Origin of the sequence: Franzmannia pantelleriensis (genome assembly GCF_900102875.1) — a bacterium.
GTDB classification, from domain to species: Bacteria; Pseudomonadota; Gammaproteobacteria; order Pseudomonadales; family Halomonadaceae; genus Franzmannia; species Franzmannia pantelleriensis.
On record NZ_FNGH01000001.1, the window covers coordinates 152993 to 210458 of the forward strand.

Genomic DNA, 57466 nt, shown 5'->3' on the forward strand with positions numbered 1-57466 from the left:
AGGGAGTGGCGCCGTTGGCAAAAGTAGGAGTGACTTCAGTCACGATGGGGTTGGGTTATTCTGGCAGCGCTGCGCACTGCAATCGCGACTGAAGTCGCTCCCACAAATTGCGAATAAATTCGCTACGACTTTTCATTAGAGCTATTTATGGAAATTCCACACCAGCGCTTGATCTATTTCCAGTTGACGGTGGAGACCGGTTCGATCCGGGCGGCGGCGTCGCGGCTGGATATCGCCGCGTCGGCGGTGAGCCGGCAGATCGGGCTGCTGGAGACGGCGCTGGATGCCAGCTTGCTGGAGCGGCGTCGCGATGGTGTGCGTCCCACGCCGGTGGGGGAGATGCTGCTCGATTACTGCCAGCGGCGCACGCTGCTCGATCGTGAGTTCAGCGATGCGCTGGATGCTTATCAGCGGCTGGAGACCGGGCAGATCACGCTGTGTATCGGCGAGGGGTTCGTGGGTGACGTGATCGATCATCCGCTGCGTGAGTTCACCGAGGCGCATCGCGGCGTGCGTCTCGAGGTGGATACCGGCAGCACCAAGGAGATCATCGAGTCGGTGGTCAACGATGAGGCGCATATTGGCCTGATGTACCACGAGCAGGTGCACCCGCATCTGCGCTTCTGGTGCTCGACGCGCCAGCCGCTGGTGCTGCTGATGTCGCCCTGCCATGCGTTGGCCGGCAACAGCGCGCCGCTCACCATCGAACAGCTGGCAGAGTACCCGATGGCGCTGTGGCACCCCGGCCACGGCGTGCGGGCGCTGGTCGATGCGGCGTTTCGGGAAGCGGGGCACCGGCCGGTCGTGGGGATTCAGACCGGGTCGCTAGAGGTGCTCAAGCACTCGGCCCGAGCCTCGCTGTGTGTGACGCTATTACCGCGTTTTGCCGCGGCCAGGGAGCTCGAGGAGGGCACCCTGGTGGCCCGCGACGTGGTCGGGCGACGTTTCAGCGAGGCCAACGCCCATATGGTGACCCGCATCGGCCGGCGTATGCCGCGGGCGGGGTTGCAGCTGCTGCGCCATCTGCAGCATTGGATGAGCGCCTTTCGCTGCGACGACCCGCCCGCCAAGCGCTGAGCGTAGCGCGCTAGTTGCTGCCGTAGCCCATGGCGGCGCTGGCCTTGGGGGCGGTTTCGACCCAGACGCTGCGCGTGGTGGTGTACTCGCGCAGGCCGTCGAGGCCGCTGGAGCGGCCGTAGCCGCTGTCGCCGAAGCCACCGAACGGCGACATCACGTTGATGCTCTTGTAGCCGTTGACCCATACCGTGCCGGCGCGCAGCTGATGGGCGACCCGCAGTGCCTTGCCGGTGTCCTGGCTCCACACTGCGCCGGCCAGGCCGAACGGGGTGCCGTTGGCAAGCTGGATAGCGTCCGCCTCATCCTCGAAGGTCATGACCACCAGTACCGGACCGAACACTTCTTCCTGGGCAATGGCCATGTCCGGGCGCACCTTGGTCAGCACGGTGGGGGCGAGGAAGTTGCCCTGAGCGGCGTCGTCGGGCAGCCCCTCGGGCCGAGTGCCGCCGGTCAGCAGTTCGGCGCCGTCGGCGATGGCGTCATCGATGAGCTGGCGCACGCGCTGATACTGGGCGGCATTCTGCAGCGGGCCCATGCGGGTCGCTTCTTCTCCCGGCAGGCCGACCTCGATCGAGGCGGCGGCACGGGCCAGCCGCTGGCAGACGCTCTCGGCGATGTCTTGCTGGAGCAGCAGCCGGGAGCCAGCCACGCAGCTCTGTCCGGCGGCCGCGAAGATGGCTGCCTGGGCGCCGGCCACGGCGTCGTCGAGCGCGGCGTCGTTGAACACGATATTGGCCGACTTGCCGCCCAGCTCGAGCACGCTGGGCACCAGCCGCCGTGCCCCCGCTTCGGCGATGAGCCGGCCGGTTTCGGGGGAGCCGACGAATACCAGTTTGGCGATCTCGGGGTGGGTGGTGAGGGTGCTGCCGGTGGTATGGCCGAGCCCGTTGACGATGTTGATAAGCCCTGCAGGCAGGCGGCCGCTGTGCTCCAGCAGCATGGCCAGTACCGCCGAGGTCAACGGGGTGAGCTCCGAGGGTTTGAGCACCGCGGCGTTGCCGGCGGCCAGCGCCGGGGCGAGCTGCCAGCCGCAGGTGAACATGGGGGCATTCCAGGGCGTGATCTGCCCGACCACGCCGTAGGGCACGCGCTGCACGTAGTTGAGGTGGGAGCTGGGCACGTCGATCACTTCGCCGTGCTGCTTGTCGCACCAGCCGGCGTAGTACTCGAACATTTCCCGGACCTTGTCGACTTCGCCGCGGCAATCACGAACCGGCTTGCCGGCGATCAGGCTCTCGAGCCTGGCCAGTGGTTCTTCGTGGCCCTCGAGGCCGCGCGAGGCGGCCTGCAGGCGCCGGCCGCGTTCGCTGGCGCTAAGCGCCATCCACTGATGTTGGGCGCGGATGCCGGCCTCGACGGCCTGTTGCACGACCGTTGCGCCAGCATCGCGGTAGTCCAGCAGCGGCTGGTTGGTGACCGGATCCTGCAGGGTGATGGTCTCGCCGTCGCCGGCGAGGAACTGGCCGTCTACCCAGTTGGCACTGGGCCGCTGCGGGTCGAGTCCGTAGGCGTCGAGCAGCAGGCCCAGGCGGTCGCGGGCCTGTTGATTCAGGGCGTTCATGTGCGGTCCTCCTTGGGCTGGTCGGCGGCGTATTGCCTGGCGGCTTCCAGCAGGTGCACGGTGATGCGGTTGAAGTCGTCGTCATCCTCCAGCGCTAGACGTTCGTCGTGCCAGGCATCGCGCACGCGTTCGAGTAGGCCGTCATCGAGGCTTAGCTGTTGCGCGGTCTGGTGGGCAAGGCGCAGGTCCTTGCGCATCAGGCCCAGGCTGAAGCCGGAATCGAAACGCTCGTCGAGAATCCAGCGCGGGAAGTTGACCTCACTGACGGCGCTGCGGCCCGAGCCGCTGTTCAGGCCAGCCAGGCAGGCGGCCGGGTCGACGCCAGCGCGCTGGGCCATGGCCACGGCTTCGGCAGTGGTGAGCAGGTGGGCGGCACACAGGTAGTTGTTGGCCAGCTTGACCACGTGGCCGCTGCCGGCCTCGCCGACGTGGGTGATGTTCTTGGTCATCGCGTCGAGCAGGGGGCGGGCGCGCTCGAGGGTGGTGGCTTGGCCTCCCACCAGCATGCCGAGCTGCCCGCTATGGGCGCCGCTGGGACCGCCGCTGACCGGGGCGTCGAGCCACTCGAGGCCGGCGGCGATGACCTTGGCGGCGAGCTGTCGCGATTCGACCGGGTCGCTGGTGGAGGTGTCGACGATCAGGCTGCCGCGGGGGGCCTTGGCCAACAAGCCCGGCGCCTTTTCGAGCACCGCGCTGACGTGGGCCGAGGTAGGCAGCGACAGCAGGTAGACGTCGCTCGGCGCGAGGGCGTCTGGCGCGGCGGTGTCGATGCCTTCGGCGGAGAGGCGCTCTCGCGCTGCGCTGTCGATATCGCTGCCTTGGACCTGGAAGCCGGCCTTGTGCAAGGTCAGGGCCATGCCGCGGCCCATATTGCCGAGGCCGATGACGGTAACGGACGTGATCAAGGTGACCTCCTGGTCAGGGGGTGTCGGAGTGTTGGGCCAGCAGCGTCCGGACGAGCCGGGTCCAGTACGCCACGCCGATCGGAGATAGCGCGTCGTTGAAGTCGTAATGGGGATTGTGCAAGGCGGCGCTGTCTTCGCCGTTGCCCAGCCAGATATAGGCGCCGGGACGTTCGCGGAGCATGAAGGCGAAGTCCTCCGAGGCCATGCTGGGCGGCAGATCGCGGTGGACGTGCTGAATCTGCGGCATGCCTTCGAGCACCTCGGCGCAGCGCTGGGCGTGTTGCGGGGTGTTGAAGGTCGCCGGGTAGCGCGGCTGGTAGTCGAGGCTGGCCTGCATGTCGTGGAACTGCGCCATGCTATCCACCGCCTGCTGGAAGCGCTCGGCCAGGTGTTCGCGCAGGGGTTCGTCGAAGCAGCGCAGGGTGCCGCGCAGTTCCAGGGTGTCGGGGATGACGTTGAAGGCATCACCGGCATGGATCTGGGTAACGCTGAGCACCGCTGTCTTGTGGGCCGGCGTCTCGCGGCTGATCAGTCCTTGCAGCTGGGTGACCAGCTGCGAGGCGGCAAGGATCACGTCGCTGCCAAGGTGTGGCATGGCGGCGTGGCAGCCATCGCCCTTGAGGGTCAGGGTGAAGACGTCGAAGGCGGCCATGACCGCGGTGTCGTGCACCGCGGCTTCGCCGACGGGAAGGCCTGGCCAGTTGTGGACGCCGTACACGGCGTCCATGGGAAAACGCTCGAACAGTCCTTCCTCGACCATGACGCGTCCGCCGCCTTCGCTCTCCTCGGCGGGTTGGAAGATGAAGTGGACGCGGCCGGCAAACTCGGGCGCGCGAGCCAGTTGGCAGGCGGCGCCCAGCAGCATGGTGGTGTGGCCGTCGTGGCCACACGCATGCATTTTCCCCGGCGTCTGGGAGGCGTAGGCGAGGCCGGTGGCCTCGGGCACATCCAGGGCGTCGATATCGGCGCGCAGGCCGATGCTGGGGCCTTCACCGAGGCGACCGTCGAGGCTGGCAACGATGCCGGTGCCGCCGCCGAGGCCGGTGACGATGTCGAGCCCGGCCTCACGCAGGATCTCGGCGATCCTGCGGCTGGTGCGGTGCTCCTCGAAGGCGGTTTCCGGATGCCGGTGGAAGTCGTGACGCCACTCGCGCAGCGTCTCGTCGTCGATGGTGATGTTGGGCATGTTCATGTTGGCCCCCTTCACAGCAGCAGGTTGGCGATCAGCGCCGACGAGATGAAGGTGCCGGTGAATACCAGCAGCGCCAGGATCACCAGCTTCCAGCCGGCCTGGCGGAACATCTGCAGCTCGCGGGTGGTCAGCGCCAGGCCGGCATAGGCCAGCACCGGGGTGACGATGGCGAGGAAGTTGACCGCGCTGAGCTGTTCGACCAGCCAGGCATTGCCTGGGGTCCAGGGCAGGGTGAACAGGATGCTGACCAGCGAGACCCAGGCGACGCCGGGCAGGTAAAAGGGCGCATAGCGCGTGACGGTCAGGCCGATCATGGTCATGGCGTAGAGGATCAGCATGCCGGGCAGCGCCTCGATCAGGCCGGCACCGTTGATGGTGTTGGCGACCCAGGCGACGGCACAGGCGGCGGCCATGACGATGGCGGTCTTGCCGAGGTTCTGCTCGGGGCGTGGCTCGGCGGGGATGTCGCTGTCGTCACTGGCCGTGACCTGGGCCCCGACCGGCTTGGCCTTGCGCTTGCCGCTGAGCAGGGAGTAGAGCTTCTCGGCGATGGGCAGCGCCACGAACAGCGTGAGGTAGAGCCCGGTGGCGTAGGTCATGAGGTTACTGGCGCCGGAGAAGGCGAGCAGTTCGTCGCGCATTTCCGGCAGGGTGCCGGCAATCGCGGCGGAGCAGGCGGCGACCATGCTGCCGCTACCCACGCCGCAGGCCATGGCCAGGGCGCGTGGGTCGAGGATATCGAGTGAGGTCAGGTAGCCTGCCATCAGGGCGAACCATAGGGTGCCGAACATGGTACCCACCACGTAGGTGCCCATGACGCCGATGCCTTCAGGCCCCTTGAGGCCATACTTGTCGGAGATGACGGCGATATTGGGTTCGCGGGCGATGGAGTAGGTGGCGCCGATCGACTCACGGCCCATCTTGAATACCAGCACCGCGACCGGCAGGGCGATCAGCATGGTGCCGAGGTTACCGAGTTCCTGGAGGATCAGCGCCGGGCCGGCATCGATGAGGTCTTGAATAGCAGGGCCGATGGTCGAGCCGAAGCGGGCAATGAACGGCATGATCGAGAGCAGGATGAGCGGGCCGGCGGCGTCGCTGATCCGCTTGGGGAACACTTTGCCAGCGGTGCGCGTGACATTGGGGTTGAGCAGCACCCCCAGAATAAAGGCGTAGAACAGCGGCAGCAGCAGCAGGGAGCCGGGCCCCATGGGAATCTGCTGGATACCGACGAATTCGGAGAGTAGTGATACGAGTATGACCAGCGCGTGCAGGCGCCAGTCGAGTAGCGTCGAGAGAGGCATGGGACGTCCTTCCTGGTCGGGTTGTGATTGTTGCTATGCCTGTGGTGTACGTCCCTGAGTATTGTGAAGCCCCCTGCACTAATGAAAGCTGAAGAGCGTTCTGATTTTTAGGGCGCGAGTTTGGCGTTCAGCCCCATTGGGCGTCGCGGATGCGTACGAAGAAGTGACGGTGGCTGGCTGTTCGGCACGTTCATGCGCACGCTGATACACCACGGGGTACCACACTTCGAGAATAACTACGCTTCCCGCAGTATCCGGCTGATCGCGAAAGACGTGAATCGGGACTTTTGCCGGCGGTGGTCGAGGCCGTTGGTCATCTACCCGTGATGCGCTTGGACGTGAGCACTGGGTCGTTGGTGACTGATAGCTACCTCTGTGTGGCTGGCAGAAAGCAGCAATGATGGCGCTTGGTGCAGGACTGACGCGATGACCTAGCGTTTAAGCACTGTTTTAGCAATGTGGGCAACTCCTTATGTACTATTGGAAAAAAGTGAATAGATAGGCTTGCGAGATCCTATGGACACATCGGTGCTGTCACGATTCACTCAATGCACGGCTTATCGCCGGTTCGAGGCCTTGCCGCCTCATGCCAGACAAGCATTGTTGCTCCTTGTGCTGGCGTTATTGCTGGCCTTGGGCACGCTGGTCGTCTACCTCACGGGGGGAACGCGCTATGCCTACCCGTACCTGATGCTGGTCCCGGTGCTCATGGCGGCGGCCTTCTTTGGGCTTTCAGGGGCGCTGGTCGCGGGGCTGGCAGCCGGGGGGCTGATGGCGGTGATGCCGCTGGATACCATCACGTATCAATCCCAGCCTACCTTCAACTGGGTACTTCGCATGGGGCTCTATCTGTTTATCGCTGGCGTGGCTGGAAGCGCCTTCAGCCTGCTCAAGCATGCCCATGCCGCCAGCGAGATCATCGCACGACGTGACCCGAGCAGCGGCCTGCCGAATCAAGTGGCGCTGGAGGAAGCGCTGTCGCGACGTCTCGCATACGCTGGCTCCCTTCGCCAGGGGGTTGGCTTAATTCTGATCCGCATCACGGATATTGCGGATGTGTTGGAGGCCCTTGGCCCAGAAGCGTCGGATACGTTGGTCAAGACCATTGCTGAGCGTATGCGTCACCAGGACCCGCTTATCGTCGATGTGTACCGTTTTAGTGGTGCCGAGATTTTTGTGCTGCTCGATGGCAGCGACCCTGAGCGATTTGAGCGCATCGCCAGCCGCCTCGTCGAGGCCGGAGAAGAAAATCTCATCGTCCAGGATGTGCCACTGCGGGTGCAGTTGGCACTGGGTAGCAGTTATCGATCGGCGTCGGAGCAGCTGACGCCGGAGGAACTCATCCGGCGGTCGCGCATTGCCTTGCTGGCAGCCGTTCAGAAGCATCGCTCCCACTGCCACTACAGCAAGGATATGGCGAGCCACACGCTGGACACTGTCAAGTTGATTGCGAAGGTGCGCCGAGGGCTCGAAGAGGGCCAATTTGAACTGCATTACCAGCCGAAGCTAAGACTCGCGGATGGTCAGATATGCGGCTGTGAGGGGTTGATCCGCTGGCGCAATGAGGACGGCGAACTGATTTCGCCGGCCAGCTTCATGCCCAAGGTCGAGAGCACGAGCCTCATAAACCCGGTTACCCGTTTCGTCGCCCAGTCAGCGTGCCGTTTTGCGACGCAGCATACAGGGGTCGTCAGTATCAACCTCTCGGTGCGTAACCTGCAAGACAGTGATCTGGTGGATGAGATCAAGGCGCTGGTGACGCGTAATGGAATTGAGCCTCAGCGCCTGGAAGTTGAGATCACCGAGAGTGCGTTGATGCACGACATGTTCATTGCAAAACAGGCGCTTGAGTCGCTGCGGCGATTTGGTGTCCGAGTCAGTATCGACGATTTTGGTACCGGTTTTTCTTCATTCGAGTATTTGCAGCACCTGCCCATTACGGGCCTCAAGATCGACCGAGCCTTCGTTAAGAATCTGGCGTCGAGTGAGCGAGCGCAGCGCTTGATGGCGTGCCTTATCGATGTGGGACACGCCCTGTCGCTGGAGGTAACGGCAGAGGGCGTCGAGACGCTAGAGCAGCATCGGATATTGTGTCGGCTAGGCTGTGATCAGGCCCAGGGGTTCCTGTATGCCAGGCCGCTGCACGTCGTGGACTATGCGCACTGGTGCGATGAGCACGTCGCGGCGTCCTGGCCGACGCTGAAGAGTGCGGGAACGTGAGGCGGCGTGTGAGCGCTCCCCGGCGAATGGCGAGGGCTTACGAGGTGTGTTGCTGAATCACCCAGCGCCGTAGCCAGTCGGCCAATTGTTGAGCCGCATGATTGGCCTGACTGTCATGTCGCAGCGCCAGCCAGTAATGGCACCCGGTGGTGACCTGGAAGGCGCCGAGTCGCTCCAGCGTACCATCCGTGAGACGTGCATCGATCTGGTGGCGCGTGCCGAGTGCCACGCCATGCCCCTGTTCTGCCGCATCGAGCAGCAGTGAATAGCTGTTGAATACACCCTCCGGGGCCAGATCGTGAGCCTCGATACCCAGCGCGCTGAACCAGCGTCCCCAGTTCACCCAATTAGGCTCGATACGCTCGAAGTCGAGCAATCGATGCTCGAGCAGTGCGTCAGCAGAGGCCAAGTGACGACCCTGCTGGTCGAGATAGTGAGGGGCGGCGACGGGGAAAAGGCACTCTTCGAACAGGGGCTCCAGTTGCCACCCCGGGCGGGGAGGGCTGTCGTAGAGCAGGGCGATATCGATGTCATCGGCGATAAGGTCACTACTGCGGTCGCTCGTCACCAGACGCAAGTGGAGCGCTTCATCACGAAAGTGGCGTCGGAAGGCGTTTACGGCTGGGCTTAACCACAGATGTGACATCGCGGTGTTGGCGGCCAGGCTCACGCCGAGCGGCTGCTGAGGCAAGGTAGCCTCCGCGACGGCATCCACCAGGTAGCTTAATGCCGCATTGACCCGTTCCTTGAGCAATTCTCCCGATGGCGTGAGCGTCACACCTCGCCCCTGGCGGCGGAACAGCGGCGTCTCCAAGTAGGCCTCAAGGTGCCGAACCTGTTGGCTGACGGCCGCTTGAGAGACGTGGAGTTCTTGGGCTGCCCGCGAGAAATTTTGCTGGCGGGCCGCTGCCTCGAAAACCATCAAAGCATGTAGCGGCGGTAGTCGGTGGCGAAAGCTTTTCATAAGTTTTTCTAACTGATTTTGATAACAAGATGGGGCATACACTCACCATTACAGCGGATGTAGAGTTGGTGTCTCGATTATAGCAAGCTCAGCTTATCAGTAGCGACGACCAGAAAGAGGTGTCATGGCCAACTTCGACTGGCATGCCGAACGCAGCAATCGCCACCCCCTCGACCTTGTCGGCACAAGCGAGATGGATGGTGACATCGATCTGGTGGCCGTACGTGGCTATCGCCTTGGGCGGGTGCGCGCAATGATGCGGCGGCTGGATATCGGCGCTTTGATCCTCTCGGACCCCGTCAATATCCGCTATGCCACCGGCGCCAGGAACATGCAGGTGTTCAGTGCCCGTAACACCCCCGCGCGTTACTGTCTGGTGACGGACCATCGCGTCATCCTCTTCGAATTCACCGGATGTGAGCATCTCGCCGACGGGTTGGAGACCATCGACGAGATACGCCCAGCGATGACAGCCAGTTTCGTTGCCGCCGGGCCGGATATCGCACAACGCGAAAAGGCCTGGGCCAGGGAAATGAAAGCACTGATCGATGCCGAGGCCGGGCCCGATGTGCGTGTCGGCATGGAGCGAATGAACGCCGGCAGTGCCGTTGCGTTGGCCCAACTCGGCGTTGGCCTGGTCGATGCGCAATGGCCCGTGGAGCTGGCGCGCTGCATCAAGTCGCCGGAAGAGGTGAAGTGTGCCATCGCCTCGCTGCGTGCCACCGAAGCGGGCGTGGCCGCCCTGCGTGACGCCATACGACCCGGTATCACCGAGAACGCGCTATGGTCGGTACTGCACCAAGCGATCATCGAGCGCAATGGCGACTACTGTGAAACGCGCTTGCTCAACTCCGGCCAGCGTACCAATCCTTGGTTCCAGGAAACCGGCCAGAAGCCGCTACAGCCCAATGAGCTGGTCGCCTTGGATACCGATGTCGTCGGCTGCCACGGCTACTATTCGGACTTCTCACGCACCTTCCATGTCGGTCCAGACCGACCCAGTGCAGAGCAGCGCGAGCTCTATCGGCTCGCAAATGAACAAGTCCAGCACAATATCGACATCATCAAGCCCGGGATGGGCTTTCGCGACTATGCCGAACGCGCCTGGAACATCCCGTCCCGTTTCCACGCCAACCGCTACTATCTCTCGGCACATGGCGTCGGCATGAGCGGCGAATACCCATATCTCTACCACATCCATGACTTTCCCGATGCCGGCTATGACGGTGAGATACAGCCGGGCATGACGCTCTGCGTGGAGAGCTACATCGGGGCTGAGGGTGGCCGCGAGGGCGTCAAGCTCGAAGAGCAGCTACTGGTCACCGACACCGGTACCCAGGTGCTGTCACGCTTTCCACTGGAGGACTCTCTGCTGGCCTCGTAATCCCACACCTCACGCTTACAACACCGAAGGAGGCACTATGACAACGACTCGATACTTTCCCCTGATGACCGCAGCTGGCTTGATGTTGGCCGGAAGCGCACTCAGCACTGCCCAAGCCCAGCCGCGCGACATTACCATCGGCATGAACAACTGGGCCGAGAACGTAGCCGTCGCCAACATGTGGAAGCTGGTGCTCGAGGAAGAGCACGGCTATGAAGTGGGTCTGACGGAAGCCGGCAAGAGTGTGATCTATAGCGGTTTGGCAAATGAGGATTTCGATATCTCACTGGAAATCTGGCTGCCAGTGACCGATGCCAGCTTTCTGGAGCCCTATGAAGATCACATCGATGTACACGACGGCTGGTACGAGGGCACTGGCCTCGGCCTGGTCGTGCCTGACTATGCGGAAATCGACAGCATTGCGGAACTCGTCGACCAGGCCGACAGTTTTCATTACCAGGGCCGGCCGGCCATTCTGGGCATCGACTCCGGTTCTGCCATCGCCGGTCTGACCGACGACGCTATCGATGCCTACGATCTGCCACAGACGCAGGTCAACAGCTCTGACCCGGCCATGATGGCGGCCTTGGATGATGCCATTTCACGTGATGAAAACATCGTCGTGACACTGTGGAGCCCGCACTGGGCCTTCGCGGAGTACGATCTCAAGTATCTGGAGGATCCTGAGAACATCTTCGGCGACAGCGAGACCATCTACTGGTTTTCGCGCAAGGACTTTGCCAGCGAGGATCCCTGGCTTAGTGCCGTGCTCGATGCCTGGAAGATGGACGATGACAGCCTCGGCAGCCTGATGGCCGAGATCGAGCGGCGCGATGACCCTGTCGCCGGTGCCCGCCACTGGATCGACGAGAACCGCGACCTGATAGACGCTTGGATCGAGGCTGGTGATGCCGCCATCGAAGGCTGAACGCCAAGTACCGGTGCGCTAACACTAACGGGCCATGACGCGCCGCCTCACCATAAGTGAGGCGGCGCTGTCGATTGCGGGCAATCATCTAGCCAAAGCTGACAGCACTACTCAAGTTGCGCCATAACCGATGCGCAGTCGGTAACGGTGGCGATGCTGGCCATATCTGCGATCGCGGTATCATGGGTCGCGCGCTTGAATGCCGCACAGCCGTCTTCCAGCACGAGCGTGTGATAGTCGCGCATATGGGCGTCACGCACGGTGCTGGCTACCCCGCCGTTGGTGACGATGCCGCAAACGATCACGCTGGTGATGCCGGCTTTCTTGAGCACCCAGTCGAGCTGGGTGTTGAAGAAGCCTGAGTAGGCGACTTTGTCGACGGCGACGTCGATGTGGGAGGCAATTACCTCGACGTTGGCTTGGCCGTGGCTGCCGGGGGCGAAGTCGCCGCGGACGAGAAACGGCCGCAGCATTTTCAGGTGCGGCGAGATCATCGGCTCGCCTTGCGCATCTGGCCAAAGGGTAAAGCGGGTGGCGGCGACCATGCCGCCGGCCTGCTTGAGGCGCTGAGCCAGAGGTGCGATTCGCTCGGGTAGGGCGATGGCCTCTGAATTGCTGGCGCCGCCGCGCGCATAGGCGCCGTCGGGGTGCAGGAAGTCATTCTGCAGGTCGACGATGATCAGGCCGGTATGGTGAGGATCGAGTGGCTCAGGAGGCATGGGATTCCTTGGCTGTTCTAAGGGCGCGCAGCCGGCGACGCACGCTGCTGGCGATGATGAAGCACACCGCAAGCCCGGTAATAATGAGGATGGTGAGGCTGATAGGCCGGTCGATGAAGGTATCGAGGCTGCCACGTGAGAGCAGCAGGGCCCTGCGGAAGTGCTCTTCCATCAATGGGCCGAGGATAAACCCAAGCAGTAGCGGTGCCGGGTCGAAGCGCAGCATGTTCAGTACGTAGCCAAGTATGCCGATACCGATCACGGTATAGATGTCGAAGATACTGTTGCTGACGCTGAAAACACCCACGCTTATGAAGATCAGGATGGTGGGATAGAGCAGCCGGTAGGGGATCTTGAGCAGGCTGATCCATACGCCGATCATCGGGATGTTGAACAACACCAGCAGAATATTGCCGATGATGAAGCTGACGATCAGGCCCCAGAACAGTTCGGGTTGTGAGGTGATCAGCTGCGGGCCGGGCGTGATGCCGTGGATGATCAGGGCGCCGAGGATCAGTGCCATGGTGATGTCGCCTGGGATGCCGAGGGTCAACGTCGGTACGAAGGCGGTTTGTGCTGAGGCGTTGTTGGCGGCCTCTGGGGCAGCCACCCCTTCGATGGCGCCTTTACCGAAACGCTGCGGATTCTTGGCGAGCTTTTTTTCGGTGGCGTAAGCCATGAACGAGGAAATCGAGGCCCCTGTGCCGGGCAGGGTGCCGAAGAAACTACCAATCGCCGAGCCGCGCGCCATGGAGGGAAGCGACAGTCGCCAGTCATCGCGGTTGGGCAGCATCGAGCGCATGGTGAAACGCTCATTAAGCCTGCTGGTGTCGATGGTGTTGATATTGCGAATGATGTCGGCGACACCGAAGATGCCCATCGCCAGGGCGACCAGACTCAGCCCGCTGGAGAGTTCCGAGAAGCCAAAGGTGTAGCGGATGACCCCGGTATTGACGTCGGTGCCGATCATGCTGAGCAGTAGCCCCAGCACCACCATGGCCCCGCCCTTGAGCGGCGAGTCGGAGAAGGTGCAGGCGGCCACCAGGCCAAGCAGCATCAATGAAAAATATTCGGCCGAGCCGAACTTGAGGCCCAGCTTGGCGATATAGGGCGAGAAGAAGATCAGGATGATCAGGCCGGTGATGGCGCCGGCAAACGAGGCGATGGTGGTGATGAACAGCGCTACGCCGGCGCGCCCATTGCGTGCCATGGGGTTGCCGTCGATGCAGGCCACCGCGGAAGAGGCGGTGCCAGGAAGACGTAGCAGAATGGCGGCAGTGGAGCCACCATACTGGGCACCGTAATAGACGCCGGCGAGCATCACGATGGCCACTTCCGGGCCGATGTAATAGGTGATCGGCAGTAGCAGCGAGATGGCTGCCAACGGGCCAATGCCCGGCAGCACACCGATAAACGTGCCCAGCAGCACGCCGATGAAGCAGTACCACAGCATCGTCGGCGTGAGCGCCGCCTGCAGGCCGATGCCCAGGTTAGCGATTACGTCCACAAACGACTCTCCTTCCGGACTAGCCCCACCATAGCGGCATATTCATGCCGAGCCCGGCGATGAAGATCAATGACGAAAGCGTAGCGACGACCAGCGCTAGTGTGATGCGCCCCGGCCAGGTGATTTCCCGATCGGCCCAGGATGAGACCAGCACGCCGACAAAGGCGGCCGGGGCCAGGCCAGCGGGTCGCAGCAGCAGCGCGAATAGCGCCATGCTGGCCGCCACGACCAGCACCTGGCCAAGCTGCAGATCTATTGCGCTGCTGGGTTTCAACTGCGAGGTGACAGCAAGGATGCCGCCCATCGCACACAGCACTATCGACAGCACCTGTGGCAAGAACCCAGGCCCCATCCGCGCGAGGCTGCCGAAGGCGTACTGCTGCCCGTGGTAATAGGCATAGGCGCCTATGCCAATGAGCAACAGCCCACCAAACAGCTCGTGATTGACCTTCAGTGTCAGCTTACTCATGGACATGATGACTGAGTGCCGTGATCACTGTTTCTCGATATCGCCAGCTTCGGCGATGGCTTTCCAGCGCTCGACGTCGTCGACGATGAACGCTGCAAAGGCTTCGGCACTGATGTCGATGGGCTCGGCGCCTTCGCGCTCCAGCAGGTCGGCACCGGATTCGCCATGCATGATCTCGGTGACATCGGCGTTGAGCCGCTCGACGATGGCAGGATCCATGCCAGCGGGGCCGAGCAGACCGAACCAACCGTAGGTGGTTGGGTAGTCGCTCAAGGTCTCGTTGATCGAGGGGATGTCGTCGAGGTTCGGCATGCGCTCCGGCGATGTGACGGCAATCGCATTGGCATCGCCTGATTCCACCAGCGGCATGGCGGCCGCGAAGGGCGCGAACATCACGTCGACGTGGCTACCGATCAGGTCGGCGATGGCCGGCGCGGTACCGTTATAGGGGATTTCGTAGCCGACCACCTCGGATTCCTGAATGAACTTGAGGGTCTCCATATGCAGTGAAGAGCCCAGTCCACCGACACCGAACGTGATGCCGTCGGGCTGCTCGGCGGCGTAGTCGAGCATGTCTTGCAGGCTGTCGAACTCAAGGTCTGGACGAGACAGCAGGATGCTGGAGACTTCGCCAAGCAGCGAGATCGGCGAGAAGTCCTCGACAGGGTCATAGGGCAGCTCGTGGAACAGCGACTCATTGAGTGTGTGGCTGGTATAGGCCACTAGCAGGGTGTAGCCGTCAGGATCCGCATTGGCGACGGCCTCGGTGGCAATGCTGGCGCCGGCGCCGGGGCGGTTGTCGACCACGGTTGGCACGTCGTACTTCTGTGCCAGGCCCTCGGCGACTTCGCGCGCCATGGCATCGGTAGTGCCGCCGGCGGAGGCACCAACGATCAGGTTGATCGGCTGGCTAGGGTAATTATCGGCGACGGCTTGGGTGCCGAGCAGCAGGCTACAAGGGGCCGCTGCGGCGAGCACGAGCAGAGCGCGGGGGGTAGTCAAGCGCATGTGGGACTCCATCTTGTTGGTGTAATAAAGCCGTTGGCGGGGTAGGCAGTTGTATTGAATGAGCCATCGCCATAGTGATATCCACTTTATGTAAAGTGTTATTGTAATGTCAATAGGACATGAAGCGGCATGTGGTGTTACGACGATGTACCTTTTACCGGCAGTGACGACCTGTTGCGGGTACCACCCACGGTCGATCGGCTAGGTAACGATCGGCAAAGTCGTTGATCTGCGTGTCCCATGCCAGCGTGGCCTGGATGTCATCGATACCTTTGAGCAGCCGCTCGCGGCTGCCATCGTCGATCTCGAAGGCCAGGCAATGGTCGTTTTCCCAGCGTATTTCACAGGCTTCAAGGTCAACCGTCAGCGGCGCCTGCGGCTGAGCCTGGCAGTAAGCGACGAGCTCGTCGAACGGGGCCTGATCGAGCATGATCGGCAGCAAGCCGTTGCGGATGGCGTTGTTGCGAAAGATATCGGCAATCTTCGTCGAGATGATGACCTGGATGCCGTGATCGACGAAGGCGTAGACAGCGCCTTCACGGGAGGAGCCGCAGCCGATGTTGTGGCCAGCGAGTACGATCTTGGCGCCACTGTCGGCCTCGGTGATGGGTGAATCGCAACGCGGCCGGCCTTGCATATCGTAGCGGGCATCGTATAGCAGGTAGTGGTGGTAGCCATCGCTGCGCGGTTTGCGCAGGAAGCGTGCCGGGATGATCTGGTCGGTGTCGATGTTGGCGTCAAGCAGCAGCAGGGCTGGGCTTGCGACCTGGGTGACGGGCTTCATGCGCTAGCCTCCTGTGCGGATGTCGACGATCTTGCCGTTGAGCGCTGCTGCAGCGGCCATGGCGGGGCTCATCAGGTGGGTGCGTGCGCCGGGCCCCTGGCGGCCGGGAAAGTTGCGGTTGCTGGTGGACGCGCAGCGCTGACCAGGGGCGACGCTGTCGCCGTTCATCGCTACGCACATCGAGCAGCCGCTTTCGCCCCAGCTGGCGCCGGCCTGACGGAAGATCTCTGCCAGGCCTTCGGCTTCTGCCTGCGCCTTGACGCGGTTGGACCCGGCAACGATCAGGGTTGGCACCTTGACCGTGCCACCTTGGAGTACGCTGGCGGCGTCGCGCAGATCGCTTAGCCGTGAGTTGGTGCAGGAGCCGATGAAGACCTGGTCGACTTCCAGGCCGAGGATGGGCTGGCCTGCGTTCAGGCCCATGTACTCCAGTGAGCTATGGGTGGCCTCGCTGTCGACGGTGGCAAATGGCTCATCCACGGCCACGGACTGCTCGGGACTGGTACCCCAGGTCACACGCGGTGCAACGTCGTTGGCGTCGAGGGTCACGGACTTGTCGTAAGCGGCCCCGGGGTCGCTGTAAAGGCTGAGCCAATGACGCTCGGCTTGCTCGAGTGCCTCGCCGGTGGGGGCTCTGGGCGTGTCGCGTAGCCAGCTGAGGGTGGTGTCGTCCGGGGCCACCATGCCGACCCGGGCACCTGCCTCTATGGTCATGTTGCACAGGGTCATGCGGGCGTCCATTGAGAGGTTGGCCACCGCCGGGCCGGTGTACTCCACGGCGTGGCCGGTGGCGCCGCCCGTGCCTATCTGGTGAATGATGTGCAGCGCGAGGTCCTTGGCGGTGACGCCGTGGGCGAGCTGCCCACTGACATGGATCCGCATTGTCTTGGGGCGACGTTGCCAGAGGGTCTGGGTGGCGAGCACATGGGCAACCTCGGTGGCACCGATGCCCATCGCCAGCGCGCCGAAGGCGCCGTGGGTGGTGGTGTGCGAGTCACCGCAGACGATGATCAGCCCGGGAAGTGTCAGGCCCAGTTCCGGGGCGGCGACGTGGACGATGCCGCGGTCGGTGTGGCCGAGCCCGAGGTAGGTCAGTTGATGCTTGGCGGTGTTGTCCTCGAGCAGGCGAATCATACCGGCGACCTCGGGGTCGTCGTCTAGGCGTGCCAGGTTGGAGGGCACGTAGTGGTCGGCGATGCCGAAGGTGAGCTCCGGGTAGGCCAGAGGCCGGCCGCTGCTGTCGAGCTTGTCGAAGGCGTGAAAGGAGCCTTCGTGGACGAAGTGGCGGTCGACCCACAGCAGGTCGAACTCCCCTGTGCTGGCGATCCTGTGCTGCTGCCAGATCTTCTCGAACAGGGTGAGGGGGGGCTGTGTCATGACGGAGTCCTCGGAGAGGGGGGTGGCGTGGCGCGGCGCTTGAACACGCTGCCAATGACTCGCGGCAGCACCGAGAGAAGCAGCAATGCCAGCAGTGCCAGGGTGATGGGGCGGTCGGCAATGAAGCCCAGGTTGCCGCCGCTGATCTGCATGCTGCGAACCAGCTCGCCTTCGGCCATGCCACCGACCAGCAGCCCGACCACGGTAGCTGCCACCGGGAAGCCGTAGCGGCGCATCAGCCAGCCGATGATGCCGGTGGCCACCACGGTGATTGGGCCGACCATGTTGCCGGTGATGGCATAGGAGCCGACCACTGCCAGCACCATGACGATAGGGATCATCAGCTTTAAGGACAGTTTGACGATATAGCCGGCGAGAAAGATAAAACCGACCCCGACCATCAACAGAAGGATCGCCTGGGCCATATTACCGATGATCAGGGCGTAGACGATGTCGGGGTTTTCGCGGATGAAGCGTGGCCCGCCGGTAACGTTGTGCAGGGCGAAGGCGCCGAGCAGCACCGCGGTGCCGGCACCACCGGGAATCCCCAGGGCCAGCAGGGTGATCATCGAGCCGCCCTCGGAGCTGCTGTTGGCCGACTCGGCGGCAATCAAGCCGGATGGATTGCCCTTGCCGAACGTCTCGGGCTCCTTGGAGCGCTGCTTGGCAGTGGCGTAGGCGGCGAGGTTGGCGATGCTGGCGCCGACCCCGGGAATGGCGCCGATCACCGCGCCCATGCTACCGCCGCGCAGCAGTTGAAAGGGTTTGCTGGCGGCCTGGCTCATGCCGCTGAGGATGTGGCGAAAGCTCACCACTCGCAGGCTGCTGTCATCGACGATGTAGCGCTTGCCGATCAGGTTGAACAACTCCGAGGCGGCAAAGAAACCGATCAGGGCGGGAATCACCGGGATGCCGTCGAGCAGGTACATGCTGCCGAAGGTGCCGCGCATCTGGCCGGCATCGCTGTAGCCGATGGTGCTGATCAAGATGCCGAGTATACCGGCAGCAATCCCCTTGGAGATGCTGGCATCGTTGAGCACGGCGATTAGCGTGACGCCCCAGATCGCGATCACCAGCATTTCGGTGGGCCCCAGGCGCAGCACCCACTGCGAAATCGACTGCACGGTGAACAACAGCAGCAGGTAGCCGACCAGGGTGCCGAGCACCGAGGCGACCAGGCCGATGCCAAGTGCCTGGGCATGCTCGCCGCGCCGTGCCATGGGGTAGCCGTCGAAGGCAGTGGCCACCGACGATGAGGTGCCGGGGATGTTGAGCATGATGGCGGGAATCGCGCCGCCAAAGCCGCCACCGGTGAAGATGGCGGTGAGAAATAGGATCGCTGGGAGGAAGTCCATGTACAGCGTGGCGGGCAGGAACACCGCCATGGCGATCGAAATCGAGAGGCCGGGTATCGAGCCGAAGAACAGCCCGATGATTAGCCCTGGCGGCACCACCAGCCAAGCCGCGGGGGTGTTGCCTAGTAGGCTGAGGGCGGCATGGAAGGCCTCGGCGTTGATCATGACGCAGGATGCCTCTTGTGGGGTAGAGGAGTGGGGCTCACAGCAGCAGGGTGGGCAGGCGAATGCCCAGCAGTTCGATGAACAGCAGCACGATGGTGGCCGAGACCACCACGCCGAAGCCGATGATCACCCACCAGCGCCGCTCACCCTGCAGGTAAAGTGCCAGACACAGAAATAGCAGGCTGCCTAGATCGAAGCCGATGATCGGTATGGCTGCCACATACACCGCCAGTAGCCCCATGAACAGCAGCGCGGGAAGCGCCGAGGGATCGTCCTCGGCGGCGGCGCTGACATGACGCTGGCGATACCAGTCGATGACCTTGGTGCCGACGATCGTCAGCAGGGCAGTGATGCCGATGCCGGCGGCCGGCACGATCAGCAACCAGTCGGTGACGCCGCGGGCGGCGGCATGTACCCCGTGGGCGTAGTAGCCGAAAACGGCCGCCAGGCTTAGTGAGAACAGCACGCTACCCAGGGGAAAGCCGTGCCGTCGAGTCGAGGTTGCCATGCTTGCCTCCCGCGTTGTCTATCCGAGGTGACTGGACGAGTGGGCCGCGCTTACTGCAGCAGCGGGGCATACTGCTGCACGGCACGGTAAGCTTCGTCGACCAGCGCCTGGCTGTCCTCGGGGGAAACCCAGTCGGCACCAATGCCGGCTTCACTGGCCCAGGCTTGGAACTCGTCGCTCTCCAGGGTTTCCTGATAGACCTGAAGCAGGCGCTGGTAGCGTTCAGGGTGTTCCTCCTGCAGCGAGGCGTGGGCGATCAGACCGGTGACGTTGCCGCCGATCAGCGGGAGCGGCTCGATCCCGAGTTGCTGCATTTCGTCGTTGAACAGTGGTGCATCCCAGTTGTCGCTTGGTTCATCGTTGACCACGGCCAGGGCACGGACCTCGTCACTGATCGATAGCGCGGCTTCGGCGGCGAGAATTTCGAAGTCGACCTGATTGCCGGCCAGTGCCGCGCGCAGCGGAGCTCCGCCGCTGTAGGTCACGAAGCGCACGTTGTCGTGCTCGATGTCCAGCGCGTCCATCAGCACCAGGGTCTGCAGGTGACCGCCGTTGCCGACGATGATGCCGGAACTGACCTCGCCGGACTCGCGCATGGCCTCGATCAGTTCCTCGAGGGAGTGGTAGGGGCTGTCGTTGTGCACCGCTACGATGCCGTAGTCATTCCACTGCGCGCTGAGCAGTTGGAAATCTTCCCATTCGACCGGGGCGCCGCCGACTTCGATGGCGCTGGCGAGGTAGGGGGTGGCCTGCATTACCAGCAGGGTCTGGCCGTCGGCGGCCTGCTGCTGGAAGTAGGTGGCCCCCAGGGCGCCGGCGCCGCCAGGACGATTGACGATGCTGATCGGGACCTCGAGGCGCGGCGACATGTGTTCGGCCAGGCCGCGCGCCATGCGATCGGCGCTACCACCTGCATCGAAGGGAACGATGATCTCGATCGGGTCTTCCGGCCAGTCGGCCTGCGCAGCGCTGGCTAGACCGACGCTCAACACCAGGCACGAGATGCCGGCGCTGACGGCAGGCAGGCTGCGCTTAATGGCGTTGGTGAGTGGGCTGATCTGATGGTTCATGGGGCGTCTCCGGAGTCGTTATTGTTTAGGGATATCTAAGCTCTTGCGACGGATCATGCATTGGCAAGGGTTATTCATGCATGGTAATTTTGTCATGTCAATAGGACATGACGTCAGATAAACAAGAGCCAGTGGCTCTTACACTCAGGTCTAAGGAGGCGCAGTGACAGACCTCTCGAAACGCCAACTCGGCGGAGATGCCAGTGATCCGTGGCCGAAGCACCACCGCGTTTATCTGGTGTTGCGCCAGGAAATTCTGGAGGGGCGCTATACCCCAGAACATCCGCTGCCCAACGAGATACTGCTGACCGAGCAGTTCCAGGTGTCGCGTATCACCATTCGTAAGGCGATGGAGCGTCTGGACCGCGAGGGCCTGGTGGTGCGCTACCGCGGCAAGGGCACCTTTCCGGTGGCGTCCAATGAATCGTCACCGGTGCAGGCAAGTATCTCCGGGGTGATCGAGAATCTGATCGCGATGGGCCTCAAGACCGAGGTCAAGGTGCTCGATTTTGGCTATGTGGCAGCCTCGGCCGAGGTGGCACAAGCGCTCGAGGTGGCGTCCGGGAGCTCGGTGCAGAAGGCTACCCGGGTGCGGAGCCACCGCGGGGCGCCGTTCTCACTGCTGACCACCTATGTGCCGGAAGCGATCGGGCGAACCTTCTCCGAGCAGGACATGGCGTCCCAGCCGCTGCTGCTGTTGCTGGAGCGCGCCGGGGCCAAGGTGGCCCGTGCCGAGCAGGCGATCACCGCCAAGCTGGCGACCCCTGCTCAGGCCAGTCTGCTCGACATGGAGCCGGGTGATGCACTGCTGTGCATTCGCCGTACCGTGTTCGACGAAGATGACCGCCCGGTCGAATACATCGAAGGCTTCTACTGCCCCGACACCTATGAGCATCAGATGTCCTTGGGGCGCAAGACCCACAATAATCAGCGCGTCTGGGACGCGTGATATTCATCGTTGAGGAAATGCCATGACTCCGCTCGCCGATTTGATCCAGCAAACCCAGGGTGCCGTGGTCGCACCGGGGGTCTACGACCCGTTCACGGCCAATCTGGCGGCGCAGGCTGGTTTCGAGAGTGTTTATCTATCCGGCGCTAGCCTGGCCTACACCCAGTTGGGCCGTCCTGACCTTGGGCTGGTGACCATGACCGAAGTGGCCGATAGCATCGCGGCGATTCGCGACCGTGTGGATATCGCACTGATCGTCGACGCCGATACCGGCTACGGCAATGCGCTCAACGTGCAGCGTACCGTGAGGGTGTTCGAGCGCAGCGGGGCCTCGGCGATACAGCTGGAGGATCAGACCTTTCCCAAGCGCTGTGGCCATCTGAGCGGCAAGACGCTGATCACAGCCGATGAGATGGTGGGCAAGATCCAGGCGGCCTGCGACGCACGCCGCAGCGAGACGACCCAGATCATCGCGCGCACCGATGCGATCGGCGTAGAGGGGATCGATGCCGCGATGGTGCGCGCCGAGCGCTATCTTGATGCGGGTGCCGATGTACTGTTCATCGAGGCACCGCAGAGCCGCCAGCAACAGCTGATGATCACCGAACGCTTTCAGCAGCGGGTACCGCTACTGGCCAACATGGTCGAGGGTGGGCGCACACCGGCGGGCAGTGCCGATGAACTGGCGGACCTGGGCTTCAAGCTGGTGATCTTCCCCGGAGGGCTTGCCCGCGCGGTCATTCGCCAGGCCTCGGCGTATTTCGAGAGCCTCAAGCACCACGGATCCACTGAGCCCTTCCGCGACCGCATGGCCGCCTTCGACGAGCTAAACGAGAGTATCGGACTGCCCGAGATGCTGGCCACCGCCGAGCGTTACGCTGCGAAGTAGTGGTCGTCTGTTGCTGGCCATCCTCCCGCTAGGCCTCGCGGGTGATGGGATGCCGGTCTCTCAGCGTGAACTGATAGCCCAGGATGGCGATGATAGCGATACAGCCTATTAACGTGCCCATCATGCCCGGCACGAGCGTCAGCGTGGCGGCAATCAGTAGCACCAGTCGGACCGACCACGCAGTGCGTATGAACCCTTGCCCAACCATCGCGACATTGAGGGCGGCGAGGGCCACGAGGCTGATGGCTATCACCATGAGCTGATCGACCAGCGAGCCCTCGAGCAGCAGCAGCTCTGGCCTGGCGACGAACAGGAAGGGCAGGAAGAAACCCGGCAGGCCAATTTTCACTGCCTGCATGGCGGTGGTGAAGTAGGACGCCTCGGCGATGCGGGCGGCGATCAGCGAGGCGACGGCTACCGGCGGGGTGAGCGCCGAAAAGATGGCGAAATAGAGCACGAACATGTGCGCGGCCATCAAGCTCAATCCCATATCGATCAGCGCCGGGGCGGTCAGCAAGGCGACCAGTATGTAGGCCGCCGAGGTGGGCAGGCCTAGCCCGAAGATCAAGCAGGCAACGGCGGCAATCAGTAGCAGCACACCGAGGCTGCCATCAGCAATGCTGAGCATCAGGTAGGAGAGCTTTTGCGCGAAGCCGGTGGCGGTCAGGACTTCCACGAAGATGCCGATCACGGCGACGATGACGGCGATGGTGGCGCCACTGAAGCCGCCCTCACGCAGACCATCGACCAGGCGGGTGACGGCGGTGCCCAGTGCCTTGAGTGGATGCCGATATTGGCGCAGCAGGCTGCTGGCGAGCTCGAGCACGATGATCGCGAGGCAGCCATAGGCCGCGGCATAGGAGGGCGGCATGCGGCTGACCAGCAGATAAACGAGCACGCCTATGGCCATCAGTAGATGGCCGTAGCGTGCCAGCAGCTGTTTGGCAGGCAGCGTTGGCGCCTGGTTCTGTTGATAAGGTACTAGGCCGTCGCGAGCGGCCTGCAGGTGCACGGCCAGGATCAGATAGAAATAGTAGAGGCCCGCTGGGATCATGGCGGCGAGAATCACCTGATCGTAGCCGAGCCCGGTGACACCAACCATCAGAAAGGCGGTGAGGCCCATCACCGGTGGTGTCATCTGGCCGCCGGTGGAGGCGACGGCCTCGACGGCGCCGGCGAAGGGTGCCTTGAAGCCCGTGCGCTTCATGGTGGGGATCGTCATGGTGCCGGTGCTGGCAATGTTGGCGACGGTGCTGCCGGAGATCATGCCCATGAAGGCGCTGGCGAGGACCGCGATTTTGGCCTGGCCACCGCGGGAGTTGCCTGCCAGCTTGGTGGCGAACCCCATGATGAAATCGATGCCGCCGGTGGCTTTGAGTAGCCCGGCAAAGACCATGAAGATGAAGATGGTGCCGGCAGACAGCTCGGTGAGCGATCCCAGCACGCCTTGGAAATTGGGAATTGAGGCATAGGACACCAGCCGCTCCAGGCCCATGCCGCCGTGATAGAGCAGTTGAGTGGGCAGGCTATTGCCAAAGTAGCCATATAGCAGGCCGATGACGCCGATCAGCGGGATGGTCAACCCCCACTGCTGCCAGGCGGCCACCAGGCAGGTGGCGATGAGCAGGCAGCCGATCACCACATCCATCGGCTCAGGGCCGAATACGCGGTCGGTGATCAGTCCGTCGTACTCCAGAAATACGTAGCCGGCGGCAATAGCGGCGATGCCGAAGCAGCCGGCATAGGCGAGCCGAGCGAGCCAGTGACGCGAATGACCCGCGGCACTGGTGAAGATGATCACCAGTGCCATGCCGAGGTGAAGGGTCTTGAACTGGCCTGATGGCAGGTAGTAATTGAACACCTGCAGCAGGTGAGTGGCTACCATGACCAGCGTCAGGAGCAGTATCAGGTTGGCACTATTGAGATAGCCGCGCTTCTCGTCGAGCAGCTTGGGTGTCATGGGGACCTTCAACCTCGTCGATGAACGGCTGCCATGCACCGCAGTGCATGGCAGACGGCAGGGTTAGGCGGTGACAGGATCGGCAATGATCAGCTCGTCACGCCATACGCCGCGTTCCTGAAAGTAGCGCGCTGCGCCAGCGTTGACCGGGTACTCCGAGAGCAGGTACTCAACCGCGAACTCCACGCCGATGTCCTGTAGCTGCGAGCCAACGCGGCGAACCTGCTCGGGGTCATCGAAGATGGCCTTGCAGACGGCGTAGGCTTCTTCGTCCGTGACGCCAGGCCGGGCCGCAAGGACGCCCGAGATGGCCGGCATCAGCATCTCGCCTTCCGCCTTGTCCCACTGCTCAGCAGTGACCGTTGTCGCCAGCAGGCCTGAGTTGATGCCTTGGGCGCGCTCTAGCACCTCGGGGTCGATCGGTAGGACGCGAAACTCAACGCTGCTGTCGATCTCTGCCAGCGACGGTGAAGGCCGGCCGTTGGTCAGTGTCGAAGGGATCGCATCCACGGACCCGGATTGGAAGGCGCTGAAGGTGTCGTTCCAGGAGCCGTAGGTCCAGTCGACGTCGTCGGCAACACCTGCTGCTTGAAGAATCGTCTGGTGCATGATGGCCGTGGCGCCGCCCGCGGTGGAGGGCATCACGCGCTTGCCAGCGAGGTCGGCGAGGCTATGGATGTCGGAGTCGGCGCGCACGATCAGCGGAATATTCCATACCGTGTAGGCAAACATCTGGCGTGCATCGATAGGCCCTGGGAAGGGGCGTTCGCCAGCGGTGGCCGGGGGCCAATCGGTGGAAGTGGTTTGGCCGAACTCGATCTCCTCGCGGCTGGCCATCACCATGTTCTCGGCGCCGCCTGAGGTGGCGAGCGTGGTGCTGCGCATGTCGCTGTTACGCTGCACGGCCTGAGCCAGTGCTTCGATGATGATATAGCCGGTAGATCCCAGGCTCGCTGAGCCCCAGCGCAGTTCACGGGTGGGCGATGCGGCCAGGATGCCGGGGAACAGGGCAACGCCGACACCGGCGAGACCGGCCTTGAGCAATTGACGGCGACGGGCGTCGATCGGAGACGTAGCGTTGGGGTTGATATCCTGAGTCATGTTGCTGCCTTTGTTGTTGGTGGAGCGGTTGGGTCATAACCATGGCGGCGGTACGCAGAGGGTGTCAGGCGCCGCGAACCTGACCTGCCTGAGTGCTGAGTTCGATATCACGATGCCCGGGCTGGACTTCGAAGCGCTGAAAGGTGGTCGGTGCCCCACCCCGATCGAAGCCTTGTACTCGCCACTGCATGCCGTGTCGGATGTCGTCGGCTAGACCAAGAAATCGCCTGGCATCCACGGAGAAAGGCGCGACGCCTAGGCGGTGCATGAAGTGACTGGTGAGGATGCGCTGGGTCTGGAACAGATGCTCATGCAGCGAGAGACCGTCGAAGTCGCTGGCTGGCTTGTCCAGCAGATCGTGGGCGTACTCCAACGGAAGAAAGAACTCATTGAAGGTCCAGGGTTCGCCTTCAACCTGAACCAGGCGTTTGACGACGGCGGCCTTGCGGCGACCGAAGAATGTCGCCAGTTCGCGGTCAAGGTCCACCACTTGGATGGCCAGGCCCTGCAGGGTCAGCGGCAGCGGGCGGCCGTTATCGAGAAAGCGGAAGACGCGGATGTCTTCGAACTTGATCTCCTGGTCGCGGATAAAGGTGCCGCGACCGTGCTCGCGAATGACGATGCCGTCGTCGGATAGTGCCTTTAGCGCCTTCTGGAGGGTGCCGAGGCTCGCTGGCAGCCGCGCCGATAGCTCCTGCTCCGAGGGCAGTTTGTCGCCCGGCATGAGGTGCCCAGCATGCACGGCCTCCTTGATGGCGTTGTAGAAACGCGCGTACTTCGGTACGCCGATGCGGTCGTTCTCGAAGTGGGGCAGGCAGGCGTTGACGATCTTGTCGAGTGTCATGGGCTACCGCTATTCAGTTGTCATTGGCGTTGTAGTAAATATAGCTATATAGCTTTAATGATCCTGCCTGTAAAAAATGGTAGGTTCAAGTACAACGTGAGCCTCGCCATACCGACGTCGCGCTCGACAACAAAAGGAACCGACTCCATGTCCAGCTTGCCGCCGTTTACCACTCGTCCCGAGATCAAGGGCACCTTCGGCGCCGTCAGTACCACGCATTGGCTGGCGTCCAGCGTCGGGATGGCAATGTTGGAAAAAGGCGGAAACGCCTTCGATGCCGCAGTGGCGGCAGGGTTTGTCCTGCAGATCGTCGAGCCACACCTGAATGGTCCGGGAGGCGAGGTGCCGATCATTGCCATGCGTCATGATGACTCGGCCCCCAGAGTGATCTGTGGCCAGGGGGTGACGCCCGCTGCGGCCACCGCGGAACGCTTCGCGGCGCTCGGCCTCAAGATGGTGCCGGGGACCGGGCTGTTGCCGGCCGTGGTGCCCGGGGCCTTCGGCGCTTGGATGACGCTGCTGCGTGATTACGGCAGCTTGCCGCTGGCGACGGTGCTGGCGCCTGCCATCGAGTATGCGGAGAGTGGGTTCCCGCTACTCAGCCGCGCGGTTTCCTCCATCTTGCCGGTGATCGATTTCTTCAAGCAGGAGTGGCCGAGCTCTGCCGAGCAATGGCTGGTTGGGGGTGGGGCGCCACGTCCCGATGCGCTGTTCCGCTGCCCGGGGATTGCCCTGACCTACCGACGCATTCTCGCTGAGGCGACGCTTGCGGGCCCCGATCGCGAGGCACAGATCGAGCGCGCCCGGGCGACCTTCTATGAGGGGTTCGTGGCCGAGGCGATCGATGATTTCTACCGTAAGCCCCTGATGGACAGCACCGGTGAGCGACATGCCGGCCTGTTGACGGGTGACGATATGGCGCGCTGGTCGGCGAGCGATGAGGCCACGGTGAGCGCTGAATACGCGGGATACCGGGTCCACAAGGCTGGCCCTTGGAGCCAGGGGCCGGTTTTTCTTCAGCAGCTGGCACTGCTCGAGGGGGTAGACTTTGCGTCATTCGGCCCGGACAGTGCCGAGTTCGTGCATCAGGTCGCTGAATCGGCGAAGCTGGCTTATGCCGACCGCGAGGCGTGGTATGGCGATCCGGCGGCCGCGGACGTGCCACTCAAGACGTTGCTCAGCGGGGAATACAACGCAGCACGTCGGCAACTGGTCGGTGATCGGGCGTCGCTTGCAATGCGCCCTGGGCTTGCCGGCGCTGATGAGCGGATCGAGGCGATCATGGCCCTGGCCGGCAGCGAGCCGACCATCGGCCCAGGGGGCGGTGAGCCTACCTTTGCACCGCTGCCCAGCGTCGAGGGTGATACGGTGCATCTGGATATCGTCGACCGCTTCGGCAACATGGTGTCGGCGACGCCCAGCGGTGGCTGGCTGCAAAGCTCACCCAGCGTGCCCGGGCTTGGCTTCTCGATCTCCACGCGAGCGCAGATGACCTGGCTGGCGCCGGGCCTAGCCAGTTCCCTGCGGCCTGGCGTGCGTCCGCGCACGACGCTGACACCGACCCTGGTGACCCGCGGTGACAAGGCAGTGATGGCGCTTGGATCGCCCGGTGGCGATCAGCAGGATCAGTGGAGCCTAACGACGTTCTTGCGGATCGTTCACTACGGCTATGATCTGCAGCGGGCCATCGATGCGCCGCAGTTCCAGATTCGTCACTTCCCCGCGTCCTTCCATCCGCGTGAGTGCGTACTGGGCCGCGTGCTGATCGAGAATCGCTTTTCGCCAGACGTCCTGGCGGATCTGCGATCCAGGGGGCATGAGCTGGCGATCCAGGATGCGTGGGCGCTGGGGCGCGTCTGTGCCGTGGCTCGCTACGATGGCATGCTCCATGCGGGGGCATCCGCTAGGCACATGCAGGGGTATGCCGTGGGGCGTTGATGGTCAAGTTTGCCTGCCAGCAGGCGCTGCTGGTCAGCAGTATGTAGCCAGGCCTGCCTATGACTAGCGAGTGTGCGTAATCGATCACTTTGCCGTGGGCGGTGGCAGGGCTCGTGACGCTGATTAGACCTTCACGACCTTCACCCCGTAATCGGCTGGATTGACGATATCCTCGAGCTTGCCGATCTGGGAGAAGTCGCCGCTACTGATGATATTGTCGATGTTGGTATCGGGAAAACGCAGGTTCTTGACGATGTGCACTTGGGTCGGCATGCCCTTACCGTCGATGTCCATGACCCAGGCGAGGAAGCCACCAGAGAACTTTGCCAGGCTGCCGATCGGGTAGAGGCCATAGACTTGGATATACTCCACCAGCACGGTTTTGTCATAGGCGGCGTTTGCCTCGTGAATCCTGCGGTAGGCATCGAGCGGGGGGCGAGGCGGAGCGCCGTTACGTGCAAAGCGCTGCTTATTGACTGCCTTGATTATCGATACTAGCCGCACCAGCTCTGAGAGCGACTCGGCGCGCTTGCCTGCTGGGTACCCGCTGCCATCCAGACGCTCATTGGCATTCTCGATCACGTCTCGGCAAGTGGGGCTGGGCGTCCAGTTCAGTTCACGCAGCTTGTCGCTCAGTACTGTCACGTGTCCCCGGAGAACCGCCTTTTGAGCTGGATTCATGTTGACCTTGAGCGACGGCAACTGGGGGCCGATTAGCAGCGGCTTACCCATGGTGTGCAGCAGTGCGCCGAGCACGGCTTCGCGCACTTTGGGGTCGTGCGGATCGCGTATGGTCAACATATCAGCCAATTGACCTGCTACCTGCACGGCATGGCGGACCCAGTCCTGCTCTTCGCGCAGGTAGGCCAAGGCATGCAGTAACGTTTTTCGGTCTTTTTCCACCAGGTAACGCAGGGTGTCGACGCAGTCATAGAAGATTTCTTCAGGGAACAAGTCGCGGGTCTTCATATACATCAGACCTACCTGAAGATGGTGAGCAATATGGACGACACCCCGCTCCATGGGCGACTGGCGCGAGTGCATCTCGCGCTCTTTGCTTTCACGCTGAAGAATCTGCTTCTCCTTGGTGCCGGGAATGAAGAGGGGAGAGTGCTGCGTCATTTTATCATTGGCCCCGGTACGGTAGGCCGCTTCGCGCTCGGACTCGCCGACGTATCGGAACAAGGCCTCTGTTTGAAGTGACGTCAGGCCTATAAACTGGATGCCGACAGCAGCATAGCCATGATTGCCAAAGGGGCGGATATGCCGGACCTTGCCCGCAGCGAAGAAACTTTCACCGTTGGGAAATTCGAGCGTAACACCAGGAATGTCCTGCTCCACGTTGATCGCGATGCTGTCGGCAAGGTCTATGTCGGCCATGCAGCCACCGACTGACAGGTTACGCAGCCGCCCTGGGACGTTGAGCTCGTGCAGAAAGACTTCGATGTTGACGCGGGCCTGCATGCCGAGGATAAAGGGAATCCGGATCGCCCCCCGTTGCTCTGCAACGAAGACAGATTCGGGAAGTTGGCACTCCAGGCGATACAAGATGCTATCGGTCTTGATCAGCTTGGCGTCGACATTGCTGAGGCTGTAGGTCTCACGCTCGAGGGCCTGTGCCCCCTTAAGCACCTCGAGGTCGAAGCTTACGCCACCCTTGGCTAGGTAGCGCTCGATATCCTGGCCGGCATATTCGACCTCCAGCACCAAGCGGCCAGTACTCTGGTCCAGTTCGATCACGTCCGCTTTCAGGGGATAAGCCATATCCTTGGCATACAGTGACAGCTCGTGTGTCTGCAACAACAGTGAATGAATCACGGTCGCCGTGGGGTTGTCATGCCTAGCGGGAACGGCCATAGGAGCCACCTGCGCATTTAATATTGGTTTTTATTGAACAATGTCAATGTGAAGTATCGGATCCTCAATTGCGTTACTGGGACTGTGAGACGAATAGAGCATTGCCTTATGCGCTAGGCTAGCCCTCGTTCGGGCCTCCTGCCAGTACCCAACTGTGCCACGTTGCCTTGGCCGCGTGCGGGCCATGGTCTGCACGTTTAATGGCAGGCTTCAACGAGCTTGGCCCCGCGCTGACCAATGCCACACCCAGGTAGGTGTAGCAATAATGTATCATCCTCTATGACGTGTGTCCGAGATTTACCGGTGAGGTTGCCAGTATCGTGCGTAACCGATCGTAGATCTGCCCGGCCTGGGTTTTGGCCCCCTGGGTAGATAGCAGTTTGTAGTGGTCATTGTTTTAGGTCACTACATTGCGTATCTAGGGGATGGCCACTGGGGGTAGGGGGTTGGGCAGTGCCAGGAGGTCTTGAAGCGGCATCGGTCTGGCGAAAAGGAAGCCTTGGAGCAAATCACAGTCACGACGAATCAGGTCCTGCTGCTGCTCGCGTTTCTCTATCCCTTCGGCGACCACGACCAGATCCATGTGATGAGCCATGGTGATGATGCCTTGGACGATGGCGGCATTGTTGCGGCTGGTGAGAATATCCTGGATGAAGGCGCGGTCGAGCTTGATCTTGTGGATGGGCAGGTCGCGCAGGTAGCTCAAGCTGGAGAAACCGGTACCAAAATCATCGATGGCGATGGTGATGCTCATCCCCCGCAGCTTGCCGATCATCTCGATAGCCTGTTCAGCCCCTCCCAGCAGGATGCTCTCGGTCATCTCCAGCTCGAGAAGCTCGGGGGGGAGACCCGTCTCATCGAGAATACCCTGCACTTCGTCTAGAAAGCCGTCGCGGCGAAACTGTAACGAGGAGATGTTGACGGCCACCGGGAACACTCGTGACCCTTTTGCGTGTAGGTCAGCCAGGCTCTGGCAGGCCTGTTTCAGCACCCAGCGGCCCAGGTCGATGATCTGGCCGGTTTGCTCGGCAATCGGAATGAAGATCCCGGGTGATACCGTCCCTAGGGTGGGATGGTGCCAGCGGACCAGGGCCTCGACGCTGCGCAGCTGGCCGCTTACAGCATCAACCACCGGTTGGTAATAGAGTTCGAACTGGTCATCGCGCAGAGCAGCGTGGAGGTCATGACGCAGCAATACATGTTCGCTGGTGTGCCGCTTGCTGCCTTCCTGGTACCACTGCCAGGTGTTGCGTCCCTGCTGCTTAGCCACTTCGAGGGCAAGGTCTGCATGCATAAGCAGTTCATGGGCCTGTTGAATGGGCTCGTCGCTGCACGCGACGCCAATGCTGGTACTGATGTGCAAGGCGTGACCGTCGATAGCGAATGGGCGTTCCAGGGCCGTGAGGATGCGCTCGGCGGCAGCGACCACTTCTTTTCGGGTTCTGAAGCCAGGCATTAAAAAGACAAACTCATCCCCGGCGAGGCGGGCTAGGGTGTCAGTGTGGCGAAGCAACTGACGCAGCCGGTCAGCGACGGCCATCAGCAGTTGATTGCCGATGGTATATCCCAGGCCATCATTGATTGACTTGAATCCGTCCAGATCGAGATACATCACCGCCAGCAGGTTCTGATTCTGCTGACTCAATCGGAATAGATCTTCGAGACGGTTCTCCAATGCAGGACGATTGGGTAAGTCAGTTAGCAGGTCGTGGGTAGCTTGATGGGCAATCTGGGCCTCTTGAGTCCGCTCGCGAGTGATGTCTTGTTGATTACCGATAAAGTGAGTGCAACACCCGGTTTCATCAATAACCGGGCTGATCACCAGGCGATTCCAGAAGGTCGTGCCGTCCTTGCGGTAATTCAGCAGTGTGACCTGTACCTCGCTACGCGCCGCCAGGGCGTGGCGGATGGTCTCGACGGCTGTTGGGTCAGTCTCTGGGCCTTGCAAGAAACGACAGTTTTTACCCAGCACTTCGCCAAGCGCATAACCGGTCAGACGACAAAAGGCCTCGTTGGCATACACCAGTGGCATGTCGCGTTGGGTGGCATCGGCCATCAGCACGCCATTGGGGCTGGCCTCGATGCCGCGTTGCAACAGGCGTAGCTCGGCCTCCTGCCGTTTGCGCTCGGTGATATCGTGACAGATGCCATAGACGCCGACGATCTCGCCATCGACGGTCACCGGGAAGTTGGTGATTTCCAGATGATAGGCATATCCATCGGCATGCGTGCCTAGGGTCTCGTACTGGCGTGAAGTCCCGAATCGGGCGGCATCGAAGGCCGCCTGGGTCAGTTCGCGATAATTGGGGGCGATAAATTCGTTGAAGTGGCGGCCGATCAGCACCTGTTCAGGATAGCCGGTGATCTGCTCCAGGGCGGCATTGCCACGCTGGAACCTGCCCTCGAGATCGAATTCATAGACGCCGTGAGGGTGATTGACGAACAGCGAGCGGTGCCATTCCGCCAGCGTACGGTGATGCCGACTGTCGCGATCTCTGATGACCGCCAGTGCAATCAGGGCGGCGGCCTGGCGGAGCCATCTCATGCTCGCGTCGCTTGGGGCGGCTGGCACGCGATGATAGGCACCGAATGTTCCCAGTAACTCACCCTGAGGGGTAATCACTGGGCTTGACCAGCAGGCACGGAGGCCTTCGGCAAGCGCAACATCGCGGTAGGCTTCCCAACCTGGATCCGTTTGGATGTCCTCGGTGATGACCTGTCGACGTAGATAAGCAGCGGCACCGAAGGAGGTCGTCCTGGGGCCGATGGGGGCATCCTGAAGCCGCTCGAAGTAGCGCTGGGAGAAACGTTGACTGGGGAACAAGCTGAGCGTACGGCGCGCTGGGTCGAAACGCATGAAGGCCACCACGGCACCGGGAAGCTGAAGACGAATCCAGTCAGCAATCGCATCCTGGGTTTTCGTCAGCGGCGCCTGTTGAGCGATCAGTTCATGGATCTCCTGCTGCGCTTCCAGCGGTGCGAGCTCGTCGGTCACGGGGGTGCCTCCAGTCGATATTCCTCCTGACAGTGGCAGGCGGCTGATCAGTTATCAGTAAATACTGAAGGAGGCCATCAAGCGAGGCAAGTGGACTGCCGACAGAAGACAATATTCGCGAGTTGCTCATCAATCTGGCGAGTCGCGACGCGTTTTAGAGTCGCTCCAGCAGGTGCTTAGCCGACCGCGATTCAAGCGTCATGATCGCATCGTGCAGTTCTGCAGCGTGGGCCTGGCCGATGGCCGGTGCGGCCAGGGCATGGAATTTCTGAGCCAGTTCGTCATCGCCAAGGGGGTTGTGGGGATTGCCGCGGGCTTCGTGCTCTTGGCTGTGATGATGGCTGCCATCGCGCATCTCGAGGCTGGCTTGCGCCCAGCGTTCAGCGGGAAAGCGCGCGTTGAAGGTCTCGTTCTCGACCAGCTCGATGCGTTCTGCCAGCGCCTTGATCCACGGGTCGTCGAGGGCGTCGGTGACGGCATGCACATCGAGGGTGCCAAAACCCAGCGCGCAGGCGACCGACCAGGGCAGGCTGTATTGCGCCTGCTCGGTGGAGGTGGGATGAACGACGTGTAGCCGCTTGGCTTCGTGGAAGGTGGTGATGGTGATGCGTTCTATCGCATCGATCTCGATGCCACGTTGGGCCAGTTCGAGCACGGCTTCCACTGCCGGCTGGGCCCAGCGGCACACCGGGTAGGCCTTGAAATACTGTTCGTGCAGGTACCAGCGGCTGCCGAGGTCCTGCCAATGCTGTGCGGCATCAGTGCCGGTCACGGTGACGGCCGGGGCGCCGGTGAAGCCGTCCTGGGCCAGCAGTGCCGCGGCGATACCGGCCTGAGCGCCCCAGCCCGAGCCATCCTTGACCATGGTGGGGTGGTCGATGCAGCGCATCATCTGGCTGCGCGGGCCGTAGAACTCGGCGATGCCGAGTGCCTCGTGAAGACGCTGGCGATCGAGCCGCAGCAGTTTGCCGGCGATGGCGGCCACGCCGATGGCATTCCAGGCGCCGGAGGTGTGGTAGTCGCAGGCGCTGGCATGCAGGGCGATGCCGGCGCGGGTCGCCACCTCGTAGCCCATCGCCAGCAGTCCGAGCAGTTCGCGGCCGGAGAGTTTCTCCGCTTCCGGGAGTGCCATGATGCCCGGCACCAGTGCCACACCGCAGTGCCCCTTGGTAAGGACCTGGCCGTCGTGGGCATCGAGGGCATCGATCATCCAGGCGCCGTGCAGGGCAACGCCGGAGGCGGATGCCGTGGCGTTGGAGAACAGCAGCGGGCGGCCGCCGCCGTGCTGGCTGACGACGTAGCGCTCGGCGTGCCTGGCCAGGGGGGTGCGGCTGGCGCCGGCGGCCACCCCGAGGGTGTCGAGCAGCGCGCGCTTGGCCTGGGCCAGATGCGCGTCGCCCAGGGCGCCCAGATCGACGTTGAGCATCCAGTCGAGCGGTGCGAGATTCATGTCATTGGCGCGCATGGTGAGAGTCGTCCCTGGTATCGGTGAGTGACGCCTGGCGGCCTGGCGTGGTAAGACAAGGGCCTTATTCGCCAGCTCTTTGAAGGAATCCTGCCATGAGCCACCCCGCTGCGGGCTATCGTGTCGCTGTCGCTCAGATGAATTGTGAACTGGGCGACGTCGAGGCCAATCTGCCGGTACATCGTGAACTGATCGGCGAAGCCCGCTCGCAGCAGGCCGATGTGCTGGTGTTCCCGGAGCTGTCGCTGACCGGGTACGACCTCGGCGAGCGGGTCCCTGCGGTGGCGATGGCGGCGGATGATCCACGCTTGTTGGGGCTGGCGCGGGAGGCGGGCGAGATGCTGGCGGTGGTCGGTTTCGTCGAGCGCATCGGGCGCGGCGAATATGCCAATGCGGTGGCTTGCTTGCAGCACGGTGAGGTGCTGGCGGTGCATCGCAAGATCAATCTGTGCACCTATGGCGGGCATGAAGAGGGCAAGGTGTTCAGCAAGGGGCAGCGTCTCACCCAGGTGAGCACGCGTGGGCTGGCCTGTGGTGTGACCATTTGCGCCGACCTTTGGAATCCCGGCGTGGTGCACGCGGCCATGCTCGAGCGCCCCGATGTGCTGCTGACCTCGATCAATTCGGCCACCGGCATGGTCGACGGTGATTTCGACGACGCCGCCAACTGGCAGGCGTGCCTGTGCTTCTACGCGATGGTATATGGCACGCCGCTGGTGATGGCTCACCGCTATGGTGCGGAGAGCGGGGCCTGGTTCTGGGGCGGCAGCTGTATCGTCGATGCCCGCGGCCAGGTCGTGGCGCGGGCGGAGGATGGGGTTGGCGTCGTCACGGCTGACCTCGACATGGCGGATATCGAGGCGGCGCGCTTTGCCATGCCCACCCATCGCGATGCCGATACGCCGCTGGTGGCATCGCTGATGGCGCGCCGGCTGCAGCGTGATCGGGACGCCTGAATCGCTGGCCCCTGAATGGTTAGACATGGTGCCGCTTGCGTCGGGTGATCCAGCGGCGGTCGATGAAACGCTCGCCGTTCTCGAAGGCCTCCAGGCGGGCCTCTAGATAGAACCACTCAGCATCGCAGCGCAGCTCGGCCCAGGTGGTGGTGTGGGCTTGCCAGTCATCGCGCTTGAAGTGCTGGGTCCAGCTCTTGCTCATCCGCGCCGTGTCCGGGCGGCGCGGGTCGATGTGGTAGTGTTCATCGGCGCTGGCGGTGTTGATCAGGCCGTGGTCGTAGGCGACCTCGCCAAAGTCATCGACGATCTCGTGGCGGGTGTGTCCGTCGGCGAGGGCATGAACCACATCGCGACGATGGCTGCCTTGACGCGTCTGTCGGCTCTGTGGGGGCCCGGAATGCTCGGCTGGCGCAAAGTGCACGGGCATCTCGATCGCAGGTGAGCGGCGTTCGGGCACATGCAGCGCTGATGCGCCGGGATAGAGCGTCAGGGTAACCGGGCGCGGGCTGGGCCAGATCAGCGGCCAATAGTCGGTGGTGACCGAGACGCGCAGGCGATGGCCGGGCGTTAGCCGGTGGCAGGCCTGGTTGAGCGCTACTTCGACATCCATCGCGGTATGGCAGGGCACCGCCTCGGGCTCGCTGTGGCTGCGGCGATGGCAGAGGTTGAGTACACCGTAGCTGATGCGCTGCGAGACGCCTGTCGGTGAGACGTCGCAGAGTCTGACGATGAGGTTGGCCTGGGGCTGGTCGACGCTGACGCGCAGCTTGAGGCGTGGTCGGCCCAGCAGGGTCATGGCCTCGGCCAGCGGTGGTGTGTCGAAGATCAGCGAGTGGGCATCGTCCTGGCGCTGATCGCCGGCGATTTCCGGCCCGCTGCAGTGGGGAATGTACTCGCCACACTGGCGGCCGTTGTCGGCCGGGGCGCTCAGCGTCAGCGTTGCCGGCGGCGCCTCATCGGGTGGCGCGGCGTGGAGGCTGGCGTTGCCCAGGGTGTACGTCGTATCGGCCACGTTGGGTGTTGGCCAGCTGGATTCGCCCAGCCAGTGTCCCGGGGTGTGCAGGCTATTGGGGTTTGCGTCGGAAAATTGCTGGCAATAGACCCGATAGCGAGGCTCATCCATGATGCCGCTGTCCTGGCCTTTCAGCCAGTGATCCCACCAGCGCAGGGCTTCCTGTAGAAAGCCGATGGTCGGGCCGGGCATGGCGACATGCGGATAGGCATGTGGCCAGGGACCCACGATGCCGAGGCGTGGGCCGCTGGCGTGCTCCATCAGCTCGGCCACGAAGTTGACGTAGGCATCGGCCCAGCCCGTGACGGCCATGATCGGCGTCTCGAGGCGGCGATAATCTTCACACACAGAGCCGTGCTGCCAGTAGGCGTCGCGGGTCTGATGCGCAAACCAGTTTTCGGCAACGAAGGGCTGGTGCGCCAGACGATGTCGCCACTGTTCCCGCCAGTCGTCGCGCAACGCGGGGTCGGGCGGCCGTGACATGAACGACAGCGAGGTGGCGGCCCAGCCGAAGTTCTCGTTGAGTATGCAGCCGCCCTTGTAGTGTACGTCGTCATGGTAGCGATCGACGGTGGCGCCCACGGCAATGATGGCCTTGAGGGCGGGTGGTTGGCGTGACGCCACCTGCAGCGAATTGAAGCCCCCCCAGGAGATGCCCATCATCCCTACCTGGCCGCTGCACCAGGGCTGCTCGGCGATCCAGGCGATCGCGGCGATGATGTCGTCCTGCTCCTGGGGCAGGTATTCATCCTCGAGCACGCCATCGGATTCGCCGCTGCCGCGCAGATCGATCCGCAGCGCCGCATAGCCGTGACCGGCGAAATAGGGGTGCGTGCGTTCATCGTCGATGCTGGTGGCATCACGCTTGCGATAGGGAATGCATTCGATGATGGCCGGTACCGGTGGGCCCTCGCTGGGACGCCATACGCGTGCTGCCAAGCGTGTGCCGTCGGGGAGGGGGATCCACAGGTTGGGCGTTTCGGTAATCGGCTGGGGGAATTCGTGTACTGCGCGGCTATCGGGTTGTGCACCGCTGGGGAACATAGCGTGATGACTCTTGGCCGTGGCTGATGGTCAGGGGGCGGTGCGTGTAGCAGCGCCCCCGGGCATGGGGTGATGATTAGTCGATAAGACCATGTTCAGCCAGGTAGCTGGCCGCCACGCGCTCGATTTCCTCACCCTCGACATCGACACGACTGTTGAGCTCGATGAGCAGGTCATCGTTGAGCGTCGCGGCCATGGCGTTGAGCAGTCCCTCCAGTTCGGGATATTCGGCTAGTGTGTCTTCACGGACCACCGGCGCCAGGGCATAGACGGGGAAGAACGCCTGGTCGTCTTCGAGTACGCGGAAATTGAAGGCACCATTCCGGCCGTCGGTGGCGAATACCAGCGCCACGTCAGCGTTTCCATCGCGCAGGGCGTTGTAGGTGAGGCCTGAGTCCATGCGTCTGACGCGGTTGCGCGGAAACTCGAAGCCATACGCTTCCTGTAGCGGTCGCAGGCCATCATCACGTGCATAGAATTCGGCATTCGAGGCGAGCACGAGTTCTTCACCGGCATTCAGTGCATCGGCCAGGTCGCTCATGGTCGCGATGCCGCGGCTCTCGGCGTCATCTTCGCGCATCGCCAGGGCGTAGGTGTTATTGGTATCGGTAGGGTCGAGCCATACCAATCCCTTCTCGGCGTCCAGCTCCTTGGCGATGCGGTACGTTTCCTCGGCGTTTTCGGGCTGGGGTTGGTCGTTGAAAAGAATCACCGAGTTGCCGGTGTATTCCCAGTACAGATCGACCTGCCCATTCTCCTGGGCCTGGCGTAGCACGCTGGTGCCGAGCCCCTCGCGCTGGTCGATCTCATAGCCGTGGTGCTCGAGGTACTGCGTGGTGGCGGAGGTGAGCAGCAAGTGTTCGGTATAATTGAGGCCGCCGACCACGATGTCATTGGCATGGGCTTGGCCCAATGAGGCGGTGATAGCGATCGTTGAAGCCAGTAACGTGTTCGAAATGCGTTGCATTGTCATGTCCCCAGCGGTGTGGTTGTTAGCTGTAAGACGATCGTAGCATGGTGACTGCTGCAGGCGGATGAGCATCTGAAATGCCTGCGATTGCCATCGTTACTGGTTGATCTCGGACCTCGTCCGGCCGGCGAGGTCGTGCCCAACGTCAGAGTAGCCGCGTGAATAGCGGCTTTTCTGCGCTTTGGCGGATTGCGCGATAGGTATCATGGCAACTTGAACGACGTCTCTCTTGAGTCATCTACTACGGGCGAGCGCATGAATCCTTCCACGCTTATCGGCATCGCCGCCAGTATCTTGATGCTGGCCAGTGTCCTCCTGCTGAGCGCCGAGTCGGCGGCCAGCTTTATCAACCTGCCGGGGTTGGCCATCGTGTTGACCGGCACCCTGGCAGCGACGTTCATCAGCTACCCGCTCAAGGAAGTGGTGCGGGTCGTGCGGCTGGTGGCGCTGGTGTTTCGGCGCGAGAACAGCCGCGTGCAGGAGGATGTCCAAGAGCTGGTGCGGCTGTCACGGTTGTGGTTCAAGGGCGATATCCATGCCGTGGAACGGGCCCTGGAGAGCGACGTTCGCAACCCCTTCCTGCGTACCGGTGTGCAACTCGTGATCGACAATACCCGCGAGGAGGAGATCCTCGACCTGCTGCGCTGGCGGGTGGCACGCATGAAGGCCCGCGAGCGGGCGGAGGCGCAGATCTTTCGCACCATGGCGCTCTACGCGCCGGCCTTCGGCATGATCGGCACCCTGGTGGGGCTGGTCAACATGCTCGAGGTGATGGATACCGATCAGATCGGGGTGATCGGTGAGAAGATGGCGGTGGCCCTGCTGACCACCTTCTATGGCATCGTGCTGGCCAACCTGGTGTTCAAGCCGATTGCGGTGAAGCTCGAGCGTCGCACCGAAGAGCGCCTGATCGCCATGAACATGGTGCTCGAAGGCGTATCGTTGATGTCCCGCCGCCGGCTGCCGTCGTTCATCGAGGAGACGCTCAAGTCGTTCATGGCCAATCACCACGATGAGCTGCGTGATGATGAGGTGCTCGACGAACCGATGGAGAAGACCGGTCGACGCCTGACCTTCGCCCTGAGGCCTCGCAAGCATGCCTAAGGCCTCACGCTATGATGCGCTGCTCGAGGACGGCGGCGATAGTGAGTCGAGCAGCGGCTGGATGGTCAGCTATATCGATGTAATGACGCTGCTGGTGGCGCTGTTCGTGCTGCTGTTTGCCCTGTCGTTCCGCTTCGGCGACAGCGACGCCGAGGCTGATCCGGTGACACTGTATACCGAGCTAGACGCCCAGCCGGCCTCGGCCATCGGTGTGCCGCTCCCCGAGGCGATGGTCGCCGCGATGCCGGCTCAGCGTCCCTATTTGAACGGTGCTGTGTCCAGCGTTGACCCTGCGGCAGTGGTCGTGGCCTTGGGCGTGGCGCGCCGCGCAGAACCCGTCCCCGAGCCGCCGACGCCAGCCAGGCCGTTTCCGGCCGAACCGATGATGGCCGATTGGCAGCCGCCGTCATCGCAACCGACACCGCACGTGGTGGCGGCTAACGGCGCCAATCTGGATGTTCCCCTCGACGAGATGGTGGTGGTTGTCACAGATACCGCGCCGGAACGCTCTCGCGAGGTTGATCCCGAGGCGGTGGCGGTGGCCACGACGCTGGCCGAAACCCTCGAACAGCGCCTTGCCGAGGCGCCGCATCTGCCCGATCTCGATGGGGTGGAGGTCTCCCGAGTGGCCGAGGGCATCAGCCTGCGGGTTGAGGACAACCTGTTGTTCTCCACCGCCGAGGCGGAATTGACCGGTGGCGGTCGCGATGTCATCGAAAGCCTGGTGGCGCTGATCCAGCGTCACGAAGGCGATGTCTCGGTGGAGGGGCATACCGATAGTCGGCCGATCAACACGCCGCAGTTTCCCTCCAACTGGGAGCTATCCAGCGCGCGGGCCACGGCAATCCTGCGCTATCTGGCGGACGAAGGGGTATCGCCCTCGCGGCTACGGGCAGTGGGCTTCGGCGATACGCGTCCGTTGGCCAGCAACAACTCAACCGAGGGGCGCGCCAAGAACCGCCGTGTCGAGGTGATCATTCATCTATGAGGGGTGGCAAGTATGGCGCCAAGGGCAATATAAGAAGCGGCGTTAGCCGTGATGGATTGGTCGGGCAGCGCTGCGCGCTGCATCGCGAATGAATTCGCTCCTACACTGGGGCTAGCGCGAAGGTTAGTGTAGGAGCGGCTTCAGCCGCGATGGGGGGGTAGGTAAGTGAGTGACTAGAAGTGGTAGGCAATCTTGGCGGTGGTGAGGTTGAGGTGCTCCAGGCGCGGCGCGTCGATGCGCTCATACTGCAGATGCGCGACGGTACGCGGCGTGAAAGTCAGGCGCGCGCCGAAGCCGTGGATCTGGGCAGTGCCGCCCATGGCCATGTCGACTTCCTGTGCGTCGCTGCCGGCCAGGGTGGTTTCGAGATCACCGCTCCAATCGGCAAGGCCGGATTTGGCGAACAGGCTGAACCTGCCCAGGTGCAGCCCAGCCGTTACCGCGCCCTGCAGGCTGGTGGTGTTGAGCAGTACCGACTCATTCTCTATGGCGGTGGGTGTCTCATCGGTGACCAGGTAGGTGACTTCGGCGCCGACGCCTATCCGTGGCAGCCTGGGCAGCAGGTAGCCCGCCAGCAGGCGAAAGCCGGAAGTGGCGCCGTCGGGCATCGCCAGCTCGGCACCTTCCAGCACCACGCCGTTATCCAAGGTAGCGAGTTCGGTGAAATCGCCACTGTACTGGATAGGCATGTCGCCTTGAGTGGGCATGGCGTCATCGTCGGCCAGCGCGACACCCATGGCCAAGGCCATGCTGGGTATCAGCGCGTAGCGGATAAGGTGGCGACGATGCAGAGCATTCATGGATAACTCAATCTGGCTGTGGCGGGTCGCAAGGTGGCGACACAGTGCTACTACCTTAGTCGTTTTCAGACATCCCTGCCAACCGCCGCCACCCTCAGCGAGACCTCAGGCGGAACATCAGGTACTTGATCAACAGCGTCAAGGCGAAGACCAGCCAACCTGAGGTCGCCAGGACGTTATACATCAGCATCTTCTGCTGGCCGCTGAGCGGTGTCAGCAGGCTCTCGATCAGTACGCCGAAGAATAGCGCCAGCAGCAGCGGCAGCGCAATGATATGCATCAGCATTTCAGTGCGCCGCCGACGGATACGGTAGCGCTGTAGCGTGAGGCGAAACGGCCGATGCGCCCAGCAGACGAACACCAGGGTGCCGGCGATGCTGAGCATGGCGACGCTGGGCAGCGGTTCGCCAATCGCCGCCGAATAGCTGGCCGACCATGCCAGCAGCAGCCAGATGGCGCCCTCGAGCAGGGCCACGAAGTCGCCCGATGTGCGTACCGCTAACATTCTTGTGTCCTGTGCTCGCTCATAGTTACCAGCCTATCTCATATTGCCGGGCGTTTATGCCATAACCGACGTATCCAGTGCCAGCGATTGATCAACAGCGCGGTAAAGATAAGCGCACAGCCTAGCCACTGCAGCGGGCTCATGGTTTCGCCAAACCATAGCGCGGCCAGCAGTGCGGTCCAGATCGCTTCGAGCATCATGATCACTGCACCGTTACTGGAGCTGGTAAGCCGTTGAGCATAAAGCTGCACCCAGAAGCGCATCACGCTGGCGATGATCACGCTAGCCAATAGCCAGCCAAGGGTGGGGGAGGTCACGGCACTCGGCCAGGGTTCGCTGAGCGCTGACATCAACGTCATACCGATGCCTAGCACCATCATTTGAATGATCGTGAAAGGTAGCGGTGGGACTCGTTTGACGACCTGGCTATTGACGTTGAACAGCAGCGCGAACAGCGTTGCCGAGGTCAAGAACAGCCATTGGCTGGGTTCAACGCGAAAGCCGTTGTTAAGCGATAGACAGGCAAAGCCGAGTATCGCCACGGGCAGCGCCAGCCAAGTGGCGGGGGATGGGCGGTCGCCAAACAGGAAACGTGCCATGAACGGCACCATCAGGATCCATAGGCTGTTGATGAAGGCGCTTTCGCCGAGGTGCCGAGAAGCATCTACCCCCAGCACCCAAAGGGTGATTGCGCCAATGAATAGCCCGCCTACCGCGCATGATTGGCGCCACTGGCCAGCATCAAGGGCAAGCATGGAGCGCCAGCCCACGGCGCCTAGCAGCAGGGCAGCGAGTAGAAAGCGTGTGCCGATGAACAGCAGTGGCGGCAGTCCTTCGAGGGCTTCTTTTGAGAAGATCCAGCCGGCCGCGGCCATCAGGGTGACCGAGAGCAGCAATGCGTCGGCCTTGAGCGAAGGGCGAGCGGCGACGGAGGCGGGCATCTAGGGGTCCTTGAGAGCAAATCAGCCATGGTAGCAGACATGGGGCAGTAGGAACGCAGGCCCCATAAAGGTGGGTAATACGATAAAAAAGTATGAGTTTATACTCATTATCATACTTCCAAACATTCTTATATTATAAGTATAAGGTTATGCGTTAACTGTTTGTTTTATATAGAGAGCTGCAGTAGCGACGTCATTGCATGCATCTTTTTTGTAACCATACTTTACAATGCCGGCTGTGTAAGCCAAGGTTACGGGTAGTCATTCGTTGGTGTTCAAGCCCGCCACTCCATTGTAGTGGTCATCATTACATAGCCAGGACGGGATGATGAATAAAATTAATAATACTGTAGTGCTAGTGACCAACCCCAACCCCCAGTCACATATATTCGTCGATTACATGGCAGAACAGTTGGGATGTCATACGGATATCATGTTACCCAGCGATGATCTGTATCAGCACACAGCGGACCGCTGTGTGCTGCTGATCGACATCGACCATGTGCCTGACCCTCTCGTGCATGATTGGTATGCAATGGCGGTGAATTCGCAGCGATACATGGTTGCAATCATCAACCTTAAAGATGAAGAGCATGCTATGGATGTGATAAAAAGTCTTCATGCGCATGGCGTGTTCTATCGCAATAGTTCTTCAAGCTCTATTTGTAAAGGAGTACAGCTATTACTGGATGGTGATTTTTGGATGTCAAGACAGCTGATGGCTAATGTCATCGATTATTATCGCCAGCGGAGAGTGAGTACTGCGAGGCCTCCATGTGGTCTAACGCACCGTGAGATGGAAATTATGAGCCTAGTGGCGAGGGGATATATTAATTCAGTAATAGCCAATAAGCTTTGCATTACTGAGTGTACGGTAAAGTCGCATATTTATAATATATTTAAAAAGATAAAAGTAAGTAATCGTATGCAGGCTGTGAATTGGGCTAATGATAATTTGATACCCACAATGATATTGCGCGGACGTAATGACAATATGGAGTATGGCGAAAGTCTGCGGTAAAGGTTTTGGTCATAAGGGAAGTCATGTGATGGAAAATATAATTGACATAGCTTTGTTTTTGTCATCAAAACCTGAGGCTCGCGATATAGTGGAGGGGTTGGAAGAAAACCTTGTCCAGGTTAAGTATATCGTGAAGAGTGGCTGCTTGAATGAAGCAGCAGAAGACATGGATTTATCGCTAATTGGTGTGGGCGTTGCGCAGCTGCGTAATTCAGATGATCTGGAGGCGTTTGTCAATACGAGTCAGTCGCTGACCAAGAAAATGCCGTGGATAGGATTGATAGAACCTTCTGTCATTGAACATGGAGATGCAAGAGGGTTGGTCACCCGAAACTTTTTTGCATTTCATGAAGCGCCGTACAATCTTTATGACGTTGCTTGCCTGATACGTCATGCGAAAAAAATGGCCGATATAGAGTATGTAGAGACTGCAGCTGAGTGTTCCGACACGCTGGCCGGCGATGAGTATGAAATGGTGGGAACAACGGCTTGTATGCGTAAGATGTTCGACACTATTAGGCGAGTCTCGGCTGTTGATGCGCCGGTCTTCATCTGTGGGGAGTCTGGTACAGGCAAAGAGCTGGCGGCACATGCCATTCACGAGCGCTCACGTCGAGCTGCTGGGCCGTTTGTGGCGGTCAACTGTGGAGCCTTGCCAGCCAACCTGGTGCAATCGGAGCTTTTTGGGTATGAAAAGGGTGCCTTTACCGGTGCAAATCAAAGGACGTTGGGCCGCATAGAAAGTGCTAATGGAGGGACGCTTTTCCTGGATGAAATAGGGGATTTGCCGCTTGATTTGCAAGTCAACTTATTACGCTTTCTTGAAGATCATAGAATTCAGCGAGTGGGTGGTAGAGAAGATATAGAGGTGGATGTCAGAGTGCTCGCTGCTACCCATGTCAACCTGGAAAAGGCCGTTGAAGAAGGGCGTTTTCGCGAGGATCTTTATCACCGACTAAATGTTTTACAAATCAATATCCCCGCATTGCGTGAGCGTGAGGATGATATTGAGGTGCTGGCTAAGTTTTTCTTCGATAAATTCTCGGATGAGAAATCTGCACAGCTTAAAGGCTTTAGCCTGGAGGCCCTGACGATCATGCGTCAGTATCATTGGCCCGGAAATATCCGGGAACTCATTAATCGTGTCAGGCGCGCAATGGTGATGTGCGATAAACGTTTGATAAAAGCATCTGATCTAGGGCTTGATCGACGTACCAGCTGCAGGCAGCGAATGACCTTGGAGCAGGCCCGAGATGCCGCTGAATATAACGTGCTGATTTCAGCACTGATGCGTAACAAGAAAAAGGTGAAGAATGCAGCGGATGAACTCGGAATTTCAAGAGTGACACTTTATCGCCTGTTGGAGAAGCACGGTTTAGGTAAGCATGAAAAGAGCGAGGACGTTGTAAGCTGAAAAAATTAGGCCATTTACGCTAAATGGCCTAACATAGCATGTGACGTTGGCAGCAGTCAGAGTTGGAAAGGCATCCGGAAGCTCAATACCAGATCTGGAGCATCATCAGTCAAGCCTACCGAAACATTAGTGATAACGGATGTGTTGTTATTCAATCCGTATGTTGCGCCAAAGTTCACCGAACCTGCTGTCGCGTCGCTACCGACGATTGATCGACTCTCGCCGTCCTGGGTTATTCTGGATTTCTGGCTGTACTGATGGCTATACGACATGGATAGGCTAAAGCGCTCATTCAATGCAAAGGCCGTGCCGAAGCCAAAGCGATAAGAGTCGCCGAGATCAATATCTGCTGAAACGGTGTCTTCACCGCTTGAGATGTTATCAAAACTGCGCTCAATATTATGCGTATAGCCGACATTGGCAAATACGATCGCCGGGTCGAGTGTTTTCAGGAAAGAGAAACCGGTCGATACGCCCCATACGCCATTGCCGGTAGGTAGCTCTGTGGGTACCTGCAGATTCCCCTCACTTCCATCTACTACTTCACGTGTTGGAATTCCATAGGGGTCCTTGCCAGTCGGGGCACGAACCCCCAGATTCCATACGATATCGGGGCGGCTATTGGTCTCTGGCAGCATGCGATAAAACATGGTGGCGCTGACATCGCCGATCCCACCTTCGCTGACGGATGTTTCTACGCTATCTTCGGTAGAGCCGTCCGCACCAATGGTCTGGTAGTTGCTGGAGCGATAAACATAAGGAAGGTTGAGTTCGAATTCCAAACGATCACTCACGCCGTAGCGCGTGCTTAGATCAAACGTGGTGGTATGCAGTTCTACGGTATCGACGCTTATATTGCCAAGAAAAATGGCGTCCAACACCAGGAAGCCGCTTAGTGCAAGCTGGCTGCGATCCGAATACGAATAGCTGATGCCCGGCTCGATAGTCAACCGATCCGAGAACAGGGCATGCTCTTCCCTCAAGACATTCTGTACGCTCTGGCTGGGTTGGGCCTCGCGGACGACCTCACCCTCTTGTGGCGGGGGACTTTGGGCGATTGCCGCTGCTGGCAAGGCGGCGAGACTGAGCAAAGTCAGAGAAGCTGCGCCACGGTTGAGTCCAAGCAGAGGGCCTTGTGTCATCATTATCATTCCCCTAAATGAGATACGTTCCTGATTTTTCCCTTGATATACCGTCAGCAGTGAATGTCATGCTCTTCTGCTACGGCTGAGCGTAGCAGCATGATAGCCACTTTACACCCGAAAAAGAAAAGGCCGATGCAATCGGCCTGTATGGAAAAACCATTATGACAGGTGAGTTTTTGATCACAGCCCTCCCAGATCTCTGGTGGATTCAATCATACGCTTTACCGCTTGGTTAGATACACCACCGCTGTCACGTGCGATCTGTAGATGCATGCGGGTAAGGTTGTGCACTTGCTGGTGGTCACTGGTGAGTTGCACCGACTGGTGCAGCCCCTGGCGGGCGCGGATCGCCTGATTGACACTACCCTGGTTGGGTATTGTCATGCTCATACCCAGCCCATTGGCGTCGCGGGTGATGGAGACCATGCTACCTGCATCGGTTTCAAGGTGGCCTTGGCCGTTGCCGCCACTGGCTTGGCTAGTGGGACGACGGGTCGAGACGTCGAACTGGAAGTCGTTTCCGGCTACATTGAAATCGCCGCCTGCCTGAATGACCTGCATGACGCCCTTGCTGCTTCCCATGTCCATGGTGGTTATCACCGAGCCGTTTCCCTGATGACCATTGGCAGCTGCGAGTGCTTCACTGCTGGTCGAGGTAATGTGTGGGGTAAAGCTCGCCTTGGGCGTCTTAGCGCTGAAGTCCAGTTGGAGATTGGCGCTGGCGTGTAGCGATTCGCCGGATGGCGTCTGCCAGGCTGTTGACATTTCGACGCCAAAGAAGAGCACCTTGTTGCCATCCACGAAGCGCCCGCGCAGGCCCGCCAGTTCATTATCGTCCAGTTGTCGCGACTGCTGATAGACAGCGGCATCATAGTCAGTCGCAGACGTCGATGCCTGGACCGTCTCCCCGTAGGCTATGGTGAATAAGAAAGCCGACCCAGCTATGGCCAGCCATCCTTTGTGTATATTCCCCTTGAGTATCATTGTCTTGTCCTCATGGAGGAGTCTTATATGCTAGAAAACTTCGGAGTGTCTAAAACCAAAGTCGAGGAGTTGCTGTTTAGGTACTGGCGAGAAAACATCGGTGAGGCGGTGCGCGGTCAAGGGTTGTCTCGGGTTGAGTAACACCGTTGAAGGGTCGAAGCCATCACCTACGACTGCAAAAATGATATTGTTCCACGATTTTGAGAAATCCTCACGTGACATCACCTTATTGCCCAGTGCAGGATCACCAATATAGACTCTGTCGCCACGCGCCTTTTTCATTACGACAAAGTGCTGATATCCGTCCAGATCGAGTAGTACGATAACCGGGATGGAGACTTCGTCCAGGTCATCATCGCTTATTTCATAGCCTCGACCACGTAAGCCTAGTGTTTCGACATAGTTGCGAAGATCCAGCAGTGAAAAACCAAGATTTCTCACCGTGTCAGGGTCGGCGACTTCAAGCATGCCCTCGAGGATGGTTTCCTCAGTGACATCACTCCAGCCATAGGCATATTTAAGAATTGTCCCAATGGAGGCCGCGCCGCATGAAAAATCTGTCTGCTGTTCAATCAGGTTTTCGAAGCGTCGCTCACGGATCGATTGGACTTCTTTTTTAATCATGGTGCCAGGCACGACGTTGCCAAACCGTGCTGGGGCTGCAAAAGAGATAGCTGGCTGGTAGATAATAAGCAGTGCCGCTACTGCTACTGTAAGGCTGACCAGGCGCATAAATATCCCCTCGCTGAGTGGAGCCCGGCCCTGAGGCCGGGTTCCATCATCACGCTGTGCCTAATTATTATTTTGAGGCAGGGCGAGATGAGTGAGCGACTGACAGGGTGTTGCGTTGCATGTTGCCAGTGCCTGCAGCCACGTTAGCCCCGATATTACCTGAGGCGCCTTGCAGAGTGTTGCCACTCATTGAAGCATCGTTATTCGTCACCTGAACGAATCCGCCGACGCAGCCATAGAAACCGCAGGTGGGGGCAACGGCATAGAGGTCGTTATCTGTCACGTTGTTATACGACGCTTGTACGCCACCGGTGGTGGCATTGGAGCTGCCGTTTTTACCCACCGCAGCGGCAAAGCTGTTCTGCTGGGTGTTGCCCACACCCGCGGCTACGTTGACACCGATGTTGCCGCTTGCATTCGCCAGCGAGTTACCGCCCATGGAGGCATCGTTCTGGGTGCCGATATTGTTGGTATTGTTGTTGGAAGAAGATTGGAAGCTGTAGTTATCAGCCTTGGCAAATACCATCTTCGCATCGGAACTGGCCAGTGCTGCATCGTTGGCCTGCTGGTTATTGTCGCCGGCGGCCACGTTGGCACCAATGTTGCCTTGGGCGTCGCGCAATACGTTGTCCCCAATTGCGGCATCGTTATTGGTCTTGGTGTTGTTGACCTCGTTGTTATCATTCAATTGTTTGCTGTCGATTACGGCGCCGGTGTAGTAGCGATCATAGGTTCTGACCGTTCCTTTCACATCGACGTCCAGGCGGTAGTCGGCATCATAGCTCAGGCTGACATCGATATCGTTATCAACAGTAGAGTCAATCGAGCTATTGGTCTCGAAAGAGTTCCCTTCAGGCTCTTGAGGGGCAGGAGGCCAGTTAAAGGCAAGGGCTGCGCTGGAGCCGAGCATAGCAGAAAGTGCAACCGCCATAGCCAGAGGTGCTTTGTTGAACGTTTTCATGGTATTTCTCCTGAATGAACCGGATCATACTGTTTGTCATTGAACGCTGCGGCTTAGTCGAGCGACATGCGCATACCGACATTATTGCTCGTCGCGTTTCCCCTTCCTGCCGACTGGTTGACCTGGACTACCCCCCGACTACCGCTTAGCGCCTGGCCTTCAATGCCGACTTGGCGCTGCGATGTCGATGAGCTTTCCTGATCCCCCGTCGGTTCCTGCTGGCCGGACACCACCTGACTCATGTTGTCGTTGGTCAAGGTGCTGCCACGGATGCCCAGAGCCACACTCAACGTATTGCTCTGCGCATTCTGTATCCCTGCCGCCTGGTTGACCGACACCCATCCGCTGGCATTATTCAATGCATTGCCGGAAATGGTGGCGGTGGCCTTGTCTGGCGACAGGGAACTGTTCGAAATTACACGTTGTACGACGATGTTCTCGGCGACGGCATGTTTGCCGACTGCGATGGCACCGGAATTGCTCTGCAAATTGCTATCGCCAGCAGCGATGTTGATATTGATGGCGCCACTGACATTACTCAGCGCGTTACCGCTTATCATTGATGCCGCACGATAACTGCTGAATATGGAATGCTGATGCTGCATATCGGGACTCTCAACCTGCTGGGCAAAGGCCGTACTGCTTGATAAAGCCATTACCAGCGCTGCGATTGCCATTGCTGGAACGAAAGCCCCTTGACCAGCCTGCCCCTTATCACGCTTGCACCAGTTTTCTTGTTGATGAGCCTTCATGTTCATCATTACTTGCTCCGGCTGGTGGTCATGGTTTGACGCTGCTGATTTTGTTGACCCACCGAGCGTTGCTGACCATTGGGTCCCGTTGTTCCTTTGGCTCCCGGTCGTTCATCCCAAAGAATGACGCCATCGCTTTCCACGCTGCGAATATCACTGCTTACCGCGAAGCGACCACGAATCTGCTCGAGTTGCCCATCGCTGATCGGGGCTATACGCAGTCCTTCATCAAAGGCTTCCAGCTGCGTCCCGCTGGTGACAGTCACCTCTTGCATCACGTCCAGGTGATTACGCGGATCACCGTTAGCGGCGAGTGGAGCCAGGCCCTGCAGCGCGACGAGTAGTGCCGCGGCGGTTACAAGCAGCGTTGGCTTTGCGGCAAAGCCACATATGCTGTGTGCCCAAGGGCTAAGGGCGAGTGCCTGGCTGTACTGTGACTGTGCTGTTGTCATGTCCGTTACTCGCTGGCAATCGGTGACGCTGCGTTTTATCTTTCTTTCGCTATAGATATAGCAATCGCCATGCCAACTTTTATGTTGTTGTTTTTAAAAGAGATTTTGTTTTTTGCGTAACATCATTGTGTAACAGATAAGATACAAAGTCTGGAGAGCGTGGCGCTGCAACTGTGTACTCAAGGGCTGTAGGGCCTATGGCAAGCCGGAATGGTGTTTTGTGCTCAAAGTGTTAATTATTGGTAACAAAATGTGTTTTTGGGCGGGCAATGAAATTTTAACTTATTGATTTTGTGTGATTATATGGCGTGTGTTGCAGTGTCCAGGGACATTCGCCTGGATCAACTCTCTGTTGAGATCGACGTGTCTCGCCCTTGGCAGTGCGCCACTTGGAAGGTGTTTGTCGCTATACTATGGCGCGCAATCGCCTGGCGATATTCATTCATTAGCCCAAGGTTCGCCCGTGACCCAGATTACCCTTACCCAACCTGACGACTGGCACCTGCACCTGCGCGACGGAGCCGCCCTGGCTGCGGTGGTGGCCTACACTGCGCGCCAGTGCGGCCGCGCCATCATCATGCCCAACCTCACGCCGCCGGTGACGACCACCGAACAGGCTCGCGCCTATCGCGACCGCATCCTGGCGGCGCTGCCCGAAGGCAGCGACTTCGAGCCGTTGATGACGCTGTATCTCACCGACAATACGCCGGCAGAAGAGATCGAACGGGCCAAGGCCAGCGGTATCGTACATGCGGTCAAGCTATATCCGGCCGGGGCGACCACCAATTCCGACTCGGGGGTCACCGATATCGATCACTGCTCACGGGCTATCGAGGCCATGGAGCGGGTAGGGTTGCCACTGCTGGTGCACGGCGAGGTGACCAGCCCCGAGATCGATATCTTCGATCGCGAGGCAGTGTTCATCGAGAGAGTGATGGCGCCGTTGTTGATCCGCTTTCCGCAGCTCAGGGTGGTGTTCGAGCACATCACCACCGAGGATGCGGTGAGTTTCGTGCGAGAGTCGTCGGCCAATATTGCCGCCACCATCACTGCTCACCACTTGCTGTTCAACCGTAATCACATGCTGGTCGGCGGCATCAAGCCGCACTATTACTGCCTGCCGGTGCTCAAGCGTGAGCGGCATCGCGATGCGCTGCTGGCGGCGGCGACCTCGGGCAACAGCAAGTTCTTCCTGGGCACCGATAGCGCGCCCCACGCTCGCGGTGACAAGGAGTCGGCGTGTGGCTGTGCGGGGGCCTTCACTGCGCCTGCGGCCATTGAGCTCTACGCTATGGCCTTTGAGCAGGCCGGCAAGCTCGACCAGCTGGAAGGCTTCGCCAGCCACCATGGGCCGGATTTCTACGGCCTGCCCCGCAATTCTCGACAGGCGACGCTGATTCGCGAGGAGTGGCAGCTACCCGATACCCTGGCCTATGCCGACGGCAGCACGATCGTGCCGCTGATGGCCGGCGAGACGCTTCCCTGGCGCTTGGTCTAGGTGTCACCGGCGGGACGCCCCTGGTCGCATTGGGGGCTGCTGATCAGTCTGGTAATGCTATGGGGCAGCTCGTTCTCCCTGACGCGTATCGCGGTGGCACAGCTGACCCCACCAATGGTGGTGATGGGCCGCAATGCGGTGGCGGCGCTGTTGCTGGGGACCTTGCTGCTGCTATGGCGGCGGGGCCTACCTCGTGGGCGGCGGGTATGGGCCTATATGGCGGTGATTGCGGTGATCGGCAACGCCATGCCGTTTCTGCTGATCAGTTGGGGGCAGCAGCGTATCGACAGCGGTCTGGCCGGCATTCTGATGGCAGCCATGCCGCTGGTCACGCTGGTGCTGGCGCATTTTTTCATCGATGGTGAGCGCTTGGCGCGCCACAAGGTGGCGGGCTTCGTGGTGGGTTTCGTGGGTATTGTGGTCCTGATCGGCCCCTCGGCGCTGGCCGAGCTCGGTGGTCAGGGAGAAACCCTGGTGGCCCAACTGGCGGTGCTCGGGGCGTCGATCTGCTATGCGGTGAATACCATCGTTGCGCGGCGCAAGCCGACGAGCGACGTCTATGCCACCTCGGCGGTGGTGCTGGGGATGGCGATGCTGTTGACCCTGCCGATGGCACTGGCACCGGTTTGGCAGGCAACGCTGCCGATGCCTGAGCCGTCCGCTGCAGCACTCTGGGCGATGGTATTGCTGGGGGTGATGAGCACGGCGGCAGGCAGCGTGGTCTATTTCAAGCTGATTGCCGCCGCCGGCCCGACCTTTCTCTCTTTGATCAATTATCTTATCCCGCTGTGGGCGGTGATGATCGGGACGCTGTTCATGGCAGAGCGCCTGGCCTGGCATCATCTGCTGGCGCTGGCGCTGATCCTGCTTGGGGTGGCGGTGTCGCAGCGGCGTGTCACCGTCCCCGGCGCGTGACCAGTTGGCCCTGTTCGATATCGAGCCGCCGCTGGCGACCGGCGAGCATGGCGCAGCTCGTGGCGATGGTGATGATCACCATCAGCAGCAGGCTGATCATCCGGTTGTCGGCCCCAAACTGCAGCATCAGGCCGACGCTCAGCGGCCCCGCGGCGGCCATGCAGTAGCCAATACCCTGAACCATGCCCGATAGCTGCCCGGCCAACTGGTGTGTGCCGCTGCGCAGAACGATCAAGGTCAGCGCCAGGCTGAAGCTGCCGCCCTGGCCAATGCCCAAGAGTGCGGCGCCTAGCCAGCGCGCCTCGAGTGCGCCGAGCAGAAGTATCAGGAGGCCGGCGGCGCTGGTTGCCATCAGTACCAGTGCTGCCAGTCGCTGATCACGGCCCAGGCGCGCCAGCCAGGGGGCGCCCAGCGCCGCCAGCAGCTGCGACATCACCGACATCGCCAGTAGCCAGCCGGCCTCGCCTTCGCTGAGGCCACGGCGCTGCATCAATACCGGCAGCCAGCCGAACACGATATAGGCCAGCGACGACTGGCTGCCCATGAAGCCGGTGACCTGCCAGGCCAGTCGCGAGTGGAGTAGCGACACGGGAGGAGAGGGTGGTTGGGTGGGTGCCGAATCAGGGCGTGACTGAGGCATGCCGAGTCGCCAGGCAAGTAGCGCCGCCAGTGCCAATAGCATCCAGCTGGCCAGGCTCATTTGCCAACTGCCGAGCAGGTCGGCCAGCGGTATGCTGATTCCGGCACCCAGGGCGCCCCCCAGGCAAAGCGCCATGGTATAGACGCCGGTCATCAGGTCGGCGCCGCGGGGCAGTTCGCGCTTGACCAGGCCGGGCAGCAAGCTGCCACAGACGCCGATGGCGCCTCCCACCATCAGGGTGCCGAGGAACAGCAGCCATAGGCTGGGCAGGGCGCGAACCGCAAGCGCTACGGCGAGCACCAGCAAACCGAGAGATAGCGCGCGTTCCGCTCCCATGCGGCGCGAAAGGCGCGGTGCTAGCGGGGCGAATAGGCCGAGACACAGCACCGGCAGTGTGGTCAAGGCGCCAACGCCCAGCGGAGTAAGGCCGGTGTCCTGCTGGATGCGGCCAAGCAGGGGAGCCAGCGACGATAGCGCCGGACGCAGGTTAAGCCCGACCAGGATCATCAGGCAGATGAACAGCGTCATGCGACGTGCGGGACGCTTAGCGGTGAAGGTGGTTTCACTCATCGACGGCGGTCGGGGCCCATGTCGAGCGGGGGAAGATTTCCGCGCGCCTCGAGTGAGGCGAAATGCACACTCGCTTCATCGCTCTCGGCGGAAGCGGCCTTGTCGCGAATCGCCGAGACGTCCTCGACGCTGACATGCTGCGGCACGCCGTTCACGTGGGTCAGGGTAGACGTGAGTCGGCCCTCATAGACCCAGCAGCGCTGTGGCACCCAGGAGAGACGATACTGGCGGTCACACCATTTGGCCCGGTCCTGCCCCCTTAGGATGAGATCATCGACGGGGGCGAGCGCGGCAAACAGCCGCGCATTTAGCACCAGGGCGCTGTCGTGCATGCGGATCGCGCCTTCGAAACGGTTCTCCTGCAGCGCCTGTAAGGCCTTGGCGGGGCGCTCGCGTGGCTCGAGCTCGCCACGGCCACACACATGCAGCAGATCATCATCGATCTGCTTGATGGCCCATACGTCGGGCAATTTTGTGCGCTTGAGCCAGTCGAGCATATACGCGTTTCACATCGCCTGATTGGGAATTGATTCTATCACGCGGCAGTGGGTGGGCTCGTATCGAGATGTAAACAGGCGTTCGTTAGTCAAAATGGATTAATGCAGCACAGGTAATATTCAACGTTGATTGTCCCTTGCCGGGGTTGTGGTCAACCCCGCCTGCGACTAATGTCGACGCAGTGCTTTACAAAACAACGACAAACTCAGGGAACTGGCATGACCGATACCTTGGAAGCCCAGTCGGCGACGCCTGCGGGTGCTGGCCAGGCAGGCGTCGACGATGCGTTTGCACGTTTCACCAATGTTCAAAAGAGCTATGACGGCGTCGAGTTGGTGGTCAAGGATTTCAACCTCGACATCCGCAAGGGCGAATTCGTAACCCTGTTGGGGCCTTCCGGTTCTGGCAAGACGACCTGCCTGATGATGATGGCTGGCTTCGAAACACCCACCCACGGTGAGATTCTGCTCAAGGGCGAGCCGATCAGCGGCTTGCCGCCCCACAAGCGCGGCATCGGCATGGTCTTTCAGAACTATGCGCTGTTTCCGCACATGACGGTGGCCGAGAATCTCGCCTTCCCGCTCGAAGTGCGTCATCTCAGCAAGGCGCAGATCAAGGAGAAGGTCGCCCGGGCGCTGGCCATGGTGCGGCTGGAAGAGTTCGGCGATCGCCGCCCGGCGCAGCTCTCCGGTGGGCAGCAGCAGCGCGTGGCACTGGCCCGGGCGCTGGTGTTCGAGCCTGAGCTGGTGCTGATGGACGAACCACTGGGGGCGCTGGACAAGAACTTGCGCGAAGAGATGCAGTACGAGATCAAGCGCATTCACGCCAGCCTGGGGGTGACCATGATTTACGTCACCCATGACCAGACTGAAGCCTTGACCATGTCCGACCGCATCGCGGTCTTCAATGACGGCGTGGTACAGCAGCTGGCGTCTCCCGACGAGCTGTACGAGCGACCGGAAAACGCCTTTGTGGCGTACTTCATCGGTGAGAACAATCGCCTGCTCGGCGAGGTCAGCGAGCGCCTCGGCGACGATTGCAGGGTGCAGCTCGACAGCGGCGATACGGTAATTGCCAAGCCGGTGGCGGTGGGCGGCGTAGGCTCGCGAACCACGCTGTCGCTGCGTCCCGAGCGAGTCAGCATCCTGCGGGGCGATGCCGCGGAGCAGTTCGACAATCAGTTTACCGCCACGGTGCAGGAGGTCATCTACCTGGGCGACCACCTGCGCACGCGAGTCTCGGTGTGCGGCAACGAAGACTTCATTCTCAAGACGCCCAATGCCCAGGGCTTTGGGGTCATGCGCCCCGGCCAGCAGATTCAGGTCGGCTGGTCGAGCGCCGACTGCCGCGCGCTGGATGCCTGAGGGGCGGTAGTCAAGATCGCCGTATCGCGGCATCTTTCGGTGCCGGCGGCAACTGCAACAACAACAACCGGAGAATCTCTATGAAGCCCATTACTCGCAATCGTGCTCTCAAGGGGGCTGGCATTGCCGTGGCAGGTCTGTCGGCACTCGCTGTAGCGGTTAGCGCCCATGCGCAGCAGACGCTGAATATCGTCTCCTGGGGCGGTGCCTACAGCATGAGTCAGGAGCGCGCCTACCATGAGCCGTGGATGGAAATGACCGGCGACGAGATCGTCAATATCGACCGCAGTGCCAATGCCCTGGCTGGCCTGCGCTCGCAGTCTCAGGCGGGTAATGTCACCTGGGATCTGGTCGATATGCTGCCGGCGGATGCCATGATCGCCTGCGCCGAGGGCCTGATCGAGCCCCTCGACCACGATGAGCTGCTGGCCGATGCGCCCGACGGCACCCCGCCCAGCGAGGATTTCGTCGACGGGGCGCTGGGTGAGTGCTTCGTGGCCTCGATCGTCTACTCCAACATCGTGGGCTTCAATACCGAGATGTTCCCCGAGGATGGTCAGCCGAGTACCATCGAGGATGTCTTCGATCTCGAGAATTATCCCGGCCAGCGGGCGCTGATGCGGCGTCCGATCAACAACCTGGAATGGGCGCTGATCGCCGACGGGGTCGACCGCGACGATGTCTATGACATGCTCGAGACCGAAGAGGGCATCGAGCGCGCTTTCGCCAAGCTGGATACCATCAAGGATAACGTGATCTGGTGGGAAGAGGGCGCTCAGCCGCCGCAGCTGCTCGCCGACCGGGAAGTGGCCTTTGCTTCTGCCTACAACGGCCGCATCTTTGATGCCATGGTCAGCGAGAATCAGCCGTTCGATATCATCTGGGATGCTCAGGTATTCGAGTTGGACGGCTGGGTGGTGCCCACCGGCAAGCTCGATAAGGTGCGTGACTATCTCTACTTCGCTACCGATACCCAGCGGCTTGCCGACCAGGCGCAGTACATCTCCTACGGGCCGGCGCGCCTGTCCTCCTCGGACCTGGTTTCGACCCATGCCGAGACCGGCATCGAGATGACGCCGCATATGCCCACCTACGAGCCCAACTTCGCCACGGCGATTCAGAAGGACGACGAATTCTGGGCCGATTATCTCGATGAGTTGAGCCAGCGTTTCGACGCCTGGCTGGCACAGTAAGACCCGCCGTCGCGCCACCCTTTGGGTGGCGCGATTCCGTTTCCTGTCGACTGACTGATGGTGAGGTCCGCGTGTCCGACTCTGCTGCTCCGTTGACCACGGCCGACGGCGTACCGCTCAAGGTCAGCCTGCGTCGTGCCGTGCGTCGCTCTAAATTCAAGGCGCTGCTGCTGGTGTCGCCTTTGCTGCTGTTCCTGGGGATCGCGTTTGTGATCCCGATTTTCGAAATGCTGTCGCGCAGCGTCGCCAACCCTGAAGTCAGCACTTCTCTGCCGCGTACCGTGGCGGCGCTGGAGAATTGGGATCGTCAGGCGTTGCCGGATGAACCCGTATTCGAGGCGCTGGTAGAGGATCTTCGTGAGGGTCAGGCGGCGCGCAACCTGGGGTTACTGGCCAGCCGACTCAACTATGAACGTTCGGGCATGCGTTCGGCGATCAACCGCACCGCGCGGGGGCTGGGATCCATGGAGCCGCCTTATCGTGAGGCGATGCTCGACGCCCATGCGCGCTGG

Annotated in this window: 50 protein-coding genes (1 of these 50 only partly in view); 17 read left to right on the forward strand and 33 right to left on the reverse strand. The window is 61.1% G+C overall.

Going from position 1 to position 57466, the window contains the following annotated elements:
• Positions 1–147 precede the first annotated feature (147 nt).
• Complete coding sequence (locus BLT16_RS00535; RefSeq protein WP_089656506.1) at positions 148–1077, forward strand: LysR family transcriptional regulator; 930 nt, start codon at positions 148–150, stop codon at positions 1075–1077.
• 10 nt (positions 1078–1087) lie between these two features.
• Here BLT16_RS00535 and BLT16_RS00540 read toward each other — a convergent pair whose 3' ends face one another.
• The 4 genes from BLT16_RS00540 to BLT16_RS00555 are packed head-to-tail and all read right to left on the reverse strand — an operon-like array spanning position 1088 to position 6039.
• Complete coding sequence (locus tag BLT16_RS00540; RefSeq protein WP_089656508.1) at positions 1088–2638, reverse strand: aldehyde dehydrogenase family protein; 1551 nt, start codon at positions 2636–2638, stop codon at positions 1088–1090.
• Positions 2635–3543 (reverse strand): NAD(P)-dependent oxidoreductase, encoded by a 909-nt coding sequence (locus BLT16_RS00545; protein ID WP_245701375.1) that lies wholly within the window; start codon positions 3541–3543, stop codon positions 2635–2637. The genes BLT16_RS00540 and BLT16_RS00545 overlap by 4 nt, the downstream gene beginning before the upstream one ends.
• A gap of 13 nt (positions 3544–3556) precedes the next feature.
• Positions 3557–4735 carry a M20 aminoacylase family protein gene (locus BLT16_RS00550; RefSeq protein ID WP_218124383.1) on the reverse strand — a complete coding sequence of 393 codons (1179 nt, stop codon included), beginning with the start codon at positions 4733–4735 and terminating at the stop codon, positions 3557–3559.
• Between the two features lie 11 nt (positions 4736–4746).
• Positions 4747–6039 (reverse strand): DUF3100 domain-containing protein, encoded by a 1293-nt coding sequence (locus BLT16_RS00555; protein ID WP_089656510.1) that lies wholly within the window; start codon positions 6037–6039, stop codon positions 4747–4749.
• Between the two features lie 516 nt (positions 6040–6555).
• Here BLT16_RS00555 and BLT16_RS00565 point away from each other — a divergent pair.
• Positions 6556–8259 (forward strand): putative bifunctional diguanylate cyclase/phosphodiesterase, encoded by a 1704-nt coding sequence (locus BLT16_RS00565; RefSeq protein WP_089656514.1) that lies wholly within the window; start codon positions 6556–6558, stop codon positions 8257–8259.
• A 37-nt stretch (positions 8260–8296) separates the two neighbouring features.
• Here BLT16_RS00565 and BLT16_RS00570 read toward each other — a convergent pair whose 3' ends face one another.
• Complete coding sequence (locus tag BLT16_RS00570) at positions 8297–9223, reverse strand: LysR substrate-binding domain-containing protein (RefSeq protein ID WP_089656516.1); 927 nt, start codon at positions 9221–9223, stop codon at positions 8297–8299.
• Positions 9224–9347: 124 nt separating this feature from the next.
• On the opposite strand from BLT16_RS00570, the gene BLT16_RS00575 reads away from it, so the two are divergent.
• Together BLT16_RS00575 and BLT16_RS00580 are read left to right on the forward strand one after the other, a co-directional pair.
• Positions 9348–10607, forward strand: a complete 1260-nt coding sequence (locus tag BLT16_RS00575; RefSeq protein ID WP_089656518.1) for a M24 family metallopeptidase — start codon at positions 9348–9350, stop codon at positions 10605–10607.
• Positions 10608–10644: 37 nt separating this feature from the next.
• Positions 10645–11535, forward strand: a complete 891-nt coding sequence (locus tag BLT16_RS00580) for a glycine betaine ABC transporter substrate-binding protein (protein ID WP_245701377.1) — start codon at positions 10645–10647, stop codon at positions 11533–11535.
• Positions 11536–11642: 107 nt separating this feature from the next.
• Here the strand turns inward: BLT16_RS00580 and BLT16_RS00585 are convergent, their stop codons facing one another.
• From BLT16_RS00585 to BLT16_RS00625, 9 genes are all read right to left on the reverse strand, one after another.
• On the reverse strand, positions 11643–12254 hold the full coding sequence (locus BLT16_RS00585; protein WP_089656522.1) for a cysteine hydrolase family protein: 612 nt from the start codon (positions 12252–12254) through the stop codon (positions 11643–11645).
• The gene (locus tag BLT16_RS00590) at positions 12244–13761 is read right to left on the reverse strand and encodes a tripartite tricarboxylate transporter permease (protein WP_089656524.1); all 1518 of its coding nucleotides are present in this window, start codon (positions 13759–13761) and stop codon (positions 12244–12246) included. Before BLT16_RS00590 ends, BLT16_RS00585 begins: the two co-directional genes overlap by 11 nt.
• A gap of 19 nt (positions 13762–13780) precedes the next feature.
• On the reverse strand, positions 13781–14230 hold the full coding sequence (locus BLT16_RS00595) for a tripartite tricarboxylate transporter TctB family protein (protein WP_176817122.1): 450 nt from the start codon (positions 14228–14230) through the stop codon (positions 13781–13783).
• A gap of 24 nt (positions 14231–14254) precedes the next feature.
• Positions 14255–15238: a Bug family tripartite tricarboxylate transporter substrate binding protein gene (locus BLT16_RS00600; protein ID WP_176817123.1), complete on the reverse strand. Its 984-nt coding sequence runs from the start codon at positions 15236–15238 to the stop codon at positions 14255–14257.
• Positions 15239–15392: 154 nt separating this feature from the next.
• Positions 15393–16022, reverse strand: coding sequence for a 3-isopropylmalate dehydratase small subunit (leuD, locus tag BLT16_RS00605; protein WP_089656533.1), 630 nt, complete (start codon positions 16020–16022; stop codon positions 15393–15395).
• Between the two features lie 3 nt (positions 16023–16025).
• A complete protein-coding gene (leuC, locus tag BLT16_RS00610; RefSeq protein ID WP_089656535.1) occupies positions 16026–17399 on the reverse strand; it encodes a 3-isopropylmalate dehydratase large subunit in 1374 nt (457 codons plus the stop codon).
• Positions 17396–18919: a tripartite tricarboxylate transporter permease gene (locus BLT16_RS00615; RefSeq protein WP_089656537.1), complete on the reverse strand. Its 1524-nt coding sequence runs from the start codon at positions 18917–18919 to the stop codon at positions 17396–17398. Before BLT16_RS00615 ends, leuC begins: the two co-directional genes overlap by 4 nt.
• 37 nt (positions 18920–18956) lie before the next feature.
• The gene (locus BLT16_RS00620; protein ID WP_089656539.1) at positions 18957–19427 is read right to left on the reverse strand and encodes a tripartite tricarboxylate transporter TctB family protein; all 471 of its coding nucleotides are present in this window, start codon (positions 19425–19427) and stop codon (positions 18957–18959) included.
• A 50-nt stretch (positions 19428–19477) separates the two neighbouring features.
• The gene (locus tag BLT16_RS00625; RefSeq protein WP_089656541.1) at positions 19478–20497 is read right to left on the reverse strand and encodes a Bug family tripartite tricarboxylate transporter substrate binding protein; all 1020 of its coding nucleotides are present in this window, start codon (positions 20495–20497) and stop codon (positions 19478–19480) included.
• A 163-nt stretch (positions 20498–20660) separates the two neighbouring features.
• Between BLT16_RS00625 and BLT16_RS00630 the strand changes: the two genes are divergently transcribed.
• Both BLT16_RS00630 and BLT16_RS00635 read left to right on the forward strand, forming a co-directional pair.
• Entirely contained in the window at positions 20661–21446 is a 786-nt protein-coding gene (locus BLT16_RS00630; RefSeq protein WP_089656543.1) for a GntR family transcriptional regulator, read from the forward strand.
• 22 nt (positions 21447–21468) lie between these two features.
• Positions 21469–22335 carry an isocitrate lyase/PEP mutase family protein gene (locus BLT16_RS00635; RefSeq protein WP_089656546.1) on the forward strand — a complete coding sequence of 289 codons (867 nt, stop codon included), beginning with the start codon at positions 21469–21471 and terminating at the stop codon, positions 22333–22335.
• Between the two features lie 28 nt (positions 22336–22363).
• Here BLT16_RS00635 and BLT16_RS00640 read toward each other — a convergent pair whose 3' ends face one another.
• The 3 genes from BLT16_RS00640 to BLT16_RS00650 form a co-directional block, all read right to left on the reverse strand.
• Positions 22364–24295 carry a TRAP transporter permease gene (locus tag BLT16_RS00640; RefSeq protein WP_089656548.1) on the reverse strand — a complete coding sequence of 644 codons (1932 nt, stop codon included), beginning with the start codon at positions 24293–24295 and terminating at the stop codon, positions 22364–22366.
• 63 nt (positions 24296–24358) lie between these two features.
• Complete coding sequence (locus BLT16_RS00645; RefSeq protein ID WP_089656550.1) at positions 24359–25396, reverse strand: TAXI family TRAP transporter solute-binding subunit; 1038 nt, start codon at positions 25394–25396, stop codon at positions 24359–24361.
• Positions 25397–25460: 64 nt separating this feature from the next.
• Complete coding sequence (locus BLT16_RS00650) at positions 25461–26240, reverse strand: GntR family transcriptional regulator (protein WP_089656552.1); 780 nt, start codon at positions 26238–26240, stop codon at positions 25461–25463.
• Between the two features lie 147 nt (positions 26241–26387).
• On the opposite strand from BLT16_RS00650, the gene BLT16_RS00655 reads away from it, so the two are divergent.
• Positions 26388–28178: a gamma-glutamyltransferase family protein gene (locus tag BLT16_RS00655; protein WP_089656553.1), complete on the forward strand. Its 1791-nt coding sequence runs from the start codon at positions 26388–26390 to the stop codon at positions 28176–28178.
• Positions 28179–28301: 123 nt separating this feature from the next.
• Here the strand turns inward: BLT16_RS00655 and BLT16_RS00660 are convergent, their stop codons facing one another.
• From BLT16_RS00660 to BLT16_RS00670, 3 genes are all read right to left on the reverse strand, one after another.
• Positions 28302–30035: a PilZ domain-containing protein gene (locus BLT16_RS00660; protein ID WP_089656555.1), complete on the reverse strand. Its 1734-nt coding sequence runs from the start codon at positions 30033–30035 to the stop codon at positions 28302–28304.
• A gap of 418 nt (positions 30036–30453) precedes the next feature.
• A complete protein-coding gene (locus BLT16_RS00665) occupies positions 30454–33030 on the reverse strand; it encodes a bifunctional diguanylate cyclase/phosphodiesterase (RefSeq protein ID WP_176817124.1) in 2577 nt (858 codons plus the stop codon).
• Between the two features lie 154 nt (positions 33031–33184).
• Entirely contained in the window at positions 33185–34495 is a 1311-nt protein-coding gene (locus BLT16_RS00670) for an MmgE/PrpD family protein (protein ID WP_245701378.1), read from the reverse strand.
• Between the two features lie 95 nt (positions 34496–34590).
• Between BLT16_RS00670 and BLT16_RS00675 the strand changes: the two genes are divergently transcribed.
• Positions 34591–35451: a nitrilase-related carbon-nitrogen hydrolase gene (locus BLT16_RS00675; RefSeq protein WP_089656557.1), complete on the forward strand. Its 861-nt coding sequence runs from the start codon at positions 34591–34593 to the stop codon at positions 35449–35451.
• A gap of 19 nt (positions 35452–35470) precedes the next feature.
• Here BLT16_RS00675 and BLT16_RS00680 read toward each other — a convergent pair whose 3' ends face one another.
• Positions 35471–37507: a CocE/NonD family hydrolase gene (locus tag BLT16_RS00680; protein ID WP_089656559.1), complete on the reverse strand. Its 2037-nt coding sequence runs from the start codon at positions 37505–37507 to the stop codon at positions 35471–35473.
• A 76-nt stretch (positions 37508–37583) separates the two neighbouring features.
• The gene (locus tag BLT16_RS00685) at positions 37584–38474 is read right to left on the reverse strand and encodes a glycine betaine ABC transporter substrate-binding protein (protein WP_089656560.1); all 891 of its coding nucleotides are present in this window, start codon (positions 38472–38474) and stop codon (positions 37584–37586) included.
• A 258-nt stretch (positions 38475–38732) separates the two neighbouring features.
• On the opposite strand from BLT16_RS00685, the gene BLT16_RS00690 reads away from it, so the two are divergent.
• Together BLT16_RS00690 and BLT16_RS00695 are read left to right on the forward strand one after the other, a co-directional pair.
• The gene (locus tag BLT16_RS00690; RefSeq protein ID WP_089656562.1) at positions 38733–39581 is read left to right on the forward strand and encodes a motility protein A; all 849 of its coding nucleotides are present in this window, start codon (positions 38733–38735) and stop codon (positions 39579–39581) included.
• Positions 39574–40569: an OmpA/MotB family protein gene (locus BLT16_RS00695; protein ID WP_089656564.1), complete on the forward strand. Its 996-nt coding sequence runs from the start codon at positions 39574–39576 to the stop codon at positions 40567–40569. The genes BLT16_RS00690 and BLT16_RS00695 overlap by 8 nt, the downstream gene beginning before the upstream one ends.
• 173 nt (positions 40570–40742) lie before the next feature.
• Here the strand turns inward: BLT16_RS00695 and BLT16_RS00700 are convergent, their stop codons facing one another.
• The 3 genes from BLT16_RS00700 to BLT16_RS00710 form a co-directional block, all read right to left on the reverse strand.
• Positions 40743–41369: a hypothetical protein gene (locus BLT16_RS00700; protein WP_089656566.1), complete on the reverse strand. Its 627-nt coding sequence runs from the start codon at positions 41367–41369 to the stop codon at positions 40743–40745.
• Positions 41370–41463: 94 nt separating this feature from the next.
• Positions 41464–41874, reverse strand: coding sequence for a hypothetical protein (locus tag BLT16_RS00705; RefSeq protein WP_089656568.1), 411 nt, complete (start codon positions 41872–41874; stop codon positions 41464–41466).
• A gap of 38 nt (positions 41875–41912) precedes the next feature.
• Positions 41913–42815: a DMT family transporter gene (locus BLT16_RS00710; RefSeq protein WP_089656569.1), complete on the reverse strand. Its 903-nt coding sequence runs from the start codon at positions 42813–42815 to the stop codon at positions 41913–41915.
• A gap of 328 nt (positions 42816–43143) precedes the next feature.
• Here BLT16_RS00710 and BLT16_RS00715 point away from each other — a divergent pair, with 328 nt between their 5' ends.
• Together BLT16_RS00715 and BLT16_RS00720 are read left to right on the forward strand one after the other, a co-directional pair.
• Positions 43144–43836: a LuxR C-terminal-related transcriptional regulator gene (locus tag BLT16_RS00715; RefSeq protein WP_176817125.1), complete on the forward strand. Its 693-nt coding sequence runs from the start codon at positions 43144–43146 to the stop codon at positions 43834–43836.
• Positions 43817–45250: a sigma-54 interaction domain-containing protein gene (locus BLT16_RS00720; protein WP_245701379.1), complete on the forward strand. Its 1434-nt coding sequence runs from the start codon at positions 43817–43819 to the stop codon at positions 45248–45250. Before BLT16_RS00715 ends, BLT16_RS00720 begins: the two co-directional genes overlap by 20 nt.
• 56 nt (positions 45251–45306) lie before the next feature.
• On the opposite strand, the gene BLT16_RS00725 is transcribed toward BLT16_RS00720, so the two are convergent.
• The 6 genes from BLT16_RS00725 to BLT16_RS20480 form a co-directional block, all read right to left on the reverse strand.
• Positions 45307–46395 carry a transporter gene (locus BLT16_RS00725; protein WP_245701380.1) on the reverse strand — a complete coding sequence of 363 codons (1089 nt, stop codon included), beginning with the start codon at positions 46393–46395 and terminating at the stop codon, positions 45307–45309.
• A gap of 180 nt (positions 46396–46575) precedes the next feature.
• Positions 46576–47379, reverse strand: a complete 804-nt coding sequence (locus BLT16_RS00730) for a hypothetical protein (protein ID WP_089656572.1) — start codon at positions 47377–47379, stop codon at positions 46576–46578.
• Between the two features lie 30 nt (positions 47380–47409).
• Positions 47410–48111, reverse strand: a complete 702-nt coding sequence (locus BLT16_RS00735) for a C39 family peptidase (protein ID WP_089656574.1) — start codon at positions 48109–48111, stop codon at positions 47410–47412.
• A gap of 67 nt (positions 48112–48178) precedes the next feature.
• Positions 48179–49072, reverse strand: a complete 894-nt coding sequence (locus tag BLT16_RS00740) for a hypothetical protein (protein ID WP_089656575.1) — start codon at positions 49070–49072, stop codon at positions 48179–48181.
• 53 nt (positions 49073–49125) lie between these two features.
• Entirely contained in the window at positions 49126–49833 is a 708-nt protein-coding gene (locus BLT16_RS00745) for a hypothetical protein (protein ID WP_089656577.1), read from the reverse strand.
• Positions 49833–50276 (reverse strand): hypothetical protein, encoded by a 444-nt coding sequence (locus BLT16_RS20480; protein ID WP_143025017.1) that lies wholly within the window; start codon positions 50274–50276, stop codon positions 49833–49835. Before BLT16_RS20480 ends, BLT16_RS00745 begins: the two co-directional genes overlap by 1 nt.
• 463 nt (positions 50277–50739) lie before the next feature.
• Between BLT16_RS20480 and pyrC the strand changes: the two genes are divergently transcribed.
• Both pyrC and BLT16_RS00760 read left to right on the forward strand, forming a co-directional pair.
• Complete coding sequence (gene pyrC, locus BLT16_RS00755; protein WP_089656580.1) at positions 50740–51774, forward strand: dihydroorotase; 1035 nt, start codon at positions 50740–50742, stop codon at positions 51772–51774.
• Positions 51775–52689, forward strand: a complete 915-nt coding sequence (locus BLT16_RS00760; protein ID WP_143025018.1) for a DMT family transporter — start codon at positions 51775–51777, stop codon at positions 52687–52689. It abuts the gene before it with no gap.
• On the opposite strand, the gene BLT16_RS00765 is transcribed toward BLT16_RS00760, so the two are convergent.
• Both BLT16_RS00765 and BLT16_RS00770 read right to left on the reverse strand, forming a co-directional pair.
• Positions 52670–53899: an MFS transporter gene (locus BLT16_RS00765; RefSeq protein WP_245701381.1), complete on the reverse strand. Its 1230-nt coding sequence runs from the start codon at positions 53897–53899 to the stop codon at positions 52670–52672. The two genes, BLT16_RS00760 and BLT16_RS00765, sit on opposite strands and share 20 nt — an antisense overlap.
• Positions 53896–54396 carry a hypothetical protein gene (locus BLT16_RS00770; protein ID WP_089656584.1) on the reverse strand — a complete coding sequence of 167 codons (501 nt, stop codon included), beginning with the start codon at positions 54394–54396 and terminating at the stop codon, positions 53896–53898. Before BLT16_RS00770 ends, BLT16_RS00765 begins: the two co-directional genes overlap by 4 nt.
• Positions 54397–54615: 219 nt before the next feature.
• Between BLT16_RS00770 and BLT16_RS00775 the strand changes: the two genes are divergently transcribed.
• The 3 genes from BLT16_RS00775 to BLT16_RS00785 form a co-directional block, all read left to right on the forward strand.
• Entirely contained in the window at positions 54616–55761 is a 1146-nt protein-coding gene (locus BLT16_RS00775) for an ABC transporter ATP-binding protein (protein ID WP_089656586.1), read from the forward strand.
• Positions 55762–55841: 80 nt separating this feature from the next.
• Complete coding sequence (locus BLT16_RS00780; RefSeq protein ID WP_089656587.1) at positions 55842–56954, forward strand: extracellular solute-binding protein; 1113 nt, start codon at positions 55842–55844, stop codon at positions 56952–56954.
• Between the two features lie 71 nt (positions 56955–57025).
• On the forward strand, positions 57026–57466 hold the beginning of the coding sequence (locus BLT16_RS00785; RefSeq protein ID WP_089656588.1) for an ABC transporter permease. Its footprint extends 810 nt past the window's final position; only the first 441 of its 1251 coding nucleotides appear in the window; its start codon is at positions 57026–57028; its stop codon lies beyond the right edge, outside the window.

Excerpts from the sequence above, each read along its gene's own strand:
- BLT16_RS00535 (WP_089656506.1), top strand. The coding sequence starts at position 148 with ATGGAAATTCCACACCAGCGCTTGATCTATTTCCAGTTGACGGTGGAG.
- BLT16_RS00540 (WP_089656508.1), bottom strand. The coding sequence starts at position 2,638 with ATGAACGCCCTGAATCAACAGGCCCGCGACCGCCTGGGCCTGCTGCTC.
- BLT16_RS00550 (WP_218124383.1), bottom strand. The coding sequence starts at position 4,735 with ATGAACATGCCCAACATCACCATCGACGACGAGACGCTGCGCGAGTGG.
- BLT16_RS00555 (WP_089656510.1), bottom strand. The coding sequence starts at position 6,039 with ATGCCTCTCTCGACGCTACTCGACTGGCGCCTGCACGCGCTGGTCATA.
- BLT16_RS00565 (WP_089656514.1), top strand. The coding sequence starts at position 6,556 with ATGGACACATCGGTGCTGTCACGATTCACTCAATGCACGGCTTATCGC.
- BLT16_RS00570 (WP_089656516.1), bottom strand. The coding sequence starts at position 9,223 with ATGAAAAGCTTTCGCCACCGACTACCGCCGCTACATGCTTTGATGGTT.
- BLT16_RS00575 (WP_089656518.1), top strand. The coding sequence starts at position 9,348 with ATGGCCAACTTCGACTGGCATGCCGAACGCAGCAATCGCCACCCCCTC.
- BLT16_RS00580 (WP_245701377.1), top strand. The coding sequence starts at position 10,645 with ATGACAACGACTCGATACTTTCCCCTGATGACCGCAGCTGGCTTGATG.
- BLT16_RS00585 (WP_089656522.1), bottom strand. The coding sequence starts at position 12,254 with ATGCCTCCTGAGCCACTCGATCCTCACCATACCGGCCTGATCATCGTC.
- BLT16_RS00595 (WP_176817122.1), bottom strand. The coding sequence starts at position 14,230 with ATGAGTAAGCTGACACTGAAGGTCAATCACGAGCTGTTTGGTGGGCTG.
- BLT16_RS00600 (WP_176817123.1), bottom strand. The coding sequence starts at position 15,238 with ATGCGCTTGACTACCCCCCGCGCTCTGCTCGTGCTCGCCGCAGCGGCC.
- leuD (WP_089656533.1), bottom strand. The coding sequence starts at position 16,022 with ATGAAGCCCGTCACCCAGGTCGCAAGCCCAGCCCTGCTGCTGCTTGAC.
- leuC (WP_089656535.1), bottom strand. The coding sequence starts at position 17,399 with ATGACACAGCCCCCCCTCACCCTGTTCGAGAAGATCTGGCAGCAGCAC.
- BLT16_RS00615 (WP_089656537.1), bottom strand. The coding sequence starts at position 18,919 with ATGATCAACGCCGAGGCCTTCCATGCCGCCCTCAGCCTACTAGGCAAC.
- BLT16_RS00620 (WP_089656539.1), bottom strand. The coding sequence starts at position 19,427 with ATGGCAACCTCGACTCGACGGCACGGCTTTCCCCTGGGTAGCGTGCTG.
- BLT16_RS00625 (WP_089656541.1), bottom strand. The coding sequence starts at position 20,497 with ATGAACCATCAGATCAGCCCACTCACCAACGCCATTAAGCGCAGCCTG.
- BLT16_RS00635 (WP_089656546.1), top strand. The coding sequence starts at position 21,469 with ATGACTCCGCTCGCCGATTTGATCCAGCAAACCCAGGGTGCCGTGGTC.
- BLT16_RS00640 (WP_089656548.1), bottom strand. The coding sequence starts at position 24,295 with ATGACACCCAAGCTGCTCGACGAGAAGCGCGGCTATCTCAATAGTGCC.
- BLT16_RS00645 (WP_089656550.1), bottom strand. The coding sequence starts at position 25,396 with ATGACTCAGGATATCAACCCCAACGCTACGTCTCCGATCGACGCCCGT.
- BLT16_RS00650 (WP_089656552.1), bottom strand. The coding sequence starts at position 26,240 with ATGACACTCGACAAGATCGTCAACGCCTGCCTGCCCCACTTCGAGAAC.
- BLT16_RS00655 (WP_089656553.1), top strand. The coding sequence starts at position 26,388 with ATGTCCAGCTTGCCGCCGTTTACCACTCGTCCCGAGATCAAGGGCACC.
- BLT16_RS00660 (WP_089656555.1), bottom strand. The coding sequence starts at position 30,035 with ATGGCCGTTCCCGCTAGGCATGACAACCCCACGGCGACCGTGATTCAT.
- BLT16_RS00670 (WP_245701378.1), bottom strand. The coding sequence starts at position 34,495 with ATGCGCGCCAATGACATGAATCTCGCACCGCTCGACTGGATGCTCAAC.
- BLT16_RS00675 (WP_089656557.1), top strand. The coding sequence starts at position 34,591 with ATGAGCCACCCCGCTGCGGGCTATCGTGTCGCTGTCGCTCAGATGAAT.
- BLT16_RS00680 (WP_089656559.1), bottom strand. The coding sequence starts at position 37,507 with ATGTTCCCCAGCGGTGCACAACCCGATAGCCGCGCAGTACACGAATTC.
- BLT16_RS00685 (WP_089656560.1), bottom strand. The coding sequence starts at position 38,474 with ATGCAACGCATTTCGAACACGTTACTGGCTTCAACGATCGCTATCACC.
- BLT16_RS00690 (WP_089656562.1), top strand. The coding sequence starts at position 38,733 with ATGAATCCTTCCACGCTTATCGGCATCGCCGCCAGTATCTTGATGCTG.
- BLT16_RS00695 (WP_089656564.1), top strand. The coding sequence starts at position 39,574 with ATGCCTAAGGCCTCACGCTATGATGCGCTGCTCGAGGACGGCGGCGAT.
- BLT16_RS00700 (WP_089656566.1), bottom strand. The coding sequence starts at position 41,369 with ATGAATGCTCTGCATCGTCGCCACCTTATCCGCTACGCGCTGATACCC.
- BLT16_RS00705 (WP_089656568.1), bottom strand. The coding sequence starts at position 41,874 with ATGTTAGCGGTACGCACATCGGGCGACTTCGTGGCCCTGCTCGAGGGC.
- BLT16_RS00710 (WP_089656569.1), bottom strand. The coding sequence starts at position 42,815 with ATGCCCGCCTCCGTCGCCGCTCGCCCTTCGCTCAAGGCCGACGCATTG.
- BLT16_RS00715 (WP_176817125.1), top strand. The coding sequence starts at position 43,144 with ATGAATAAAATTAATAATACTGTAGTGCTAGTGACCAACCCCAACCCC.
- BLT16_RS00720 (WP_245701379.1), top strand. The coding sequence starts at position 43,817 with ATGGCGAAAGTCTGCGGTAAAGGTTTTGGTCATAAGGGAAGTCATGTG.
- BLT16_RS00725 (WP_245701380.1), bottom strand. The coding sequence starts at position 46,395 with ATGATGACACAAGGCCCTCTGCTTGGACTCAACCGTGGCGCAGCTTCT.
- BLT16_RS00730 (WP_089656572.1), bottom strand. The coding sequence starts at position 47,379 with ATGATACTCAAGGGGAATATACACAAAGGATGGCTGGCCATAGCTGGG.
- BLT16_RS00735 (WP_089656574.1), bottom strand. The coding sequence starts at position 48,111 with ATGCGCCTGGTCAGCCTTACAGTAGCAGTAGCGGCACTGCTTATTATC.
- BLT16_RS00740 (WP_089656575.1), bottom strand. The coding sequence starts at position 49,072 with ATGAAAACGTTCAACAAAGCACCTCTGGCTATGGCGGTTGCACTTTCT.
- BLT16_RS00745 (WP_089656577.1), bottom strand. The coding sequence starts at position 49,833 with ATGATGAACATGAAGGCTCATCAACAAGAAAACTGGTGCAAGCGTGAT.
- BLT16_RS20480 (WP_143025017.1), bottom strand. The coding sequence starts at position 50,276 with ATGACAACAGCACAGTCACAGTACAGCCAGGCACTCGCCCTTAGCCCT.
- BLT16_RS00765 (WP_245701381.1), bottom strand. The coding sequence starts at position 53,899 with ATGAGTGAAACCACCTTCACCGCTAAGCGTCCCGCACGTCGCATGACG.
- BLT16_RS00770 (WP_089656584.1), bottom strand. The coding sequence starts at position 54,396 with ATGCTCGACTGGCTCAAGCGCACAAAATTGCCCGACGTATGGGCCATC.
- BLT16_RS00775 (WP_089656586.1), top strand. The coding sequence starts at position 54,616 with ATGACCGATACCTTGGAAGCCCAGTCGGCGACGCCTGCGGGTGCTGGC.
- BLT16_RS00780 (WP_089656587.1), top strand. The coding sequence starts at position 55,842 with ATGAAGCCCATTACTCGCAATCGTGCTCTCAAGGGGGCTGGCATTGCC.